The organism is Streptomyces sp. NPDC039480 (assembly GCF_055597165.1).
The window spans coordinates 564850-622520 of record NZ_JBVITX010000003.1; the positions used below are offsets into that span (position 1 = coordinate 564850).

The following is a 57671-nucleotide window of genomic DNA, read 5'->3' on the forward strand; positions in this document are numbered from 1 at the left end:
GTCACCCGTCAGATGCTCTACCGCTTCGAGTCCGCGGGCACGAAGGAGCACATCCTCGCCGACCGGGCCGCGCTCGCCGCTTCCGTGGCGCCCGGGGCGCTGCTGGGTACCCAGTCCTGGCTGGACACCAAGCGCGCCGCGGATCAGGGTGCGGCGGCGACCGTCCCGTTCGTGCTGGCCTTCGGTGTGCTCGGCATCGTGATGTCGGTGATCATCGTCAGCAGCGTGGTCAGCGGTGCGGTCGGCACCGGCCTGCGCAGGATCGGCATCCTCAAGGCCATCGGCTTCACTCCGCGCGAGGTCGTCCGTGCGTACGTGGCCCAGGCTCTGATTCCCGCCTGCGGCGGCATCGCCGCGGGAGTCCTGCTGGGCAATCTCCTGGCCGTGCCGATGCTGGCGGACACGGAGTCGGTGTACGGCAACGTCTCGCTCTCGGTGGCCTGGTGGGTGGACATCGTGGCGCCTGCCGCCGCGCTGCTCGTCGTGGGTCTCGCGGCGCTGATCCCGGCCCTGCGCGCCGGACGCCTGCACACCGTCGAGGCCATCGCGGTCGGCCGGGCGCCGCGCACGGGGCGCGGGCAGTGGGCGCACCGGGCGCTGGGGCGCCTGCCGCTGCCTCGGCCGGTGACCTACGGCCTCGCCACCCTTTTCACGCATCCGGTCCGTGCCCTGGCGATGCTGCTCGCGGTGGCGTCCGGCACGGTCGCGGTGACCTTCGCGGTGGGGCTGACCTCGTCCCTGAGCGCGATCGGCGCCTCGCAGGATCCGGAGAGCCGTGCGGCGGTCACGGTGACGGTCACGAGAGCCAAGCTGGACCACATCGCTCCTCCGGCGCCGCCTCCTGTCGGGGGTGATGGGACAGGTGTCGGGGGTGGTGGGGCAGGCTCGTCTCCCGTGAGCAGCAGTACGGTCCGTACGTCCAAGGCCAAGCCCGCCGACCCGGTGAAGGTGCGGTCCGCCATCAAGTCCCTGGCCGGCTCGGCCTCGTACTACGGCAAGCTCCGGACCGAGGCCACCGTGGCCGGGGTCTCCGGCTCGGTGCAGATCAGCCTCTACGAAGGCGATGCGCGCGACGGGAGCCACGAGATGCTCTCCGGGCACTGGATCACCGGCAAGGGGCAGGTCGTCGTGCCCACGCGTTTCCTGGAGCGGACCAGCACCGAGGTCGGTGACACGGTGCGGGTGACCCACGAGAAGGAGAGCGCCGAGCTGCGGATCGTGGGCGAGTCCTTCGACACGTCGGGCGATGAGCTGGAGATCCACGCGGAGATGGCCGACTTCCCGGCGGCCGAGCCCAGCACGTTCCTCGTCGAGGTGCAGCCCGGCGTCGCAGCCGACGAGTACGCCCGGAAGCTCGCCGCGGCGGTGCGGCCGCTGGGCGGCGACGCCACGACCACTCCCCCGGCGGAGCAGAAGGGCGTCATTCTCATCATGGAGGCGATGGCCCTGCTGCTGACCCTCATGCTGGTCTGCGTGGCCGGCCTCGGCATCCTCAACTCCGTCGTACTCGACACCCGGGAACGCATCCACGACCTGGGAGTCTGCAAAGCGGTCGGCATGACTCCGTGGCAGACCATGAGCCTCGTGCTCGCCTCGGTGGCGGCGATCGGTGTGATCGGTGCTCTGCTGGGTGTGCCGATGGGGTACGTCCTGCACGGCCTCGTCATGCCGGTGATGGGGCGCGCAGTAGGTACCGGTATGCCGTCGCAGGTCCTTGATGTGTATTCACCCGTTGAGCTGCTCTTGCTGGGGCTGGGCGGCGTCGTACCGGCCGTGCTGGGCGCGCTGGTTCCGGCCGGCTGGGCGGCCAAGGCCCGTGCGGCGACAGCACTGCGCACCGAGTAGCGTCAGGCTCCGCATCTCACTGAGAAGTTTCGCTGAGATCCGGCTGCCTGTGCGGCCTCACATCCGGGATTTGAGTACGTCGATTTCACACCCCGGCGCGGTCGGATCGAAGCCGTGCTCGGCCAGCCAGCGAATCGCCAGCAGGCTGCGCAACGACCACCAGGCGCGAATCACTTCGATGTCGACGTCCACGTCGGTGCCGTAGCCGGCGATGACGTCGCCGAGGTGTTCCTCCTGGCCGAGCGTGAAGGTGGCGAGGTCGTACAGGGCATCACCCCGGCCCGCTTCGGACCAGTCGATGATGCCCGTGATCTCGCCGCGGTCGAGGAAGACGTGAGCGATCTGCAGGTCGCCGTGCGTGAAAGCCGGGGTCCACGGCCGGAGCGCGGCCTCGGCGATCCGGCGGTTGCGGGTGACCAGGTCGGCGGGCAGGACGTCGTTCGTCACGAGCCACTCGCACTCGTCGTCGAGTTCCGCCGTCAACTCGGCAAGGCCCCGCCCGGCCCGGCCGGTCCAGGACGGCAAGGGGCCGTCGTGCAGCTTCCGGATGGCGGCGCCCGCCGCGGCCCACGCCGCCGGCGGCGCGGTCGACGGCTCGCCGAGGCGGCCGAGCGTCGTCCCCGGGAGCGCGGCGATGGCGAGCACGGGCGGCTTGCGCCACAGGACCTCCGGGGTCGGGACCGGCGCCAGGGCCATGGCGTCGACCTCGACGTCGATGCGCGCCTGGTCGGCGTCCACCTTCAGGAACACGTCTCCGACGCGCAAGGTCGCGCGTTCGGAATGGGCGACGACGACGTTGACCTCTTCCATGGGCGAGCAGTATTCCGGACCGGCTTCTTCAGGGCCATGCCGATTCCTTCAGGACCATGCCGATTCCTTCAGGGTTACGCCGCCGCCCCGCCGGACCGGTCGGCCTCTTAGCCTGAGGTGGTGATCAGTGACATGCCGTCGAACCTTCGCACCAGTCTTGTCCGGGTGATGGAGGACTTCAGTCCTGCCCTGCTCGATCTCGTGCACGGCAGCCCTGGGCCGACCGATGAGGTGGGCGGCGTCGTCATCCACGACCCGGGGGACGAGGTCACGTACCCGCCGCGCGCCATCGTGTTGGGCGTCGGCGTCTACGGTACGGAGGAGATCGCCCGGCTCATGCGGGAGCTGGGCCGGCTCGGCGCGGCCGCCCTGGTGGTGCGCGGTCCTGTGGAGCGGGACGAGGCGCTGGCAGCCGCGTCGGCGGCCTCGGGCGTGGTTCTGATCAGCTTGACGCAGGGCGCGTCGTGGTCGCAGCTGACGGAGCTCCTGCGGACGCTGCTCACCGAGGGGGACATCGGTGACGCGGGCGTGGAGTCGCTGGGAGGGGTTCCTTCCGGTGATCTGTTCGCGCTGGCCAACGCCGTCGCGACGCTGCTGGACGCGCCGATCACGATCGAGGACCGCCGCCAGCACATCCTGGCCTTCTCCGGCCGTCAGGACGAGGCGGACCAGGCACGCGTCGCCACGATCCTGGCCCGCCGGGTGCCCGACGGATACCTGCGGATCCTGGAGAGCCGGGGTGTCTTCGGTGAGCTGTACCGCAGCGACCGTCCGGTGTACATCGCCCCCGCCACCATCGAGGAGCGGGAGACCGCCCTGCCGCGGGTGGCCGTCGCGGTGCGCGCCGGTGACGAGTTCCTCGGGTCGGTGTGGGCCGCGGTCGAGGAGCCGCTGACGCCCGATCGTGAGCAGGCCTTCCAGGACGCCGCCAAGCTCGTCGCGCTGCACCTGCTGCGCCACCGGGCCGGTGCCGACGCGCAGAACCGGCTGCGGGCCGATCTCGTGAGCACGGTCCTGGAGGGCGGCGTGGGGGCGGCCGATGCCCTGGCCCGGCTGGGGCTCGTGGAGGAGCCCACGGTGGTGATGGCCATGGGTCTCGGAGGGCAGGGGCAGCGGGGCGACCATGCGCACCTCGCTGCCGAACGGCAGCGGCTGACCAGTGCCTTGGGCATCCACCTCAATGCCGTGCAGCCACGGTCGGCGCTGGCCCTGCTGGGCGATGTCGCCTATGCCATCGTGCCGGTGCCGGCGGACCCGGAGGCCGGGCAGGAGCGGGCGGTACAGATCGCGGCCCATTTCGTGGAGCGCGCCGGCAAGCGTTCCCCGGTGGTGATCGGCATCGGGTCGGTGGCGACCGACCCGTCGGCCCTCAGCCGGTCGAGGGCCCGGGCGGAGCGGGCTCTGCGGGTGCTGATGAGCGACCAGGGCGAGCAGAGTGACCAAGGGGGCCGGAGTGGCCAGGGCGACCGGGGCGGCCGGGGCGGCGGCCGGGGCGCCCCGGCCGACCCGAGCAACAGACGCGTGGCCTCCATCGGCGACGTGTACATCGACGCCCTGCTCCTGGATCTGCGGGACATGGCCGCGGTGCAGGGAGACGAGTTGCTCAGGCCGGTGGCCCGGCTCGTGGAGTACGACGCCCACCACCGCGCGCACCTGGTCGAGACGCTCCGCGCGTGGCTGGACGCCTTCGGCGACGTCATCGCCGCGTCGGCGAGTGTGTTTGTCCACCCCAACACCTTCCGCTACCGCATCCGGCGGGTCGCCGAGGTGGCGCAGGTCGATCTGCGGGATCCCTCCACGCGCTTCGCTCTCATGCTGCAACTGCGGTTGATGCGTCCCTCGGACGTCCAGGGCTGAAGGCATGTGCCGCTACAGCTGGATCCACTCCTTGGCCGTGGTCACCCGCTCCAGGATCTCGGCGACCGGATCGACGCCGAGTCCCGGACCGGTCGGCACGTCGAGGTGGCCTCCGGCGAGCTCGAAGGGCTCGGTGACGTCCGTGGCGAAGTAGCGGCTCGATCCGGAGGTGTCGCCGGGCAGGGTGAAGCCGGGCAGCGCGGCCAGGGCGACGTTCGCGGCGCGTCCGAGGCCGGTCTCCAGCATGCCGCCGCACCACACCGGGACGCCGTGGGCCACGCACAGGTCGTGGATGGCCTTGGCCTCCAGGTAGCCGCCGACCCGGCCGGGCTTGATGTTGATGACCGACGCGGCGCCGAGGGTGAGGGCCGCGGCGGCGTCCTCGGCGGATTCGATCGACTCGTCCAGGCAGACGGGCGTACGCAACTGCTTGGCGAGTGCGGCGTGTTGGACCAGGTCGTCGTCGGCGAGCGGCTGCTCGATGAGGAGGAGGTCGAAGGCGTCGAGCTTGGTGAGCCGGCGGGCGTCGGCCAGGGTGTAGGCGGCGTTGGCGTCGACCTGGAGGAGCAGGTCGTCACCGAACCGCTCCCGCACCGCGCGGACCGGGGCAATGTCCCAGCCCGGTTCGATCTTGAGCTTGATGCGTACGTAGCCCTCCTCGATGAACCCACCCACGGCATCGAGGAGTTCGGGGACCGAGTCCATGATGCCGACCGAGACGCCGCACGGCACGCGCTCGCGGTCGGCGCCGAGGAACGACCCGAAGGACTGCCCCGATGCCCGGAGTTGGGCGTCGAGGACGGCCGTCTCCAGTGCCGCCTTGGCCATCTTGTGGCCCTTGAACGGCTTCATGGCGCGCTTGACCGCGTGGGCGTCCGCTTCGGCGGGCAGCGCGGGGATGAGGAAGCGGCGCAGGACGTCAGCCGCGCCGTCCACGTACTCGGAGCAGTAGCGGGGCTCGGACATCGCGACGCACTCGCCCCATCCCTCGCTGTCGGGCGTGACCACACGGACGAGCAGGACGTCACGGGCGGTCTCGACGCCGAAGGAGGTCCGGAACGGCGCCCGCAGGGGCATCGCGATCCGGCGCAGTTCGATTCCATTGATCTTCATGAGGCTTGAGCTCCTGGGGAGGGTTCAGGGGTCACGCGGTGGTGTCGCGTACGACGACGTAGGAAGTCCGGTCGTGGAAGCCGGTGACGCGGGCGCCTTCGGCGAGCAGGCCGCCGAGCACTTCGCGCATGGCCAGGCGCCACGCCTTCGCCGCGCGGGGGTCGGCGCGACGCAGCCCCTCGATGTCCGGCGGGACCTCGACGAGCAGCGTCGCGGCGTCACGGCGGCCGATGACGGGCAGGCCGTCCCGTACCGCCAGCGCGGTCGCGGCGTCGTCGGGAACCGCCGCGGGGGCGGGGCGCGTGGACGCCGCGGCGGCGAGCGCCGCGGGGCCGTCCAGCTCCCAGGCGACGAGCGCACGGTCGGTGTCGTCACCGCCGTTGATCGCGTCGTCCATCTCGCCGTAGAAGCTGGTGAGGTACTCCACCGGGAGCCCGCCCAGCTTGGTCAGGTTGAAGTAGGCGTTGCGCCGGACCAGCGGATCGTACGTCCACGTGATCCGCCGGAGGCCGCGCGCCAGGGCCCACCGGCGCTGGTGCAGCTTGAGGGCAAGGCCCGCCCGATGGCCGGGCAGCGCACCGGTGACGTGCGAGTGCAGTGCCTCTCCGACGGGAGCAGCGAAGAAGGCGACGGACGCGCCGACGAGTCGGCCCTCGGCGAAGGCTCCGGCGATGTAGTTGCCCGCGTGGGACAGTGCCCGCATCTGCTCGACTCCCATGGGGGAGCTGCCGGGAGCACTCCCCCAGATCTTCTCGAACAGCGCGTTGACACGCTCCAGTTCGTGGAGTTCGTGCAGTTCCTGTACGTCGAGGGTGCTCACCGGGTGACCTCCTCGACGAGGGCGGCGAGGAGCCGGGCGCGGGGGGCCAGCTCGGCGACGACCACGTGCTCGTCGTCGGCGTGCGCCCCGCCGCCGACGGCACCGAGGCCGTCCAGGGTGGGGCAGCCGAGTCCGGCCGTGAAATTCCCGTCGGACGCCCCGCCGACTGCCGCCGACACCAGCGGATCAAGGCCCAGCCGCTGAGCGAGAAGGCCGGCCCGTGCGAACAGGTCGACGGAGGAAGCCTCCTCCAGCGGAGGCCGGTTGGGTCCGCCGCGGACCTCCACCCGCGCTCCTGGGACCGTGCTCTTCATGCCGCGTATGGCGGTGTCCACCCACTTCTGCGACGTGAGGGAGGGGACGCGGACGTCCACGCTGACCGTGGCGTCGGCGGGCACCGTGTTGGTGGCCGACCCGGCCTTGACCACCGTGGGGACCACGGTGGTGTGCCAGGCGTCGCGGGCGCCGACGTTGGCCTCCTCGGCAAGGCCGGCCAGGGCGAGAATCAGATGCGCGGCCTCCACCGCCGCGTTGACGCCCTTGTCCGGTTCCAGGCCGGAGTGGGCCGCCTTGCCGCGTACCACCAACTCGTAGGCGGAGGTGCCCTTGCGGGCGGTCTTCAACGCACCGCCGTCCGCCGACGCCTCCAGGACGAAGGTCGCCGCACACTTCCGTGCCATCTCCTCGATCAGCGCCCGCGACGTGTCCGAACCGACTTCCTCGTCCCCGGTCACCAGGACGCAGACGCCCTCCAGGGAGGGCAGCGAGGCCAGGGCGTGGAACATCTGCACGAGACCGGCCTTCATGTCGAAGACACCCGGCCCGCGCGCGATGCCGTCGGCCACCGACCACGGATGAGTGGCCAGGGAACCCATCGGCCACACCGTGTCGTGATGGCCGAGCAGCAGCACGCGCGGGGTGCCGAACGTCCACCGCAGATGTGTGACGCCGTCGACGACGAGGCGTTCCGGCGAGGCGCCGAGGTGGCGCGCCCCCTGGGCGGCCACGACGTCCGCGCTGCGCGCCACGGCGTCCAAGTCGGCGGAGAAGGACTCGCACACGACGAGTTCCTCAAGGTCCGCGAGCATCGCAGGCAGCTCGGGAATTTCAGGACTTTCGGGAATCTTAGGAAACGCAGGAATCCCCAGATTTTCGGTCACCTTCGTCACCTTCGGCTCCTCCTCGGATACATGCCCATGACGCTAGGCGAGAGAGAGGAGCCAAGGTTCGTCGTACCGACCCAATCTCAGCGAAGCACTTCGTATCGCTGAACGACTGGTCCAGCGGCGCTTCGGTCACGGGGGCCCGTCAGCAAGGGCGGATGAACCACGCATCCGACCAGTTGCCCCACCCCTTCTTGTTGTTCGGCGGTATCTCCGGCCACACGAGCTTCTTCTCCTGGTTGAGCACCTTGGCGTACGCACCGTCCTGGTTGTTGATGTAGGCGCCTACGCCCTCCCAGGCGATCAGCGTGTAAGTGCCGCACTGCCAGAACACGTGGATCTTCCAGCTCTTCTTCACCGGGTCCCACGTCTCGGTGCAGAAGCGGCCCTTCGGGCAGGAGCTCAGCCCGTCCGTCGTGTGAAAGACCCTCTCGGGTGCGGGCGTGACCCTGGGTGACTCCGCCTGTGGTGACACCGGGGCCGCCTGGGCCTGGGTGGCCGCCAGGGCTCCCGTGAGTGAGGCCAGGGCGACGGCCGTCGCGAGTACAGAGTGTTTGATCAGCATGTGCTTGCACTCCTCGGTTGCGCTCGGTGGATGTGCTCGGCGGTTGTGCTCGGCGTGGTTCGTGTCTTCCGTGCACAGCCTGGGCGGCCCGGGAATCGGAGCGCATGTGGTTTTGGCTCCAGCCAAAACGTCGGGCAGGTGGGTGGCGTCAGCGACTGCCGAGGAGCTGTTGGCCCATCGGGGTCGCGGTGTGCAGGACGCGTTTGCCGTCGCGTCGGGACGCGATGAGTCCGCCTTCCCGCAGCACGGCGAGCTGCTGGCTGACGCTCGGCAGGGATATCCCCGTCGCGTGGGCGAGTTCGGAGGTGGTGGGGCAGGCGAGCACAGCGGCCTCGTACAGGAGCGCGGCGCGGGTGGGCCCGAGCAGGCGGACCAGCGACGCCGGGGAGGCGGCGGACCATGGTGGCGTCTTGTCGACCGGGTAGATGAGCACGGGCCGCAGTTCGCTGTCGGCCAGGGTGATGGGGCGCCGCCAGCAGAAGTACGACGGGACCAGCAGCAGGCCCCGGCCCTGAAGATGCAGGTCGTACTCGACCGGATAGTCGACCGTCAGGACGGGCGGCTCCCACACCGCCATCGGCCGCAGACTGTTCAGCAGCGCCCGCGTCCCACCGTCCACGAGGGCGCGGGTGCGCACGGCCCGGTCCGTCGCCGTGGCCGCGTCGATGTGCTGCCACACCGGCGCGATGAACTCCCGGTGGTACGTACGGAGGTTGCCGCCCAGCGCGGTCAGCGCGGCCGTGTCACCGCGCGCCAACTCCGCACCCGCCCAGGGCCGTCCGCCGCTCGCCGAGAGGAGGGCCAGCTCGTGGCGCAGCCGGCGCCTCGGTGTCGCGAGCACCCGGTCGATGCCCTCCCGCAGCTCGAGGGGGCCGCCTTCGACGGGCGGGGTGAGGAAGTCGGGGAAGTACGCCGCGCGCGGGACCAGAGTGGACAGCGCCGATGCCGCCCCTCGGGCCTCTTCGCCCCGGTGGATCAGGCCGCCGGCCATCCGCCGCCACGGCGCGAAGGCGAGGGCACCCTCGCGGGTCTGCAAGCGGCACAAGCTGCACACGATCTCCCACAGCGGGTCCGGTCGCCGGGCGAGCCTCACGTTCTCCACATCACTGCCAGTGAAATGGATGCGCAGCATGGTTCCCCCGTTGGCCTTCGATGCTGGACCAACACTGTGTCACGCACGAGATCCCGGTCGAGGACCAAAGTCGGCCAGGCACACGGCAGTTGCTCACTGGAGAGCCCCGAAAGGTCCGTGCGGAAAGGGCGTGCCAACTTATAGACTTCGATAACAAACCAACAGCGCGGTTTTGAACCAAGATTCTTTTTCTCCAGATCGACGGGGGCGGCAGAAATGATCAATGCGCAGCGGAGGCGACGGAGACAGCGGAGCACATCCGAGAGCCATTCTCGTGGCACCAGGGACTGCCCATGAAGGCACATGTGGCGGCAGCGGGCGGAAAGCCACCGGATGTGCGTTCCGGGCATGCGTCACGGCCCTCCGCATCGGCTCGCACTCCCCTGGCCGGACGCAGCCTCGACCTTCAGAACCTTTTCGACCAACTCAGGCAACCCGCAGGCCGGTTGATCACCCTCGTCGGGCCCGGCGGCGTCGGCAAGACGCGGCTCGCCGAGGCCGCGGTGGCGCACGCCGCGCTGCCCGTCGTGCGGCACGTGGACGCCCATGAGATCGAGGCCCCGCAGGAGCTGGCCGAGGCCATGGACGTACCGCCACCTACGGCCGAGTCCTGGCTGATCCTCGACGGCTTCGAACTGTCGGGGGACGCGGCATCGGCCGTGGTCGACGTGCTTCTCGACGAGCGGCCCCTGCTGCGGATCCTTGCCACCGGCCGCAGGCCGCTGCGTCTCCACGGCGAGCAGGTAGTCCCTGTGTGGCCCCTGGCTGCGCCCTCGCCTCCCTACCAGCAGGACGTGTCGGAGATCCAGGAACACCCCGCGGTGACACTCTTCCTCGACCGGGCCAGGAGGATCATCCCCTCCTTCACCCTGACCGTGGACAACGCCCGGGCCGTCGCCGAGATCTGTGCCCGCCTCGACGGCATCCCCCTCGCCATCGAACTCGCCGCCAACCGGCTGCGGTTGTTCGACCTCGACGTCCTGTTGACCCGGCTGCGGGACGGCAGGCCGGTCCTCGGGGGCAGTCACCCGACACGCTCACCCCGGCACCGCTCCGTCAGCGCGATCTCGGAGCGCAGCCACGACCGGCTCGAGGAGCACCAGCTCGATCTCCTCACCCGGCTGTCGGTGGCCGTCGGCGGCATGGGCCTCACCACCATCAGGGAGCTCTGGGGCCTGCCCGCCGACAAAGCCGAGGAGACCGTCGAGGCCCTGGCCTCCCACGCCTTGCTGCGCGTCGACACCTCGGACGGGGAAACCCGGTGCTCGATGTACCACATCGTCCGGGAGTCCGGCCTGGAGCGGCTCGAAGCAGCAGGCACCTTGGACCACGTACGCGATCAGCACGCCGAGTACTTCCTCGCGCTGGCGCTGCGGGCCGAACCGCACTTGGCCGGGCACCGGCAGCACGCATGGCTCGGCCGGCTGGCGACGGACCACGACAACATCCGGGCCGCCCTCTCCCATCTCACCGCGCGGGGGCGGCAGCATGACACCGCCCTGGCCGCGCTGGCCTTGCGCCGCTATTGGCTGACATGCGGCCAACTGGCAGCTGGTGAGCGTTTGTTGGCAGATGCGTCTGCCGTATTTCTCACCGGCACCGGGCACCAGCACCTCACCGCACGCGCCGAGGCGGCGCGAGGCACGCTTGCCCTGGCCGCCGGGGACAGCCATCTCGCGGCGGACTGTTTCCAGCGAGCCGCCATCGCCCATGCGGAGTGCGGGCAGCGCCACCAGGAGCTGACCGCTCTCGCCCAACTCTCCACGGTACGGCCCGACACGGCAGCCGCCGACGCCCGCGCTCTGGCGGACCATGTCCTTACGGCCGCGCGGACGTCCCCGGCGCCGGAAGAGGTCGGGGAGGCGGCACTCGCACTCGCCGCGCGGGCCCGCCAGACCGACGCCAAGCTGGCCTCGGACCTGCTCGACGCGGCGGAGACCGTGTACGCGCGGGCGCGGGACATACGCGGCCAAGGCCTCGTGCTGGTCCAGCGCGCCGATGTGAGCATCGCGCGCGGCGATCAGGAGCGGGCGGAGAGCCTGCTCCACGAAGGCCTGCTCCGACTCCAGGCCGTCGGGGAGCGCACCATGCTGCCCCCGGCCCTGGAAGCCCGCGCCCATCTGCTGTGGCAACGCCTGCCGGAGCAGGGCGAGCGGATCGCCAGGATTCTCGCCGCCGCGACGGCCATCCGGGAGGCGACTGGAGCGAATCCGCTCCCGGCCACGGCCGTGCCCGCCACCGCCGCGCGGGAACTGCGCGAGTTCTGCTCGGGTCCGGAGTACGACGCGGTACGGCGCGCGGGGCGGGCGCTGACTCCGTGGGCCGCGGCCCAGGAGGCGCTGGCCACCCCGCTGCCCACCGGGCCGACGCCGGCTGCGGCGCCCGACTCCGCGCGCCTTTCTGCCCGCCAGTACGAGGTGGCCCTGCTCGTCAGCAACGGACTGACCAACCGGCAGATCGCGGCTCGGCTCAACCTGTCGGAGTGGACCGTGGTGAATCACGTACGGCACATCATGCGCCGTCTGGACGTGCCGTCCCGCATCCACATCGCCCAGTGGGTGGCGCAGCGGCAGGCGCGGTAGCGGCCGGACGGTCGTTGAGGGCCGATCGACCGTCCGGCCGGAGTGGTGACACAGGCCCTCAGGCCAGCAGCGGGCGGAGTTCCCCGACGAGGATCTTTCCGTTCTCGTTCTTCGGCAGCTCCGCTACTCCCACGACCCGCTCAGGGATGTACCACTCCGTCATTCCGCGTCCCGCGAGAAACGCGCGCAGCTCCGCCAGGTCAGGCGTCCGCTCCGCGCGGGGCGCGAGTACCGCGCACGCGTGTTCCTGGCCGTCCTCTCCGCTGTATCCGATGATCACGGCCTCGCGTACGTCGGGGTGGTGCAGGATCTCCCCCTCCACGTCCGCCACGGGGATCATGTACGGCCCGCCGACCCGGCGGCTCGCGCGCCCCTCGAAGCGCACACCGCCCGCGCCGTCGTCGCGGACCAGATCACCGGTGTCCATCCACCCTTCGTCGCGCGTCCACGTCGCCTGCGCCGCGCCACCGTCCGCACCGGGCGACCACACGGCCACGCAGACGGAGGGGCCACGGACCCAGAGCCGGTGCACGCCGTCCTCCCCCGGGACCTCCCGCAGGGAGATCTCCAGGCCGGCGAGGGGGCGCCCGTCACTGCGGACGGAACCGGCCGGCGGCCCACCTTCCGGAGTGCGGATGCCCATGCCGAGTTCGGTCATCCCCCAACAGGTGCGCACCGGCACCGAGAAGGCGTCGGTGACGTCGGCCACGAGTTTCGGCACCACGGGCGCGCCCCCGCACATGACGAACCGCAGGGCGGTCAGCTCGTGCGGGACGGCCCGCTGTGCCTCGACCAGCTGCGCCGCGAAGGGCGGCGCGGCGAACACCTGGGTGACCCGCGCCTTCGCCATCAGCTTCAGCTGTTCCGCCGCGTTCCAGGTGTCGAGATACACCCCGGTGCCCTGGGCGAGGATCGGCCCCCAAAGGCAGTAGAGGAGACCGGCGAGCCCTGAGACGGGGTGGGGTGAGCAGAACACCTCACCCTTGTCCCAGCCTCGCTCGGCGGCGTCGGCCGCCGCGGCGGTCCCGGCATGGAGCGTGTTCTCGGTGTGCAGCACGGCCTTGCGCTCGCCGGTGGTGCCGGAGGTGAACATCACCAGGATCACCGAGTCGAGGTCCCGTCCGGAGGGCACCTCGATCGGCTGCTGCAGCCGGTCCTCGTGCGCGGTGTGCAGGAAGTACGCGGCGAAGTCGACGGCTCCGTCGGGCACTTTGTCCCCGTGGACGACCCGGTGGCGCAGCTCGGGGAGCCGGGGCGCGATCTCTTCGAGGGCCGCCGCGTAGTCGTAGCCGTTCCAGGTGCCCGGGACGACGCAGAGGCTCGCCCCTGTCACCCGGAGCAGCCGCTCCGTCTCCCGGCTGCGCATCGTGGGCAGCAGCGGCACCGCTACGGCACCCGTCCAGGCGCAGGCCAGGGTGAGCGCCGCGGCCTCCCACCAGCCGGGGAACTGGAAGGCGACCCGGTCGCCGCGGCGGATCCCGAGGGACAGCAGGGCGGCGCCGAACCGCTCGGCGTGGCGGGCGAGTTCGGCGTAGCCGATGGTGACCGGGTCGGCCGCATCGGTGCGGGCGGCGACGACGGCAGGGGCCTCGGGGTGTTCGGCGGCCGTGTCGAGGAGGTCCTGGACAATGGACCGGTCACGCCACCAGCCGCGCTCACGCATGCGCGCGGCGACGTTCTCGGGTGGCCGGGTGCCGAAGGGGATCTCCCCGGCATCCGGTTCGTGCGGTGGGGCGGTGGAAGCGGCGGGCTCAGCCACGCGTTCCCCCGTCACGGGGTGCGGATACGATCTCGGGCGCGGGGTCGACCAGGTCGCGGGGGAACTCCATGCCCCAGCGCACGAGTTGAATGTACGGCAGGTGCAACGACCCGACGGCTACAACCTGTTCGGTGATGCGGCCGTCGCGGACCCGCACGGTGTGGGCCTCGATGCTCGTCCCGCGCTCGCCGGTCGGCTCCTGCCCGAGGAACGGGCCGGTGTTGTGCCAGTGCATCGAGAAGCGGAACGCCACCCGGGTGCCGTCCGCATTGGAGAACTCGTCGTGCAGAGCCACTCGTACGCCGGGGAAGCCCTGGTGTACGGCCTTGCAGAACTGGAGGATGAACGGGACGCCCTTGACCCCCCACTTGAGGGGCGTGTAGAAGACGGCGTCCTCGTCGTAGAGCGCGGTGAGGGTGTCCCAGTCCTGCTCTCCGAGGGCCCTGACATATCGCTGAATGAGCGTCTCGCCGTTCAATGTCCGCTCCTGCCTTCCCTGTCGTGGTGCTCGGCCTTCCCTCTCACCCAGTACCGACGCAGCTGCGCCGCGAAGTGTGACAGGACTCTTGCTTCCTGCCGCGCCCATGTCACGGTTTCGCCTCCGGCTGCGTCGGTCCTGTTGAAGCACCTCACATGACGACGAACGAGAGGCCGCAGGATGGTCACGGACGCACCACACACTCGGCAGCGGAACCCCTGGCTGGTGCTTGCGGTGCTCTGCGCGAGCTCCTTCATGACGTTGCTGGACACGACGATCGTCACGATCGCCATTCCCGAGATGGCGGCGGGGCTCGGCGCGTCACTGGACGACATCCTCTGGTTCGCCAACGCCTACATGCTGGTCTTCGCGGCACTGCTGCTGCTCTCCGGGCGGCTCGGCGACCGCTTCGGGGCGCAACGGGTCTTCGCCGCCGGTCTCGCGGTCTTCACGCTGGCATCGGTGGTGTGCGGCCTCGTGGACACCCCGGGGCAGATGATCGCGGCGCGGGCCGTCCAGGGGCTCGGCGCCGCGGTGATGATGCCGCAGACCCTGGCCCTGATCAGCGCCGTCTTCCCGGCGGAGCGGCGCGGGGCGGCCTTCGGCGTGTGGTCCGCCGTCGCGGGTCTGGCCACGGTCGCGGGGCCCACCGTCGGCGGCGCGCTGGTCTCCGGTCTCGACTGGCGCTGGATCTTCTTCATCAATCTGCCGATCGGCGCGGTGGCCCTGATCGGCGCGGTCGTCGTGGTGCCCGACGTCCGGACGGGGCAGCAGTCCTCGCTGGACCTGTCGGGCGCCGTACTGTCCACGGCGGGTCTCACCCTGATCGTGTACGGGCTGATCGAGGGCGAGCGCTACGACTGGGGCACCATCGAGTCCTTCCTCAGCATCCCGCTGGTCCTCGTACTCGGCGTGGCGCTCCTCGGGGTCTTCGCGGTGCACCAGCGGGCCCGTCAGGACCGGCGGCCGCTGGTGCCGTTCGAGCTGTTCCGCAGCCGCGGGTTCACCGTCTCCGCCCTGCTCGGCGCGATGCTGCTGTTCGGTTCCATCGGTGTGCTGCTGCCGCTCACCCTCTACCTGCAGTCCGTGCTCGGGCTCTCCGCGGGGGAGGCCGGTCTCGCCCTCGTACCCGGACCGCTGGTCTCGATGTTCGTGGCGCCGCTGGCCGGCAGCGCCGTCGGCAAGCTGGGCGGCCGCAAGCTGCTCATCCCCGGGCTGCTGATCTTCGGAGCCGGTATCGCCCTCACCGCCGTCATGGCCGAGGCGGACTCCAGCGTGTGGGCCATCATCCCCGGCCAGGTGGTCTTCGGTGTCGGCATGGGACTGGTCTTCGCGCCCACCAGCACCCTCGCGATGCAGGAGATCCCACCGCGGCTGACCGGCGTCGCCTCCGGCATGTTCACCACGTTCCGGCAGATCGGCGCGGTCGTCGGCGGTGCAGCGGTCGGCGCCCTGCTCCAGAACCGGCTCGCCGCCGAAGGTGTCCCGGAGGAGGTGCGACAGCAGGCCGGCCGGCTGACGGACTCGGTGTACGCCGAAGGCCTCACCGACGCGGTGCGTTACGGCCTGTTCCTGACGGTCGCGGTGGCCGTCGTCGGTTCCGCACTCGCCATGCTTCTGCCGCCGGCCCCGCGACCCGAGCCGGAATTGGCCGCGGAACCGCCTGCGAAGGCGGACGTCACCGGGGCCAGGGACTAGGGAATTCTTTCCAAGGAATTCCGCACGCTGAATCAGTGGATTCCGCTTGGAGAACGGCAGGAATCGGCAGTCGGGGTGCGAGCCCGGGATTGTAGACTCGGCAGGGCAGTTGGCGATCAATGGCGACGCGTCCTGAACTCGAGTGCACATGGAACGGAGAGTCATGGCCGAGGCGACAGCCGTCTCCGAGCGATCCGGCACCTCGGATCCGTTCGAACGGTACCGGCAGCTTCTGTTCGGCATCTCGTACCGCATGCTCGGTACCGTCGCCGACGCCGAGGACGTCGTCCAGGAGACGTGGCTGCGGTGGCAGCGCGTCGACCCGGACTCCGTCGCCGATCCCCGCGGCTATCTGGTGCGGGCCGTCACCCGCACCTCCATCGACGAGATGCGCCGCAGCCGGACCCGGCGCGAGGAGTACGTGGGGCCCTGGCTGCCCGAACCGCTGCTCGTCTCGTCCGACGTCGCGGTCGAGTCCTCACTGCTCGGCGAGTCACTGGGCATGGCGGTCCTGGTGATGATGGAGACGCTCTCCCCGCTGGAGCGTGTGGTGTTCGTGCTGCACGAGGTGTTCGGGTTCAGCTTCCCCGAGGTCGCCGAGGCGGTCGACCGCACCGAACAGGCTGTACGACAGCTCGGCAGCCGCGCCCGGCGCCATGTGCGGCTGCGGAACCGGCGCTTCGAGTCGGACCGCCGACGGGTCCGTGAGATCACCGAGCACTTCGTCGCCGCCTGCCTCGGCGGCGACGTGGAGGCGCTCATGACGGTGCTGGCCCCCGACGTGACCATGTGGGCGGACGGCAACGGCCACGCGGAGACCCCGCGCGTTCCGCTGCACGGGGCCTCCACGGTCGCCGAGTACTTCGCGTCCACCGCGGGCGGCTATCCGGCCGGGCTCGTGGTCCGGATGGACGAGCAGCACGACGGCGCGCCCGCCGCCGTACTGGCCACCCCCGCAGGGGTTTTCGCCGTGGTCGCCGTCGACATAGACCTCGTGGGCGACCGCCCCCGGATCACCTCCGTACGTGCCGTACGCAACCCGGAGAAGTTGCGCCGGGTCCCGGTCATCCCCTGAGCGGCCGCGCCGGCTTCCAGGCATCCGCTGAGTGTTCGCGGCACGCCCCAGAAGTCGGCCCGTCTGTCGGCCGCCCGCTGAAGGGCGGCCGACAGGCGGTCATTCCGCCACCGTGTCCACCGCGTCGTGGTACTCCCGGCCCAGCACCCACTTCGCCACATGAAGGCGCGACGGCACGTCCAACCGGCGCATGACCTCCCGGACGTGGTTCACCACGGTCCACTCCGACAGCCCGAGGCGCTGCGAGATCTGGCGGTTGGTCATCCCCTGGCTGACCAGCTCGGCCACCTCGTACTGACGGGCCGTGAGCTGCGCCGGACGGGGCACCGCCGTCGCGGACCCGGCGGGCGGCGGGCCGAAGGCCAGCGCCTCACCCGCGGCCGCGACGGCGGAGAGCACCCGCCCCTCCCGCCACGCCGCCGCGTACTCGGAGCCGGACAGCAGGCGGCGCGCGTCGGGCAGGGCGGCGGCCGCGCCGGTGACCAGCAACGGCGGATGCGCCCCGGTCGACTCCCGCAGAGCGGACGCGGCCGCGAGGAGCCGGGCCACGCGGTGCCCCTGGTGCGGCAGTCGGCGCCACAAGTGCACCGCGTGCCCCTCCAGCACCGAGGGCAGCACCATGTGCTCCCCGATGGACCGCAGCCGGTACAGGCCCTCCCACAGCAGCCGCTCCGACAGCGCCTGATCACCTTGGCAGTCCGCCAGCACACCGCGCATGCCGAGGACCAGCCCTTCGCCCCGGACGTCCCTCGCCCGCATGAACAGGACGTTGGCCGTGTCCAGCAGATCGGCGGTGAGCTTGGTGTCGGTGGACCAGCTCCCGGCCGCCAGCGGCAGGGCGGCGTTCGCCACCTCGACGGTCGCCCCCTCCTGGGACGCCACGCGGAGCAGCTGCGCCGCGGCCTTGCGGATCGTCTCGGGCCCCGCCGGCTGGTGGGTGAAGGCGAGCCAGGCCAACGCCGCCCGCTCGTGGGCGGTCTCGCCCTGCTCACGGAAGGTGCAGGCCGCGCGCCAGAAGCAGTCCGCCGCCAGCCGCACGCTGCCGCGCGCCAGGGCCACTTCCCCCCGTGCCGCGTGGGCCCGCGCGGACTGCTCCTCGTGTCCGGGAGACGCGACGAACGCCTCCGCCGCCTTGGCCAGCCACTGCTCCCCGAGGTCGAGATGGCCGCGCACCAGCCAGAAGCGGTGCAGGGCGAGGGTGGCGCGCGCCGCGTCGAGCCGGCGGCCGCTCGTCTCCAAATGGGCCAGCGCGGCCAGCAGGTCCTCGTGCAGCGGGGCCAGCCGCCGGAGCCACTTGGCCTGCTGGGGTCCCGTCAGGTAGGGCTCGGCATCGAGGGCGAGCGACAGGAAGTGCTGCGCGTGCCTGCGCCGGGCGTCCGGCAACTCGCCGGTGGCCGACAGCCGCTCGAGGCAGAACTCGCGGACGGTGTTGAACATCGTGAACCGCGGCTCCCCGCCGCCCGGCGTCACCCGCAGCAGATGGTGGCCGACCAGTGCCTCCACCGCCTGTTCCGTCCGGTGGGCGGGGAGCTCCCAGAACTCCTCGGCGGTGGGGAGGTTCGTGCCGGCCGTAAAGACCGAGAGTCGGGTGAGCAGTGCGCGCTGCTCCTCGTCGAGCAGCCGGAAGCTGTGCTCGGTGATCGAGTGAACGCTGCGATGCAGCGGCGAGCGCGCGGCGTGGTAGCCGCCCAGCACCGGCCGGCCTGCGCGAAGCCGAGTCAGCAGGCTGTCCACCGGGAAGAGCCGCAGCTTCTCGGTGACCAGCTCGATCGCCAGCGGCAGCCCGTCCATGCGGGTGCAGATCTCCGCCACCGCCCGGGCGTTCTGCGCGGTCAACGCGAACGACGGGTCGATCGCCCGTGCCCGGTCGACGAACAGCTCCACCGCGGCGTAGTCCTGGAGTTCGAGGACGTCCTGCCGGTACGGCGAGGGCGGGGCCGGCAGCGGGGGCACAGGGAGGAACCGCTCCCCGTACAGGCGCAGTGGGCGGCGGCTGGTGGCGAGGACGCGCAGCGCGGGCGCGTGGCTCAGCAGGGTGTCCACCGCGGCGGCCGTGGCGTCGGCGGCCTGCTCGCAGCCGTCGAGCACCAACAGGCACGGCTCGTCGGGCAGGGCCGCGACCAGGGTCTCGGCCAGGCCGTCACATCCGGTGGTCCCGTGCAGGTCCAGATAGGCGACCCGGGCGATCCGGGCATCGGCCACGGCCGCGCAGGCCAGCCGGCTCTTGCCGACGCCGCCGGGGCCGGTCAGGGTGATCAGTCGGTGTGCTTCCTCGCCGAGCAGTGCGGAGAGGGTGAGGACCTCGAGGTCGCGTCCCACCAGCATGTCCCGGTGGCCGGGGACGCGGGACGGCAGGTCGAAGGTCGGCCGCGGGCACAGTTGGCCGACACCTGGCGCTCCGGCGGTCATGAGGATGTCCCGATCGCCCATGGGGCGAGTTTTTTATAACCAGATAACTGAAGTCCTGCATTCCGCATGACACTACCCCCCGTAGCCCGTGATGCGTGAAACCCAGGAGAGAGCATACGGACCACATATCTTGCGGGGAACCTTATCTTTCATAATCTTTGAATTACTCTTGCCGTCGTTCCAGATCCTGAGATGAGCGAGGAGATGAGCGACTGATAGCGGAATTCCCGTCCCGCTCCGATTTCCTCAGGATCACGCGGCAGAACATCCCGAAGATCAAACCCCAGAAAGCCGCCCCGAGTCCCCATAGGGTGAGACCGGACGCGGTGGTGAGAAAGGCGACGATCGCGGCGGTTCGGTGGTCCACCTCGGCGAACGCACCCGAGATGCTGCCGCCCAGGGCCCCCAGCAGGGCGACGCCTGCCGCCGCCGAGATCAGGTCCCGCGGCAGCGCCGCGAACAGCCCGGCGACGGTCGCCCCGCACAGGCCGACCGCGACGTACAGCACCCCGCAGCTGAGCCCGGCCACATAGCGACGGGCACGGTCCTCGTGAGCGTCCGGGCCGGCACAGATCGCCGCCGTGATCGCGCCGAGGTTGAGGGCGTGCGCCCCGAACGGCGCGAGGACGACGGACGCCACACCCGTGTCACGGACCAGCGGCCCCGAGGGCACCGCGTACCCGGCCGCCTTGAGCGCCCCCACTCCCGGCGCGTTCTGCGCCGACATGGTCACCAGGAACAGCGGCAGCGTCAGGCTCACCAGCGCCTCGCCGGGCCACGCGGGCGCGGTGAACACCGGGGTGGCGAGGGACAGTCGGGTGCCGCCGAGGGACAGCGTGCCGGTGAGGCCCGCCACCGCGACGGCCGCGGCGAGCGGCGCCGCTATGGCGTACCGGGGCGCCACCCGCTGACAGACGACGTACCCGGCGAGCATCACCCCGGCCACCGCGGGGCCGCTCTGCAGCGCCCGGAAGGCTTCCAGGCCGAACCGCAGCAGGATTCCGGCAAGGACGGCGGAGACCACGGCGGCCGGAACGCGCCGCATCAGCGCGTCGAACCAGCCCGTCGCCCCCACCAGTACGGTGAGCGCGGCGGCAGCCAGATACGCCCCGATCGCCGCCGCGTACGGCACCTCGTCGAGCTGGGTGACGAGCAGCGCCGCGCCCGGTGTCGACCAGGCCGCCACGATCGGCGCGCGATACCGCAGGCTGAGCACGAATCCGGTCACCCCGCTGCCCACGGCGATCGCCCAGACCCACGACGAGAGGTGGGCCTCGTCCAGACCGCCGGCGTGCGCGGCCTGGACCACGATGGTCAGGGGCCCCGCGAAGGAGACCACGACCGCGACGGCGCCCGCGACGAGCGCGGACACAGACGCGTCCTGCCACATCCGCCGTGCGCGCCCACCGGGGGCCTCCGCCATCAGAGGATCTCGACGTTGGCGGCGGGCCGCAGCCGCCGCTGGCAGTCCAGGACGTGCCGGGCGCCACGCAGCACCACGTCGTAGTCGAAGTCGTCGTGGTCGGTGAGCAGCACCACCGCGTCCGCGGCGGCCACCTCCTCCTCGGTGAGCTCCACCCTGCGCACCCGGGCGTCCAGCGGCACGGATTCCCGTACGTGCGGGTCCACCGCGTGCACCTGCGCGCCGGTGCGCAGCAGCAGTTCGGCGACCTTCACCGCCGGCGACTCGCGGGCGTCGCCGGTGTTGCGCTTGTAGGCAAGGCCCAGCAGCAGCACCCGGGAGCCGTTCGCCGGACGCTGGAGCTGGTTGAGGGCTTGGACCAGGCGCTGGACGACGTAGTGCGGCATCTGGCTGTTGACGTCGTTGGCGAGGTCGACGAACCGGAACCGGCGGCCCAGCTCACGCTCCACCCGCCAGGAGAGATAGCGCGGGTCGACGGGCAGACAGTGGCCGCCCACCCCCGGGCCCGGCGTGAACGGCATGAAGCCGAAGGGCTTGGACGAGGCCGCGTCGATCGCTTCCCAGACATCCACCCCGAGCTCGCGCGCGATCACCGCCATCTCGTTGACCAGCGCGATGTTGACGTGCCGATAGGTGTTCTCCAAGAGCTTGGTCAGCTCGGCGGTCTTCGTGTCGCGCACCGGCACGGTCCGCTCGACGACCGTGTCGTAGAACTCCGCGGTGCGGCGCAGGGACTCCGCGTCCACACCCGAGACGATCTTGGGGGTGGTCTCCAGGGTCCAGCGCCGGTTTCCGGGGTCGATGCGCTCGGGGCTGTAGCCGAGGTGGAAGTCGGTGCCGGGGCACAGGCCGCTCTCCTTCTGCAGCAGCGCTCCGAACACGTCCTCGGTGGTGCCCGGGTAGGTGGTGGACTCCAGGACGACCAGCGCGCCCGGCCGCAGATGGCCGGCCAGGGTCAGCGCCGCCTCCTCGATGCAGGTCAGGTCGGGCACGTCGTCGAGGAGCGGGGTGGGTACGGTGACCACGGCCACGTCGAAGCCGTCGAGCGCCCCGACGTCGGTCGTGGGGTGGTAGGCCCCGGACTCCAGCGCCTTCGCCAGCCGCCGCTCGTCCACGTCCTCCACGTATGAGTCGCCGGACCGCAGCCGGGCGATCCGCCCGACGTCCACGTCGTAGCCCACGACGGTGTGGCCCGCCTCCACGGCCCGTACGGCCAGCGGCAGGCCCACATATCCCTGGCCGACCACCACCACGCGACGGCCCGAGCTCGGCGGGACGGCGTCGTTCTTCGTTGGGGACATCGTGTGCCCTTTCAGCCGTTGTGCACGAGCGCCAGGTTCGCCGCGACCAGCAGGACGACGCCCCAGCGGTGGATGGTGACGCCTTGTTTGCGGGCCGAGAGCACCTCACCCGCGACCAGCCCGGCGTGTGCCTGCCGGGCGCGCAGACACACCACGGGCAGCAGGAACGCGCAGAACCACCACGGCACCGCGTCGACCGCCGCGGTGACGACGATCGCGCCGGTCTCGGCCAGCGAGAGCCCGGCGATGAAGCCGCGGTAGACGCCCGGCGGGACGCTCGTGGCGAGGTTGCGGCGGCCGGCCACCCGGTCGCCGTCCACGTCGTTGATGTTGGAGTAGACCGAGACCATGAGGCTCCACAGTCCGAACAGGAAGCACGCCAGCCACGCCGCCCCCGTCATCTCCCCGTTCAGCAGGGCGAAGGGGATCAGCACGCACAGGCCGGTGCTCAGCCAGATGACCGCCTCCTGGCCGCCCCGGTAGCTGAGCTTGAGGCCGTAGGAGTACTGCACGCTGATGACCACCGAGAAGCCCGCGGCCGCCAGCGCCCACCACGGCCGGTGCGGTGCGACCAGCGCGGTGAGCGCCCACAGGGCGCCGCCCCCGACGGCACATCCCCAGCCGAAGCGCAGCGCTTGCCGCAGGGTGAGCCTGCCGTCGAGCAGGGGTTTGCGGTCCCGGGCGCGCAGCGACTCCTGCGGGTCGTAGTTGCGGGCATCGCTGCCGTCCCGTACTCCGGTGACGTCGTCCAGCGCGACGGTGGCCGCCACGATCCCGACCCAGCCAACGTCGAACAGCACCAGGACCCACCAGGTGCGCGGTTCGTCCCAGGCGGCGCCGGGCAGCAGCGCAAGGACCACAAAGACGCACAGGTAGTAGTCGAAGAAGGAGAGCTTCGCCAACTTCGCGTAGGCGCCCGCTCGTTCCCGTACGCCCTGGCGCATAGGCGCCGCGGTGGTCGCCGTCATCGTCCCGGCTCCGCCCCGCCCTTGCGGCCGACGGTGCTGATCAGCACCTGGCTCAGCCAGTGGTGGGCCGGGTCGGCCATCTCGGCGAGGGCCGCGTCTATCCGGGCGTCGTCCAGGAGCCCGGCGCCGACTATGCGTGGTCGCATGAACTCCAGCCACAGCATGTAGTGCCTGGCCTGGTCGGAGCCGCCGCGGACCATCACGGCCCGGCCCTCCGCCGTCGCCTCCAGGCCGGCGGCCAGCACCAGTTGGTAGTCGACGTGCCCGCCGCGCGGGTCGTGGCCCGACTCGCGCATCAGGCCGTATCCGGCGGCCCGTACGTCCTGGAGGAACTCCTCCGAGAGGGAGGAGCGGAACAGCGTGGAGGAGTCGGTGTCCTCCAGGAACAGCACCCCACCCGGCCGCAGGGCGCGCACCATGCGGTCCACGGCGGCGGCCCTGTCCGGCAGGTGCTGAAGCACCATGCGGGAGTGCACGAGGTCGAACGCCGCTTCGGGCAGCTCCTCCTCCCGCAGATCGTGACGTACGGCGTCCACCTGGGGCAGTGACGCCAGCGAGGTGAGGCGCTCGGTCTGGAGGTCGGTGGCGAGGACCCGTCCTGCGGGGCCCACGCGGTCGGCGAGCCAGCGGGCCACGGACCCGGATCCGGCGCCGATCTCCAGGCAGTGCCAGCCGGGCCCGACACCCAGCGCGGCCAACCGCTCCAGGGTGCCCGGGTCCCATATCGCCTCGTTGGTGCGAAGCCGCTCGGTCTCCTTCTCCCAGACCGGGTCGAAGACGTACTCCTGCTGTGCCGGTGGGCTCGTCATGTGGGTCTCCATGTGCTGCACTCGCGTCCTCATGCGTAGAACTCGCAGACCGTGTCGGCGATGAATTCGACCTCGGCATCGCTCAGGTGGGGCCAGATCGGGATGGCCAGGTTGCGTGCGGATGCCAGTTCGGCGTTGGGCCAGCTGCCGTCCGGGGCGGCCCACGGCGCGAAGGCGGGCTGTCGGGGCAGCGGTACGGGGTAGTAGATGTGGCTGCCTATCTGGCGCTCCGTCAGGTAGGAGCGCAAGTCCTCGCGGCGGTCGACGAGGAGGGAGTAGACGTAATAGCAGCGGCCGTTGCGCCCCGCGGGCGGCGCGAGCACTCCGCGCTCGCGCAGTGGCTCGAAGCGCTCGGTGTAGTAGTCGGCGATCCGCGCGCGGCGTTCCAGCCGGTCCGCGAAGCCCGGCAGCCGGTGCAGCTGGAAGGCGGCGAGCACCTCGTCGAACCGGTTGTTCTGACCGATCCGGTGGTGCAGGAAGCGATGGACGCCGTCCTGCCCGTGGTTGCGCAGCATCCGTACAGTGCGGGCCAGTTCGGGGTCGTCGGTGAGCACCACCCCACCCTCGCCCGCTGTACCGAACGCCTTGACCTGGAAGAAGGAGAAGACACCGAGGTCGCCCCACCGCCCGGCGGGCCGCCCGTCGAGGACGGCGCCCTGAGCGACTGCCGCGTCCTCGATCAGTGCGACGCCGTGCTCGCGGGCGATCGCCCCCAGCTGCTCCATGTCCGCCATGATCGAGAAGACGTGGGCCGGCATCACCGCCTTCGTGCGCTCGGTGATCAACGACTTGGTGGCGTCGGGGTCAAGGACCATCGTCCACGGGTCGACGTCGGCGAAGACCGGGGTGGCCCCGGTGTTCGCCACCGAACTGGCCACCGGCTGGCAGCAGAAGGCGGGCACGATCACCTCGTCGCCCGGGCCGATGCCCAGCGCGCGCACGGACAGCTCGAGCCCTCCTGTGCCGCTGGCGCAGGCGATGACGTGGGCGGCGCCGGTCATGTCGCCCAGCGCCGCCTCCAGTTGGGCGGTGCGCTCGCCGAGGATGAACCGCTGGTCGGGGCCCGTGCCCAGCTCGTGCACGGTCGACAGCAGCGCCTCGCGGTCCTCCTCGAAGAGGTCAGGGGGAAAGAAGGGCAGAGTCCTCATGATGCGGCCCCCGTGTAGAAGCGGCGGACGGCCTCGCACACCCGGTGCACTTCGTCGAGGGCGAGGTCGGGGTGGAAGGGGAGGGCGACGGTGCGCTCGCAGGCCGCCTCCGCGTTCGGGAAGTCGCCCCGACGGTGGCCCAGTTCTGCGAAGCAGGGCTGGAGGTGGAGCGGTATCGGGTAGAAGACCTCGGTGCCGATGCCCTCCCGCGTGAGGTGCTCCACCAGGGCGTCCCGCCGCTCCACCTCGATCACGTACACGTAGAAGACCGGGTCCGCCGGTACGCCGCGGTCCGTCACCGTGGGCACCCGCAGGACGCCCGGCATGTCGCACAGCGCCTCGGTGTACGCCGCCGCCAGCTCCTTGCGGCGGTCGATGGCCGCGTCGAGCCGGGGCAACTTGCCGAGCAGCACGGACGCCTGGATGTCGTCCATCTTGCTGTTGGTGCCCGAGGCCCCCGACAGGTTGGAGATGCCGGCGATGTGGTCGACGGTGCGGCCCATCCGGCCGTGGTGGCGCAGGATCGCGACCTGCTCGGCGATCTCCGGGTCGTCGGTCAGGACGGCGCCCGCGTCACCCAGCGCACCCAGGGTCTTGGTGGGGAAGAACGACAGGACTCCGGCGTCGCCGAGCAGTCCGGCGTGGACGCCGTCGCGGCGCATGCCGATTCCCTCCGCGCTGTCCTCCACCACCTTCACGCCGTGCCGCTGCGCCAGGGCGCCGAGTGCGCCCATGTCGGCGAGCTGCCAGAACAGGTGCACCGGCATGATCGCCTTGGTACGCCCGGTGATGGCCGCCTCGGCGGAGCGCGGGTCCAGCGAGTAGCCGTCCGGTTCGATGTCGGCGAACACCGGCTTGGCGCGGGCCAGCGCCACCGAGGTGGCCGTGGCGGCGAAGCTGAAGGCCGGCACGACGACCTCGTCGCCGGGGACGACACCACAGGCGCGCAGCAGCAGGACGAGGGCGTCCGTCCCGCTGTTCACCGCCACCACGTGCCGTGCTCCCGTGTATGCGGCGAGCGCCTTTTCCAATTCCGCGACCTGTCGGCCGTGGGAGTACTTTCCGCGGTCGAACATCTCGTTGAGGTGATGTTTTATGTCCGGCCAACAGTCGCTAAAGGTGTCGGCCTGAGTGAAGAACGGAACCGGGTTTCCGATTTCCCGTTCCGTGTTTCGATCGGTGCTCCGGGCAGGGGTGATCACACAGTCCTCCGTGTAGCAGGACGGAGATATGGATGTGCGAAGCTAAGCCGGTCGTTTTCCAGACGGCAATGACAAACCCTTGCCGGGACCGGGGGCGGGGGACCGGCAAGTATCAGTCATGCCGGGCCGTCGAAGGCACCGAACTGCCTGTTCAGGCAGGGCTCTTGAAGGTCGGCAACCGGCCCGGCGGATGGGCCGGGAGGGGCCGGCGCTTGACACGGAACGCCCCCTCACCGCAGCTTTTCCAGGGTACCGCCGCGTTTCCGCATCACATGTCAGAGTCCGATGAGCGGGTGACAGAGGATGTGCTCTCTTTGATATTTCACGGCGATTCCGGAGAACCGGAGAAGTCGGCGGCGCCGCATGTGAGGAGTGCGGCCCCTGCCGAGCACGGCGAATCCGAAAGCACCTGTACCGAGGACATCGTGTGCGGCCCATCGCCCTCCCGAACGAAAGGCAACGCATGAGCGACGACGGCGTGCTGACCCGGTCGCTGGACGCCGTCCAGGAGCGCATCGACACCGTCCTCACCCAGGAGAGCGCGCGCTGGACCGCGGTGGATCCGCGCTGTGCCGCGTTCGTCGACAGCGTCACCGCCATCACCACCGCCAAGGGCAAGCTGCTGCGCCCCCGCTTCTGTCTCCTCGGCCACCTCGCCGCCGGCGGGGCACCCGACCACGACAAGGCCGTCGACGCGGCCGCCGCCCTCGAACTCCTGCACACCTTCGCCCTGTTGCGCGACGACGTCCTCGACGACTCGCCGCTGCGCCGGGGCGCCGTCACCGCGCACGAGCGGCACGCCAAGGAGCACCGGGCCCGCCTGCTGCGCGGCGAACCCCGCCGCTACGGAGAGGGCATCGCCAACCTCGCCGCCGACCTCGCGCACGTCTACGCCGACCGGCTGGCCCACGCGCTGCCCGCGGCGGCCCAGACGGTGTGGGACGAGACCCGGGTCGAGGTCACCGTCGGCCAGTACCTCGACATCACCGTCGCCGCCGAGGGTGTGGCCGACCCCGAGCTTTCCCGCTGGATCGCGGTCTGCAAGTCCGGCCGCTACACCATCCAGCGTCCCCTCCAACTCGGTTCCGCTCTCGCGGGCCGGCCCGATCTGGCCCCTGTCTTCGAGAGGTACGGGCTGCCGCTGGGCGAGGCGTTCCAGCTCAGGGACGACCTCATCGACGCCTTCGGTGACGCCGAGGACACCGGCAAGCCGGCCGGTCTCGACCTCGACCGGTTCAAAATGAGCTATTTGCTCAGCCTCGCCGTGCGCCAGGACGACCGGATCCGGGAGCTCGCCGCCAACCCCGCCGCCCCCGAGGGCGCGGCCAGGATGCGAGAACTGCTCGTCACGACCGGTGTGGCCGACGAGGTCGAGCAACGCATCGCGGACCTCGTCGACCAGGCGCGCGAGGCGGTCGCCGACGCGCCCCTGGTGCCCCGCTGGCGCACCGAACTCATGGAACTCACCACAAGGGTGGCTTACCGGAACCACTGAAGCGTACCGGAAGCGCTTGATGCGTTACCAGAACCTTCAGATCTCACCGGAACCACCGAGCCGTACCGGAACCATCGAAAGGAACCGCACCGGCATGGACCGAACACTGATCATCGGGCTCGGGCGGGCGGGCCTCGGGCTGCACTGGGCGGTCCTGCGCAAGCTGCGCGCCGCCGGACGACACACGGATCTCTTCGACCCCGCCCCCGTCCTGACCCTCGACCCGCCGAACCCCGCGGCACCCGCGCGGGCCGACGGCCTGCGCCCCGTCGCCTCGATCGCCGAGGCCCGCACCCTGCTGGACCCCGAGCACACCGTCGTGCACGTGTGCACCCCGCCCGTGGCCCGCCTCGGCCTGCTGCACGAGCTGGCCGCCGCGGGATTCCGCCGGATCATCGTGGAGAAGCCCCTGGCGGTCGACCGTCGGTCCGTCCAGGAGATCCTTGCCCTCGCCCGCACCGAGCGGCTGCGCTTGGCGATCGTCGCTCCCTGGCTGGCCAGCGCGCTGACCACACGGCTCGAACGCGTCGTCGCCGAAGGCGCCCTGGGCGAGCTGCGCTCCATCGACATACGGCAGAGCAAGCCGCGCATGAGCCGCACGCTGACCGATGGCGGCCACCCCACCGCGTTCGACGTGGAGCCCCCGCACTCCCTCGGGCTCTGTCTGCGGCTCGCCGGGGATGCCGTCCTCGCCGCCGCCGAACTGACCGACATGCGGATCGGTGACACCACCATCCCCGGCATGGGCCGCGCCGAGCTGGTCTTCCGGCACCGGGGGGCGACCAGCCGGATCGTCTCCGACCTCACCGCCCCGGTCCGCGAGCGCCGCGTCCAACTGGAGTTCACCGACGGCCGGGCGGTCGCGCACTACCCCAACGGTGAGGACGACCACTACGCCCAGCTGCGGTTCAGCCGCACCGGCCGCCCCGAGACGTGGGAGGTCTTCCCCGACGACGCGCTGTCCACGTACTTCGTCGACACCTACCGCGCCCTGCGCGACGGCACCGACCTGGCCGCCCAACTGCGGCTCTCCACACGGGTGGTGGAGCTGCTCGCCGACGCCAAGGACACGACGCGGCGGCCCGGCGCCACGGACGCCCACTCCCCTGCCGGGCCCGGCGGACGGCAGGCGAGCCATGCGGGATGACATAGGATCGCGGGCCGCAGCGGGGGCCCGGCTCTCGCCGCCACCCGGCATCCGCTACGCGGGCATCGGCGACGAGGCCGCGTCCGACCTCGCCGGCCAGATCCGCTCCCACCAGCTCCTCGGCTGGTCCGCGATCGAGCTGCGCGACATCGACGGCACCGCCCTCGCCGACCTCGACGACGCCGCGTTCAACCGGGTCGTCGCGGCCCTGCGCGAGGCGCGCCTCGACGTGGTGTGCGTCAACTCCCGTATCGCCAACTGGGCCCGCCCCGTCACCGGCGACTTCGAGCTGGACCGCAGCGAGCTGGCGCGCCTCGCCCCGCGGTGCGCCGCGCTCGGCACCCGGCACATCCGCGTCATGTCCTACCCGAACGACCCGAGCGCGCCGCTCGACGAACCGGAGTGGGCCCGCCGGGCGATCGGCCGGCTGACGCGCCTGGCCCGGCAGGCCGAGGACGCCGGTCTTGTCCTGCTGCACGAGAACTGCGCCGGCTGGGCCGGCGCCGACCCGGCTCGCGCACTGCGGCTGTTGGCAGAGGTCGACAGTCCGGCGCTGCGGCTGCTGTTCGACACCGGCAACGGTGTGGCGTACGGCTACGAGGCGTACGACATGCTCACCGAACTGGTCACGTGGGTGGACCACGTACAGATCAAGGACGCCCGGTCCGAGGCGGGCGATGCGGTGTATGTCCTTCCCGGGGAGGGAAGTTGCCGGGTCGCCGACTGTCTGCGGCTCCTGCTCGACCACGGCTACACCGGTACCTGGACCATCGAGCCCCACCGCACGGTCCGCCCGCACGAGGGCCGTACCGACGCAGGCAGCGACGGCGTGGCGGAGTTCGTGCGGTACGGCCGCGCTCTGGAGTCCCTGGCCTCGCGACTGCCCGATCGGGCGGCCCCGGACCGGGAGGCCGTCCGATGACGCGACTGACCCCCGCCGATCACGCCCTGCTCCTTCACCTCCTCGAACTCCCCACCGTCGGCCCCCTGGAGGGTGAGGGCGAGCCCCGGCTGAGAGAGGCTCAGCGGGCCTACGCGGACGCCGCGCGCTCCCTGGGTTTCGAGGTCGTGCACCACGCCGCCGCCGAATCCGCCGAGCTGACGGACGAGCAGGTGCCGCTCGCCGTGCGTCGGGCCGTGGCGGACGACCCCGCTTTCCTCGCCGTACAGCCCTCTCTCGTCCTCGCGCTCGGCCCCGAACTGCCGCAGGCGGACACCGTGATGTTCAACGTGCACCTCGACACCGTCGCGGGTCTCGAACCGGTCGGGTTCGACGGGGAGCGTTTCACCGGGCGCGGCGCGATCGACGCCAAGGGCCCCGCCGTGGCCCTGCTGGCCGGGGTCCGCGCGGTGCTCGACGCCGCCCCCGACCGGCTCGCCGGCACCCGCGTGCTCATCCAGGCGGTGGCGGGCGAGGAGGGCGGCGCCATGGGGGTGTTCGGCACCCGCCCGCTGATTCGCCGTGGCTGGTACGGCAGGCTCAACCTGTTCTGCGAGCCCACCGGAATGCGACTGCTGTCGCGTTCCACGGCCGCGATGACGGCCTGTGTCCGGGTCGACGGTGACGACGCCATCGACGACCGTCCCGCCGCCGGGCACAACGCCACCGTCCTGCTCGGGCACCTCGCGCAGCGTCTCGCCACCCGGCTCCCGGAACACGCGGACGGCGGCCAAGTCTGCGTCGCGGGGCTGCACACCGGGCACCTCCACAACCGGGTGTACGGGACCGGCCGGCTACTGCTCAACTGCTCCTACCCCGACTCCACCACAGGACAGGCTCTCGCCGACCGTCTGGAACGCGAAGTGGGAGACAGCGTACGGGAGTTCACCGAGACCTATCGGAACCACCGGGACCTGTCCCGCACCGCCGCGGACGCTGCCGCGATCACCCGTGTCGAGTGGCACAAGCGCGGTCTGCCCGCGCTCCCGCCCCTGGACGACCCCTGGGCCGTCGACCTGCTGACGCGGGACGGCGGGCCTCCCCGATGGCCCGCCGACGAACCCGCGTTCACCTGCGACGCGATGTGGATGGCGGGCCTGCCCGGCGCGTACACCGCCGTCCTCGGCCCCGGCGACCTCGACCGCAACCACGCGCACGCGACCGGGGAATACGCCGACCTGGCCGATCTCGAAGCCTTCGCCGGGGCGGTGAGCGGCATCCTCGTCCGCTTCGCCGCCCGGCGGCCCGCCACCACAGGAGGAAAGCGACAGTGACCCAGTCGACCGATGCCCCGCCGCACGACGGGGTGACCGTCCCGTACGACGCCCTTGTGGCCTTCAGCACCCAGATCTTCACCGGCCGCGGGGTGCCGGAGGGCCGGGCCCGCACCGCTGCGGAGGCCCTCGTCCATGGCGATCTCACCGGACTCACCTCGCACGGCCTCGCCAACCTCACCCGGCTCTACCTGCCCGCCCTCGACGCGGGCCGCATCGACGCCACCGCTGAGCCGGAGAAGATCACCGACACCGGCGCCGCGGTCCTCCTCGACGGGCGCCGCTCCCTCGGCCTGTGGGCGGCGACCGAGGCGCTCGAGCTGGCCGCCGACCGCGCCGCGCAGACCGGCATCGCCCTGGTGACCATGCGCGACGCGACCCACTTCGGCTGCGCGGGACACCACACGGCCCGGATCGCCCGGCGCGGCATGGTGGCCTTCCTCGCCTCCAACTGCGGCCGCCAGCGCATCGCCCGGCCGCCGGGCGGCCGTGCCGCGATGCTCGGCACCAACCCGTTCAGCGTCGCCGCGCCCGCCGGCGACCGGCCGCCGTACGTCCTCGACATGAGCACCACCGTCGTACCGACCGGCAAGGTGCGGGCCGCCGCTCGCGCCGGGGAGCCGATACCGGAGGGCTGGCTGGAGGACGCCGAGGGCCGCCCGGTCACCGATCCCCGCGCCCTCGACGCGGGTGCGGGCTTTCTGCGCTGGCTCGGCGGAGACCCCGCCACGGGCTCCTTCAAGGGGTACGGACTCGGTCTGATGGTCGAGGTGCTCGCCGCGCTGGTGCCAGGCGCCGGACTCGGGCCCGCCCCGGAGGCCCTGAGCGGCGACGGGCAGCCCTCCGGGCGTGACGACGACATCGGCCTCACCGCCCTCGTCCTGGCCCCCGGCGCTCTCCGTCCCGAACCGGACTTCCACACCGAGGCCGACGGTCTCTTCGGAGCACTCCTCGACTGCCCGCCCCTGGACCCGGCCCGGCCGGTGAGCTACCCCGGACGGCCCGAGGAACTGACAGCGGCGCACCGCAGGGCGCACGGCGTACCGCTGTCCGCCCAGTGCCATGCCGAACTGACCGCGCTGGCTGCCGAACAGAACCTCACGTTCCCCGAGCCGGTCGCGGCGCCGGACGCAGTCCCCTCGGCGGGTGCCCGGTGACCCCCCGTCCTGGAGCGCGGACCCGTGTCGGCCTCATCGGCCTGGGTGTCATCTCGAAGTTCTATGTCGCCGGCTTCGACCGGCTGCCGGGCCTCGATCTCGCCGCCGTGTGCGATCTGCGGCCCGCCGCTCTGGAGCCGTTCCGGAACGTCGCCAAGTGCTACACCGGTCATGCCGAACTCCTCGCCGACGCCGCCGTGGACGCGGTCGTCGTGAACGTCCCCAACAACGCGCACGCCACCGTGTGCGGGGACGCTCTCGCCGCGAGGGTCGCGGTGTGCGTGGAGAAGCCACTCGCCATCCGTGTCGAGGACGGCCGTGCGCTCGCCTCGCTGGCCAGGGAGAAGGACGTCACTCTCTTCACCTCCTTCCACCGCCGCTACAACTCCGCCGTCCTCCGCCTGCTCGACGACGTCGCGGCGACCGGTTCCCCCGTGCGCTCCCTCACCGTCCGCTACCTCGAACGCATCGAGGACCATGCGGGCAGCGACCGCTGGTACCTCGACGCCGAGCGCTGCGGTGGCGGCTGCGTGGCCGACAACGGACCCAACGCCTTCGACCTGGTGCGGCTGTTCCTCGGCGACGTCGAACTGGCAGGGGCCGAGGTCGTCCGGGACGAGCTGGGCACCGACCGCCAAGCCTCGATCGATCTGCGCTCGGCGGCCGGGGTCTCCGCGCGGGTCGAGCTCGACTGGTCCTACGAGGGCGAGGTCAAGGACATCACCATCGAACTCCGGGACGGTACGCGGCTGTTCGCCGACATGCTGGACGGACACTCCGAGTTCAAGGGCTCGCTCTGGCACGAGTACGTCGGCGTGCTCACCGACTTCGACGCCCGCCTGCGCGGCGGTCAGGACGCCTCCCGCGACGGCCTTGCCGCGCTCGAACTCGTCGACGCCGTCTACCACGCGGAAGGAGCCACCCGGTGAACCCGGGCGAGGACGGCGGCAAGCGCACCGTGCACGCCACGCTGGTGAAGGTGCTGACCCACCGCCGCGACGACCGGGGCATGCGCCTGGAGGAGTTCACCAGCCGCTGCGTACGCGCCGGTGAGGTGCACGAACTCGTCACCACCGACCAGGCCGACAGCCCGCCCGCATCCCGCATCGACCGGGTCGGCTTCCTCGGCTTCGCAGAGATCCAGAGCGCCGGAGTGATCGACCGGGGCGATGAGGTGTGGGTCGACGGCCGTCTCGTGGGCACCGTGCTCGGCTTCGACTCCTGCCACTTCCCCAACCACTACAACGTGCTGATCGCCGTCGACGACCTGATGACCGGCCCCGACCTGGACCTGCGGCCGGAGACGCCGCTGTTCTTCCGCCAGGTCTCGGCGAATGCCCGCACGTCCGGGCCCGTGGGAGCGAGGGGCTGACCTTGGAACCGCTCAACCGCATCAAGAATCCGGACAGTAGAAGGGTGCAATTCACATGAGCTCCGTCACCTTCGACGTGACCCCTCCGCATGCCCCCGGCACCACCACTTGGCGGCTCGACGCGGAATTGTCCCTGCCGCCCGGTGAGGCGCCCGACACCGTGCTCCTGCTGCTGCCGGGGCTCACCTACGACCGCCGCTACTGGGCCGCTCCCGGCGCCCTCGGCTACACCCGGCACGCGGTCGGCGAGGGCTACGCCGTCCTCGCCCTCGACCGCCCCGGCACCGGCACGAGCGAGCACCCACCGGCCGAACAGGTCACGGTCGAGAGCAATGTCGAGGCCGTGCACCAGGTGGTGACCGCCCTGCGCCGGGGCGCCCCCGGACGGCCCGCCTTCCGGCGTGTGGTCGCCGTCGGGCACTCCTTGGGCTCCGGCATCGCCCTGATCGAGGCGGCCCGCCACCGCGATCTGGACGCCCTGGTGATCACCGGACTGCTGCACGCCATCGGCCCGCTCTACCCGGAGGCGATGCCGGCCCTGTACCCCGCCACCGAGGACGCGTTGCTCGCCCCGACGAACCCGCCGGAGAACTACCTGACCACCCGCCCCGGCCGCCGCGCCGCCCTGTACGAGCACCCGGCCGGCATGGACGCCGATGTGTCCGCCTGGCACGAGGACACCAAGTCGACGGTGACCGCCGGGGAGGGCTTCACCCTGGACGCCATCTACCAGCCGGAGGTAGCCGCCGAGATACGGGTGCCCGTCCTGCTGGTCGTCGGCCGGGAAGACCGTCTCTTCGGCGGAGGGGACGCCTCCACCGAGGACGCCGCGTCCGTCGTCGCGTACGAGCGGAAGTTCTACACCGGCGCCACCGACCTGGAGGCGTTCGTCGTCCCGGACGCTGCGCACTCCCTCAACGTCCACCGGACTGCGCCGAGTTGGCATGCCGCCGCCCACGAGTGGCTCGACCGCAGGTGCCCCGCCCGTGAGCGCTGAACCGAGAGGAGGGGACCGGACATGACGGACCGCAGCAGCCGTCCACAGGCCGACGGCCACGCCGTGGTCCTCGGCGGCAGCCTCGCCGGGCTCTGCGCGGCGGCCGCACTGGCCCCGCACGTGGACCGGGTCACGCTCGTCGAGCGCGACCGCTACCCGGACGAACCGCGCTGGCGCCGCGGCGTGCCCCAGGCCCGCCACACCCACAACCTGCTGGGCGCGGGACAGCGCTCCCTCGAACAGCTCTTCCCCGGCCTCCTGGGCGAGCTGCTCGACCTGGGCATGGTCGAGGTCCGCATGCCGCAGGACATGCTGCTCATGGTGCCGGGCGGCTGGGTGGACCGCTTCGAGGGCCCGCACACGGTCCTGTCCGGCTCGCGCGACCTCCTCGACTGGGCCGTCCGCCGCCGGCTGCGGCGACTGCCCACCGTGGAGATCCTGGAGGAGACGGAGGCCGTCGGCCTCGTCGCAGGACAGGGCGACTCGGTCCGCGGAGTGCTCCTGCGTGACCGGGGGGCCGCGGCGCGCGCCGGTGGGAGCCGGCCGTACGAGCAGGGGGCCGACCTGGTCGTGGACGCCACCGGCCGCGGCTCCCGGGCCCCTGCCTGGCTTCAGGACCTCGGCTACGACACACCGGAAGAGAGCGTCGTCGACGCCGGCTGCGCCTATGCCACCTGCGTCCTCGAACCCGCCCCCGGACACACCGCCGACTGGAAGTGCGTCCTGCTCCAGTCCACACCGGACGAGCCCCGCTCTGGCATCCTCAACCCCATCGAGAACGGCCGCTGGATGGTCTCCGTGGCCGGCCTCGGCGGCGAGCGTCCGCCGCTCGACCACGCGGGCTTCGTCGACTTCGCCAAGCGCCTGCGCAGCACCGTCCTGTACGACGCGATCCGCGACGCGAAACCTCTCGGCGACGTGTACGGCTCCGGCCGTACGGAGAACCGCTGGCGCCACTACGAGCGGCTGACGCGCTGGCCCGACCGCTTCCTCGTGCTCGGCGACGCCGTCGGCGCCTTCAACCCGGCCTACGGGCAAGGCATCTCCGTCGCCGCCCTGAGTGCGCTAGTACTGCGTCGGGCCCTGGAGCAGTCCGTGCCTCCCGGTGCCGGCCGGATCCCGCCCGGCCTGACCGGCCCGCTACGCAAACCGGTCGCGGATTGCGTGGAGGCTGCCTGGATGCTGTCGGGCAACGCCGACCTGGCGTACCCGGGAGCCTCCGACGGCCCGCTGCCGCTCGCCGCACGGCTCGGCAAGCGCTACACCGACAGGCTCCTGAAGGTGGCGACCACCGACCGGGCCGCGGCCATGGCCCTGCTCGACATGACCCACCTGCTGGCTCCGCCGCAGGCCGTGTTCCGGCCGAGGGTGCTGGCCTCGGTGCTGCGCGGTCCGCGGAACCCTCCGTCCCCGACCACCTCGCCCTCCGGCCCCGCCGGGACCGGCCCGCCTACCCGAGGAACGCCCATGACCGCCGAGTCAGAACGCATGGTGCAGGTCTACCGCAAACGGGCCAAGCGCTATGACCTCACCTCCAACCGCCTCTACCTCATCGGCCAGCGCACGATGGCCTACAAGCACCTGGCCCTGGAGCAGCTCGCCCTGCGCCCCGGCGACACGGTCGTCGACGCCGGCTGCGGCACCGGCCACAACCTGCCGCTGCTCGCCGAGGCCGTGGGCCCGACCGGCCGGGTGATCGGCGTGGACCTCACCGACGCCATGCTGGAACAGGCGGAGGACCGGGTGCGGCGCGCCGGGCTGTCCCAAGTCTCGCTTGTCCAGGCTGACCTGACGACCTATGAGTATCCGGAGAACGTACGCGGCATCACCGCCTGCTTCTCGCTGACCCTCATCAGCGAGTACGCCAAGGTGATCGAGCGCGGCTACGAGGCGCTCGCTCCCGGCGGTCGCTGGGTGGTCCTCGACTACCGGCTCCCACGCTGGTGGCCGGAGCGGCTCACCCCCGCGCTGGGGCCGATGATCGCCCCCTTCGGCGGCGACACCAGCATGGTCCTGCGCCATCCGTGGGAGCCGATCCAGGAGGGCGCCGCCCGCCACCGTGTGCTGACGCGGTACGGCGGCTGGGTGTATGTCGCGGTCGGGGAGGCGGGGGGCAGCAGGGCAAACCCGTAGGGGAACGGCACGGCGCCCGCCAGGGGCGTGCGCCGTGCGGCCCGCGCGCTCAGGGTGGTGGGTGGGTGTGGGCCGCCCTTGTGGGAAAGGGGTGCGTGGTGGCCGGGTGGAGGATCTGGCCGGCTGCCAGTTCGCGGTAGAGGGGGTTGGCCGTGAGCAGTTCCTCGTGGCGTCCGTGGGCGGTGGTGCGGCCGTTGTCCAGTACGACGATGCGGTCGGCGTGCTGGACGGTGGAGAGGCGGTGGGCGATCACCAGCAGGGCGCATTCCTGCGCGACGTCCTTCATCACCGTGGTGAGCGCCGTTTCGTTGATGGCGTCGAGGTGGGAGGTGGGTTCGTCGAGCAGGAGCAGTGCGGGGCGGGCGAGCAGGGCGCGGGCCAGGGCGACCCGCTGGCGCTCGCCTCCCGAGAGGGTGTTGCCGCGGTCGCCGAGCATGCCGGCCAGGCCGCCGCGCAACCTCCTTACGACATGGTCGAGTTGGGCGAGCTCGATGACGCGCCGCACTTCGGCGTCGGTGGCGTCCGGCACGGCGTAGGTGATGTTGTCGCGCAGGGTGCCGTGGACGACATGGGTGTTCTGGTCCACGACGGCGATCCGTGCGCGGCATTCCGCGCGAGTCAGTTCGGTGGCGGGCCGCCCGTCGAAGAGCAGGGTTCCGGAGTCCGGTTCGTAGAACCTGGCCACCAGGGCGAAGATCGTGCTCTTTCCGGCACCCGACCGGCCGACCAAGGCCGTCTGGCGCCGGTGGGGCACGGAGAAGGTGACACCGCGCAGGACCAGCCGGCCGGGGTCGTAACCGAAGGTGAGGTCCCGCAGTTGGAGGGCGGGTGCCTCGGCCGGTGCGGGCTCGGTCGGTGCGGTCTCGCTTGTGCGTGGCCGTACCGACAGCCGTCCTGCCGGTGCGGGTTCCGCGGGCAGGTGCAGGGCTTCTTCGATGCGCTGGTACGCGCCCATGCCGCGCTGGATCAGGCCGACCGCGCGGAAGACCGAGGACAGGGGCAGGACGAGGTACGAGGCGTAGAGCAGGAAGGCCACCAGGTCGCCGAGGGAGTTGGCGTGACCGGTGACGCGCAGGCCGCCGATGACCAGGACGAGCAGGAATGAGCCCTGGACGGCGAGTTCGACGGCCGGGCTCATCGCTGACGCGAGTTTCGCGGTCCGTACGCCCGCGTCGTGGGCCGATTCGACGCGTTCTCCGATGCGTTGGGCCTCGCGGTCCTCGGCCCGGTGGACGCGGACCATCGGCAGGGCGCCGAGCGCGCGCTCGAGGTCGGCGGCGATGGCGCCGACGGAGTTCTGCATGTGCTCCGACGCGGCACGGATGCCCTTGAGGAGCGAGGCCACAACCGCGGCCGCGGTGGCCACCGTCAGGGCGACCAGGGCCAGCAGCAGCGGGTCGATCCACATCATGAGGGCGATCGCGCCGGCCGCGACGAGGGCTCCCGTGACGAGGTCGACGAGGGCCTGGGAGACCACCTCCCGCAGCAGGGTGGTGTCGGTGGTCACGCGGGAGATCAGGTCGCCGGTGCGGTGCCGGTCGTACTCCCGCATCTCCAGCCGGAGTAGCCGGGCGACCAGTCCGTGGCGGAGTTGTCGTACGACTCGTTCGCCCATGCGTTCCAGGACGAAGCGGCCGATTGCGCCGGTGGCCGCCTCGCTGACGAACAGCGCGGCCAGGATCAGCAACAGGGGCCAGTACGCCCGCCCGTGCCCGCTCGCGTCCACGATCTGCTTGGCGACGAGGGGCTGGGCGAGCCCGAGGCCGGAGCCGACGAGGGTGAGCACGGTGGCCACGACGACGGAGGTCCGGTGCCCGGTGGTGAGCCGGTACATGGTGGCCACCGCGGCCCGCGTCGAACGATCCGGCGCCGGCGCGGGAGGCTCGCCCTGCGCGGGTGGCTCGCCCTGCGCGGGTGGCTCGTCCTTCGCGGGTGGCTTCTCCTGCGCGGAAAGCTCTTCCCTCACGGAGGGCTTGTCCTGCGCGTGGCGGTCCGTCTGCGCCCGGGAGTCCCTCATCGGCGCGGCGACCGGTCCGCTGTCGCCGGCCCCACCGCGAGCAGCCGCGCGAAGTAGTCGTCGGGCACGTCTTCGCCGACGGGGCGGCCCTCCGCCTCGATCCACGCATGCGCGTTGAAGGGCGGCACCACGCTCGCGCCGGTGCACCACGTGGCCCAGCCGCCCGTCAGCCGGCACAGCAGGGCGGCGCCCAGCGAGCGGGGCAGACAGCCTTTCGGGCCGGCGCAGAGCAGGCTGACCGCGCACATCGCGTCCCGGGCGCTCTTGGCCTGCGCGGCGGTGGCCGGCGCGGCTCCGCGACGTACGACATTCAGGACGGCACGGATCCGGCGCGGGGGCAGGTACGAGAGCGCGACGGCCGGAAGCAGCACGAGGCGGGCGGCAAGGCGTCGGGCGAAGGGGACGCCGGTGGGCCGTTCCAGGGCGCTCGGTGTCGTCATGAGGCCAGCCCCGCATCCCGGAGTTCCCGCACGAGTGCCGTGACGTCCTGCTCCGCGTGGGCCCTGCCGATGTCGAATTCCGTGACGAGCGCGTCGACGGCCGCCGTTTCGTCGCCGCCGTCGAGGAGGGTCTTCACGACCAGGGTGCCGGTGGGGTTGAGCTCCCAGTAGTTTCCGCTGCGCTGGTCCAGGAGGACGGTGCCGTAGTCGGTCTCCGTGGTGGAGACATCGGGGCCGAACCGCAGTGCCATGGTGGGTGACTGCCTTTCTCCGGTGGCGGGCGGGCCTGGCGGGCAGGGGCTCAACGGGCGGGAGCGGGGGACGAGCCACGCAGCCAGACTTCCGCGGCGATGGTGGAGTAGAGGATGGCGTCGCGCAGCCCGGGGGCGGAGGGCCGCTGCGCGAGGTGCCGCAGCGCGTCGCCGTCGACCAGGCCGAGCCGTTCCAGCCGGGAGTCCTCCCACAGCGCAAGCAGGTCGGCACGGTGCCGTCGCAGGCCGTCGGCCGCGTCCATGGCGGCGGCGGCCTTGGTGGTGCGCCGCAGGCAGGTCTCGGGCACGATGCCACGCATCGCGGCGGTGAGGACGGGCTTGTACGCCCAGGGCGTGACCCGCTCCTCCGGCCGGATCGCTAGGCACGCCTCGATGACCCGGTCGTCGAGGAACGGCGACGCCATGGGTACACCGGCGCGGGCCGCCATCCCGTCCCACTGGCGGATGATGCGCGTGCAGGAGCGGATCTGTTCCAGGTCGGTGTGCAGGCCGCGGTCCGGGTGCAGCGGCGTGGCCGTCGCAGCGGCTTCTCGCAGGGCACGCCGGACCATGTGCTCGGCGTCGGGCGTGACCCAGTCGAAGAGGCGTGGGGGCATGCCCCAGCCGAGGCTGGTGGTCGCGGTGGCGGGGAGCGGTTCGCGCAGGTGGCCGGCGGCGTCGGCGAGGCACCTGCCGTACGGACGGGAGTCGGCCAGGGCACGCGCCGTGGCGCCGAGTGGCCACTGCCACAGGGCCCGGAAGCCGCGCAGCTGCCGCAGCGCGAACAGCGGGCGGGTGCGCGCCAGTCGGTGGTAGTACGCCTCGGAGCACCAGGCCACATGGTCGCCGCCGATGCCCGTGAGATGCAGCCGGCTGCCGCGTTCCGCCATCGCCGGCAGGTGGTGCAGCACCCGCGAACGGTCCATGACGCCGATGGTCGGTTCGTCCAGCAGGTCGTCGATGCCCAGCAGATCGTCGTAGACCAGCGGCGAGGCGTCGGCGTCCCACACCACGTGCTCGACGTCCGGCAGGTGCTTCGTCGCCTGCCGCGCCCAGTGCAGGTCGGTGTCGGCCGGGTCGCGGCCCGGCCAGGTGCTGGCCACCACCTTTGCGGGCGACCGGTCGGCCAGGAAGCAGATGGAGGTGGAGTCCAGGCCGCCGGACAGGTCGCAGCTGACCACGCCGCCTTGCCGGGTGCGGGCGTCGACGGCCGCGACGAGGGCCTCGCGGACCATCGGGGCGCCGTCGGCGAGCGTACGGACCGGCTCCGGTGGGGTCCACCACCGGGTGTGGCGTACGGTTCGCCCGTCCGCGGCGACGATCAGCGCGTCCTGCGGCGGGACGGCGGTGACGGCACGCCACAGGGACGTCTCGGAAAGCGGATAGGGCACCGGCCACAGCAGCCGGACGGCGAGCTGCTCCTCGTCGGGGTCGTGGCCCAGCGCGGCGGCGAGGACGTCGGCGCGGGTGGCGGCGACCGGCACGCCGTCCACGGTGGCGTGGAAGACCAGCCGGAGCCCGGACGCGGTGCCCTGCACCCTGAGCTGTCCGTCCATGGCGGCGACGAGGTGGAAGCTGCCGGGCAGGGAGCGGGCCAGCACGTCCAGCTCCGCCAAGTCGCGCAACCGCCCTGCCCTGACCTCCAGTTCGGCGGCGTCGACGGGGCAGCAGCCGACGACGGCCAGCGCGGTGTGTCCGGCGCGTGCCGTGACGATCTCCCGGTCGTCCCACTGTCCCACCAGCCAGGGCCGGCCCGACGGGTGTGCGAGGACGCGGGTGTCGCGGGTTCCTGAGCGGGTGAAGGACCGGGCCACGGCGGCCGCGTCCTCGTGGTCGGTGAAGACCGCGAAGTGCGCGTCGCCGGGGCCCGTCCCCGCACTCTCGTGCGATTCAGTCATGACGTCGGGTCAAGGACCGTCGGTCGTCAGTTCTTGCTCAGGATGAGCCGGTCATTGCCGGACCGCTGCAGCAGCCCGGTCTTCTTCCGGAATGTCCCGAGCCGGACGAGTGCCGGCGCTTCGTAGGCCTTCTTCATGACGTCTCCTCGGGTTGAGGATTGTGGCCGCCTCCCCTGGTCGACGGCGCGCTGGGCTCCGTCGACCCGCCCAGGACTCATCGGGAATCCCGGGGCGAGGAAGTGGTCGCACCTTCTAGCTATGTGCACAACCGGAGCGCATGACAAGGCCGCAGACATAAATACGATGATATGACAATTAACAGAAACGTTTCGACCTGCATGGCTGCAAAATGCGGATTATCAGGGAATCACCGGCAATGGTGCTGGAGTCAGCTGCTGAACGGAACGGCGTCGGCCGGATCGGCGTGCCAGTTGGTGCTCAGCGGCTTGTCGATCAGGGTCGTGCTGGGCAGGCGGACGGAGGTGGCGCCCTCCTCGTCCCCGGCGACGGCGATGATCAGCTGGTCGAACTCCGCGCCGTCGTCGTTGTTGGTCGACTTGGGGTTGATGCCGGCGTAGGCGGCGGTGGAGCCGGAGAGCTTGACGGTCTCGGTGACGGCCTGCTCGATGGGCGCCACCTGCCGGTCGGGGTGGGAGCCGAACGCGGCGGAGGGAATGGTGCCCTCCAGGTAGCAGGTGATGCCCGGCCTGGCCTTGGCGGTCACGAGAAGGTAGCCGCCGGCCTGGGTCTTCTCGGTGACCTTGAACGTCAGGTCGTCGGTCCCGCAGAGCTGCTCGACGGGGGCCTTGCTCTGGCCGCCGGCCGCGAGGGCGGTGCCGGCGGCGGTGGTGGCGAGGGCCGTGGCGGCCACGGCGGTCAGGGCGAGACGGGCGGAACGGGTGGCGAGACGCGAACGCATCGAGAACTCCTTGAGTGCGGTGAGTGGTTCGTCCGGTGAGCTGCTCGGACGATCCACAGCCTGGGCTGTGCTCCGTCCCGGCCGCCACAACAGGCCGGTGATACGGGATGCTGGAACGCCGGGACGGTCGCTGACCAGCACAGATGCCCCCACCTTGGAACGAGCGGCTGGGACGGACCCGCGTGTTCAGTGCCGCTACGACTCAGCCGTACGGGAGGGGTGGGAGCGGGGCCGTCGCGGTAGGCATTCCATGTGCAGACCTTCCTCCCGTACTCCGACTTCACGCGATCCGCCGAGGTTCTCGACCGGGCCCGCCTGGGCAAGCAGCGGGTCGAGGCCCTTCAGGTGCTGCGCGGCCTGACCGTGCCCGGTTACGGGTGGCGGCACCACCCCGCGGTGCGCATGTGGACCGGGTACGAGGAGGCCCTGGTCCGCTACGGTCTCGACGTGTGCTCCGTGTGGGTGGCGGAGGGACGCCCCGACACCTGTGCCGCCACCCTGGTCACCGACTTCACGCGGCATCGCCCCGGCACCTCCGTACGGGCCCGCGAGGAACTCGCCGACGACGGCGAGCTACCTCCCTGGCTGGGAGACCCGGCCTTCCACCGCAGCCATCAGTCCGCCCTGGTCCGCAAGGCGCCGGAGATCTACGCCCCTCTCTTCCCGGGCGTCCCCGACGACCTGCCCTACGTCTGGCCCGCCTCCGACCGGGGCCCTTCGTGACCCTTCCGCCACCCCGCCCGGTCCCTCCCCTCCACACGCGGGCGACCACGCACCGGCCTACGCTTGCCCCATGCGGCTGCTGCTGACCTCCGACACGCATGTGCCGGCGCGGGCGAAGCGCCTGCCCGACGACCTGCTGGCCGGGATCGACCGGGCGGACGTGGTGATCCATGCCGGGGACTGGATCGACGAGGCCACGCTCGATCTGTTCGAGTCCCGGTCGCGCCGGCTGATCGCCGTGTACGGCAACAACGACGGCCCGCCGCTGCGCCGTCGGCTCGCCGAGGTCGAGCGAGCCGAGCTGGCGGGGCTCCGGTTCGGTGTCGTCCACGAGACCGGTCCGGCCACCGGGCGCGAACGCCGGTGCGCCGAGCGCTTCCCCGACCTGGACGTGCTCGTGTTCGGCCACAGTCACATCCCCTGGGACACCGAGGCCCCCGGCGGCCTGCGGCTCCTCAACCCCGGCTCCCCCACGGACCGCAGGCGTCAGCCGTACTGCACGTTCCTCACCCTGACGGTCGCGGACGCCGCGCTGCACGACCTGACATGGCACCGGCTGCCGCTGAAGCGCTGACCACGCCGGAGGCGCCGGCCCGCGCGTGCGGGGCGGCGCCTCGGGGCGGGGTGCGGGTCAGAACTGCAGGGACCAGGCGTTGACGGTGCCGGTGTCGTTGGTCCAGTTGTCGGTCACGCGCAGCCGCCACGTGCCGTCGGCAGTCTCACCGGAGGCGTCGACGCGGTAGGTGGCCTGGACGTTGTCGGCGCTGTCGTCGCTGTCGTAGTCCTTCAGGACGTACGCGGTGCCGTCGGGGGCGACGAGTTCGACCTTGAGGTCACCACGGAAGGTGTGACGGATGTCCACCGCGACGGCCAGGTCGGACGGGGCCCTGCCCGTGACACCGGTGACGGGCAGCGGGGACTCGACGGTGGCGTTGTCACGGATCTGGTAGTCGTCGGTGTTCTCGAACTTCTTGCCGGTGGGCGGGGTGCCGTCGCCCGCGCCCGTGTGCAGCAGCTTGTTCGGGGAGCCGGTGCGGGCGTCGGTGACCTTGCCGGACGTGGCGTCCGCGACCAGCTTGTCGCGGACCTGGGCCGGGGTCCACGTCGGATTGGCGGCGAGCAGCAGGGCGGCGGCGCCCGCGACGTGCGGGGCGGCCATCGAGGTCCCGCTCATCGACTGCGAGGCGCTGTCACCGGAGTTGGAGGTGGAGACGATGCTGTCGCCCGGCGCGAAGATGTCCAGGCAGGAGCCGTAGTTGGAGCCCTGGCCGTTGGACCAGCCGGTGGCGCGGGCGTCCCGGCTGTTGGTGGCGCCGACGGTGATGGCCGAGGGGGTGGAGGACGGGGAGTACGAGCACGAATCGGCGTTGTTGTTGCCGGCCGCCACCACCCATGTGACGCCGGAGGATATGGACGTCGTCACGGCGTCGTTGACGGACTGGGTCCTGCCGCCGCCGATGCTCATGTTGGCCACGGCCGGCTTCGCCGCGTTCTTGGTCACCCAGTCGATGCCCGCGAGGACGGGGGCCCAGGTGTCGCCCGAGGTGCCCTGACAGTTCAGGACGCGCACGCCGGTCAGCCCGACCCCCTTGGCGACGCCGTACGCGCCGCCGCCGACGGTCCCCGCGACGTGGGTGCCGTGGCCCTGGCAGTCGGAGGCGTTGGAGTCCTTGTCGATGAAGTCGTAGCCGCTGACGGCACGGCCGCCGAAGTCGCGGTGGCTCATGCGGATGCCGGTGTCGAGGATGTACGCGTTCACGTTGGCGGCGGTCGTGTCGTAGGAGTAGCTCTTGTCCACCGGCAGGTCGCGCTGGTCGACGCGGTCCAGGCCCCAGGAGGGCGGGTTGGTCTGGGTGTCGACCGCATACGCGGCGGCGTCGGCCTCCACGCGGGCCACCGACGGGTCGGCGGCCAGCTCCTTGGCCTCGCCCTCCGACATCCGCACGGCGAAGCCGCGCAGAGCGGCCGTGTACGTGTACCGCAGGCTGCCCGCGTGCCGCTTGGCCAGCGCCTTCGCCGAGGCGGGGATGTCGGCGCGGGCGACCGAGTTCTTGAAGGTGACGATGTACGAGCCGTCGACCGCGCCGGGGCGGTCCGCGCCGACGATGCGGCCTTCGCCGTCGCCCGGTGGCACGGGAGCGGCGGCGGCCCCGGAGGTCGCGGCGACCCCTGCGAGCAGGGCGCTACTTGCGCCGACGGCGAGTGCGCGCCGGACGACGCGAGCGTCGATCTTCATGGCTTCTCCCTCGAGAGCTGTCCGGGGCACGGGCCCAGGACGCAGTGGTGTCACGATGTCGCGGACATGACATGTAAATGCTTGGGGTGGTCGGGCCAGAGCTTCGGGCACGCCGGCGGAGCGCAGCAATCCGTAGCGCTACCCAAAGAGCGGAGAACGGGGGTGGGCGGGCCGGCGCATTCCGTAGGTGGTGGACCCCTATTGCGAGTCCGCCCGTGGGAGGGGTAGACCACCGTTCAACGAACGCCGTGCTCCGGCGAGAAGGTGCGCCTTCCCGAGCGACGGCAGGCGAGAGGCGGAGCCGTGAACAGACGTTCCTTCGGTACGGGCCGGGCCCCGGAGACGTCGGACGGGACCGGCCCCGTCGGGCGACGCGAAGAGGCACGCCGCCTGCGGGAGTCGCTGCGCGAGGGACCGGTCGTCACGGTGGTGCGGGGAGAGGCCGGTACGGGCGTGTCCCAGCTGTTGGACGAGGTGCTTGGCGAGCCGGAGTTCGCGGAGTGGGTCCAGCTGCGGGGAGTTTGCCCGGTGGGGGTGGGGGCGGCGGAGACGGTGACCTCGGGGCATGGCGTCAACGTGCGGGTTGCCGGGCGCCCCGAAGCCAACCCGGACGCACCCCGCGCCGAACACCCCGGACCCGACATCACCGCGCTGGTGAACACACCGAAACTGGTGAACACACCGAACGCGACACCCATCGCGGACGCGCTCGCCGGGCTGCCCCACCGGGCCGGTGTTCCCGGCCCGGCCCTTCCGGCGGTGGCCGGGGTCGTCGGGCTGCTCGTGCCCGAATTGGCCGACCGGTTGCCCGAACCGCCCTCGGCCGCCGCCGATCCGGCGGTACTGCGCGGGCTGCTGCCGCGAGCCGTCGAGGCGCTGCTGGCGTCGCTCGGGGACGCCGTACTCGTCGTGGAGGACGTCCATCACGCCGACCCCGCCACCCTCGCCCTGCTCCAGCACCTGATGGCCGCGATGCCGCCCCGCCTGCGGCTGGTCGTCACCGAGGAGGCCGCGCCCGGGCTGCCGGTCCTCGGCGTCCCTCTACCGGTGCGGGCCCGGGTCGAGGAGATCGTCGTACAGCCCTGGACATGTGAGGAGACAGAGGAGTTCGTACGCCGGTGGCTGCACCTGCATCGGCCGCAGCCCGTCGAGGACCTGCACGACCTGGTCGTCCTGGTGCACGAGCTGACCGGTGGACTGCCGGAGGTGGCCGAGGCGTTGCTGCGGGCCGCCGGAGAACTGCTGCGGGCGCGTGAGCGGGGCGGAAAGCCGTGGGCGCCCCGGGTGGTGGGGGGCACGTGGAAGGTCCGGGACATAGGAGGCGCCCGTGCGCTGACGGTGGCTCAGGATCTTGAGGAGCAGGGCGGGCCGACCAGTCGATGGTCCGGCTACGAGGGGCGAGTCGACCCCGGCGCCTCGGGCAGCGACGGTCGGCCCCCGACAGCGACACCAGCACCAGCACTGACACCCGCCCCAGCACCAGCACTGACACCGGCCCCAGCACCAGCACCAGCACCAGCACCGGCACCGGCACCGGCAACCGCACACTCCCTGCTCGCCGCCCTCCGCGGCATCGGCGTACCCCCGCCAATCCAGCGTGACTTCGCCCTGCGGTCCGCTCCGCTCGACGAGGACTCCCTGCGCATCCTGGACGCGGCGGCGGTGCTCGGCCGTGCGGTGCCCGTCACCGTTCTCGCCGAGATCGCCGAAGTCGCCCCGGAGCGCGCCGGAGCGGCCGTGGACGCCTGCGTACGGCAGGCAGTCCTGCGTGCCGACGGGGACCGCCCCGACTACCCCGACCGCCCCAGCCACCCCGACTACCCCGACCGCCCCAGCCACCCCGACCACCCCGTCTTCCGGCACCCGCTGGACCGCCGTGCCGCGCTGGCGCGCATGCCGGGGACGCGTCTGGCGCGGCTGAGCCTGCGCGCCGCCCGCGCCCTGCACCGGGGTGGTGAAGGCCCGTTGCCGCTGACCGATCTCGCCCGGCTGTACCGGGCGGCCGGACGCGTACGGGAGGGCTTGCGCTGTCTCGTCGTGGCGGCCGACCGGGCGGCCGCGGCCGGCGACTACTCCACCGCCACCCGTCTCTACACGCGGGCCATCGCCGACGACCCGCGCGCCGAAGGCCGCGTCCGCACCGCCGCGAAGCTGGCCCGCACGGCCCAACTCGCCCGCGCCGACGAGGAAGTGGTCGCCGCGGTACGCCGCGTCCTCGACGAGGACGCCCCGCCGCCCCGGCTGCGCGGCGAGATCCGGCTGCACCTGAGCGTCGTACTCCGCAATCAGAGCGGAGGAGCACTGGACAGCCTGAACGAGGTCGCCCGCGCCATACCCGACCTGGAGCTCTCCGACCCGCAGACCGCCGCCCGCGCCATGGCGGTCGCCGCCATCCCCTCCATCAAGGGCTGGCCCGTCGACCGTCACCTGCACTGGCTGGACCGCGCCGAGACACTCACCGGCCAGGTCACGGACCCGGGCGCCCGAGCCGCCATCGCCGCCAACCGCGCCACCGCGCTGATGCTGCTCGGCGACCCCCGGGCCTGGTCCGCCACCGAGGCGCTGCGCGACCCGGCCGGCACCGCCATGGAAGCCGCGCACCACACCAGGGGCTGGACCAACCTGGCGCACGCCGCCACCGCCCTCGGCTACGACGCGCGGGCCCGCGAGTTCCTCGAACGGGCGGCGCACGGCCTCGCCGACACCAGCAGCCCCTACCTGGAAGGGCTCACGGAGACCGCGCAGTTGGTGCTCGCCTGGCACGAGGGCCGCTGGCAGAAGCTGCACGCCGCAGCCGACCGCACCACCCGGCTCTACGCGGAGATACCCGATCTGACCGCCGAGGCCATGCTGGTCCGCGGGCTGACGGCACTGCATGTGCTGGGCGACGTCCCCGGGGCCCGCCGCGATCTCGCGGAGGCCGCCCGGATCACGCGCTACGACACCGGCGTCATCCTCACCGCCTCGGCCGCCGCCATCGCCCGCGTCCATCTGGAGGCCGGCCGGCCGGGCCAGGCGTGCGAGGCGGTGGAGGAGACCCTGCACCGCCTTGAACGCACGGGTGGTTGGGTGTGGGCGGGCGAGGTGGCGCCCACCGCCGTGGAGGCCCTGCACGGCAGCGGACAGACGGCGCGGGCCCGACAGCTCGTCGCCGACTTCGCCGCGGGGACCGAGCAGCGGGACGCACCCGCCGCCCGCGCCGCCCTGACCGTGTGCCGCGCCCTGCTCGCCGAGGCCGACGGCAGACCGGACGACGCCGTCGGACCGCTCGCCGACGCAGAGCAGCAATGGCGCGCGCTCGGCCGCCCCTTCGACGCCGCACGGGCGGCCGAGGCCCGCGGACGCTGTCTGCTCGACCTGCGCGGGGAAGCGGCGGCCGACGTCATCCAGGACGTGGTCGAGACCTACCGGGAGCTGGGCGCCCGCTGGGACGTGGCCCGCTGCCAGCGGCTGCTGCGCCGCCATGCCATCGTCACCACCCACCGCCGCGGCCGCCTCGGATATGGCGACCAGCTCTCCCCGCGCGAGCAGGAAGTGGCACGACTGGTCGTCCAGGGCCGGGCGAACCGGGAGATCGCCGAGAGCCTGGTCCTGTCGACCAGGACCGTCGAGCACCACGTGGCGCGCGTCATGCGCAAGTTGAACGTCACGTCCAGGACCGACATCGCCCGCGCCGAGTTGTCCGCGATTTCTCTCGGAATTGTCCGTGATCAGTAACAGACGGATCCCTTGGCCAACGTTCCTCGTCATGCCGGGTGTCACAAGGTGACCGGGGATCGGCGAGAGACAGCGCAAAGGGGCGGACATGGCACGGCACAGCGGCGGGCGGGGTTGGTACGGCAAGATGGTCGGGGCCGCGCTCGGGGTGACGATGCTCGCCACCGGCGCCTCCGTGTGGACCGCGCAGGCCGGTTCCGCGGGTGATTCCGCACCGGAGGCGACCGCGCCCGCCAAGCCGGGCAGCGCCGTCGAGCCGGTCGCGGAGACCATCGCGCACGCCTCGGAGAAGGGGAAGCGCGGCATCAACATCACCATCGACGACGGCCCCGACCCGGTGTGGACCCCGCGCGTGCTCGACCTGCTGCGGGAGTACGGCGTGAAGGCCACGTTCTGCATGGTGGGGACGCAGGCGCAGGCCCATCCCGACCTGGTGAAGAAGGTGGTCGCGGCCGGGCACCGGCTGTGCGACCACTCGGTGTCGCACAACACGTCCATGGACAAGGACTCCCAGGCCTACCAGTCCCAGCAGATACTCGACGCCGAACGCATGATCACCAAGGCGTCCGGGGGCGTGCGCCCGATGTACTACCGCGCGCCGGGCGGCGCCTTCACCCCGTACAGCCGCAAGCTCGCCGCTTCCCGTGGCATGCGCCCGCTGGGCTGGAACGTGGACACCAAGGACTTCGAACGCCCGGGTACGGACGCCATCGTCGCCACCGTCGAGCGTGAGCTGCCCAACGGACCGACGCTCCTCTTCCACGACGCGGGCGGCGACCGCACCCAGACCGTCGAGGCCCTGCGCCGCCTCCTCCCCCGCCTCAAGGAGCAGGGCTACTCCTTCGGCTTCCCGGTGCGCTGAGCCGGGCGACGACGCTGACCGACCCTGGGCACTGACCCCGCCCAGCGGCGCTGACCGACCCTGTGGCCCTGCCCCCGACCAGCGGCGCTGACCCCACCCTGCCGCACTGCCCGGCGCGCCGCCGCGCCCCGTCGGCCGTAGCCTTGCCGCCATGTGCTGGAGCGCCACGGCCGACCTCGTCGCGGGCACGGGCATCGCGGCCGTGGGAGTCGTCTCGGTCGCCCTCGCCGCCCGGCGCCCCCGTGACCTGCCGCTCGCCGCGCTGCCGCTCCTCCTGGGGATCCACCAGATCATCGAGGCAGAGGTCTGGCGCAACGACGGCGGCACCGGGCCCGCCACCCTCGCCTGGGCCGTCATCGCGCTGCCGCTGCTGCCCCTTTGGGTGCCGGCGGCCGTGCTGTGCGCCGCGCCGCCGAGCGCCCGGCGGCGTCTCCTCGTCCCGCTGGCCGTGGGTGCGGCGACGGCGGCGGTCCTCGCGTACGTCCTGGCGACCCGCACCGTGACGGCCGAGATCCGGGGGCACACCGTCGGATACTCCGTGGGGCTCCCGCGGCCCGAGCTGATCGTCGTCGGCTATCTCCTCGCCACCATCGGCTCGCTCCTCCTGTCCGGCGACCGGGGCCTCGTCCTGTTCGGTGTTCTGGTCGCCGTCGGGGCCGCGGTGTCCGTCGCGCTGTGGCGGCAGGAGTACATCTCGACGTGGTGCGCGTTCGCCGCGGTGTGTTCGGTCGTCCTGGCGCTCTGGGTGGGACGGCGCCTCCGGCTTCAGTCCGCGTGACGGGGTTCCGCCGCGTGCGCGCGAGCCCGTTCGCACAGCGTGCCCGGGGCGAGCCCCAGGTGGATCTCGGCCGTCTCGATCACCAGGTCGCCCAGGTCCGGACAGGCCGACAGCGGGTCATCGCCCTGACCGGCGGTGTTGGCGTACGTCCCCATGCCGTCGACCGCGATCAGAATGTGCAGCGCCGCCCTGAGCGCACTCCCCGAGGTCTTGAGTCCGCCCTCCTCGATCAGCTCGACGAGCGCCCCCCGCGTCCCCGCCTCCTGCGCGTCGACCGCCCGCGCCAACGGCTCCTTGAAGCGGCTGAGATGGCGGGCGTTGAGCCACAGCCGGCTCAGGTCGAGGTACTCACCGCCGGTGAGGCGCACGAGGAAGAGCGCGAGCCGGTCGACTGGCGGCAGGCCCGCCTCCTCCCGCGGCAGCAGTGAGTCGCGCTCGCGCGTCGCGGCGTACGTGAACGCCTCGGCCACCAGGTCGTCGGAGACCGGGAAGTAATGGCCGATCAGGCTGGGCCGCACCCCCAGTTCGTCCGCCACGCGGCGCAGCGTCACCAGCTCCAGGCCCTGCGCGAGGGCGATGCGCGCAGCGGTCCGCACGATCTCCGCGCGCCGCTCCTCGGGGGGCTTCCTGCTGCGCACCGGTCGTTCCCGCAGGGGTCTTGACGTCATACCGCGCAGCCTATTGGATGAGCGCCCAACAGCGAATTGGACAGCCGCCCAATAAGCGGGCCGGGCGGCACCCGAGAGGCCAGGATGACCACACCACCCCCAGTACGTGCAGGTCGGCCCGAGACCCGGGGCATCGACCTGGTCCCCGACGCAGAACGCATCGGACGCCCCCGCCGACTCTTCGCCGTCTGGGCCGCCCCAAACGTCAGCTATCTGAGCTTCGCGGTGGGCGCCTCGCTGATCCTGACGGGGCTCTCCCTGCCGCAGGCCTTCGGTGTGATCCTGACCGGGAACCTGCTGTGGATCTGCACCGGCGTGGTGGCCGCGAGCGGACCCGCGGCCGGCACGAGCGGTTCGGTGATCTCCCGGGCGTACTACGGCGTGGTCGGCAACAAGATGGTCCTGATCGTGACCGGCTGGCTCATCGCCTCCGCCTACCTCGCCCTGAACTGGTCGGCCGCCTCCGTCGCCGGCATCGGCCTGGCCCGGCAGTGGGGTCTGCCCGGCTCCTCCGCCCTCGACGCCGCGGTGATCTGTCTGATCGCCGGCGTCACCCTCCTCGTCGCGATCTACGGCTACGCGACCATCGTGCGCCTCTACACCGCCCTGAGCGTCCTGCTCACCGTCGTCTTCGTCGTGGTGACCGGATACGTGCTGGACGCGGTCGACTGGTCGTACACCCCGGCGGAGCCACTGCACGGCGCCTCCCTGGCGGCCGCGCTCGGCACCGGCTTCACGATCGTCGGGTCGACGGCCCTCTCGTACAGCAACAGCCCCGACCTGGCCCGCTATCTGCCGCGCGCCAGCTCCGTCACCGCCGTCGCCGGCTGGACGGCCCTCGGCGCCTATCTGCCGAGCACCGTCTTCACCTCGGTGGGCGCGCTGGCGGCGACCGGCCTCGACATGACCGACCCGCAGACGGCCCTGCAACAGCTCCTGCCCGGCTGGTTCGTGCCCGTCTTCGTGATCGCCGTCGTCCTCAACACCATCGCCAACAACGGAATGACGGCGTACAGCGCGGGCCTGTCCGTCCAGTCGGTGGGCGTCCGCATCGCACGCATCCCCGCGGTCCTCGTCATCGGTGTACTCGGCACGGCGGCGACCCTCTACGCGATCCTCGTCTTCGACTTTCTGACCAGCGTCAACACGATGCTGCAACTCGTCGTCGTGATCACCGGTCCGGCGATGGCGGTGGCCGTCACCGACCTGGCGCTGCGGCGCAACCGCTACGACGGCGAGCGCCTGCTGCACCAGGAGCGCGGCGGGCCGTTCTGGTACCGCGGCGGCTTCCACTGGCCGGGCCTCCTCGCCCTGCTCACCGGCGCTCTCGCCGCGCTGATGTGGGCGAGCACGACCTTCTGGACCGGTCCGCTCGCGACCGCGTCCGCCGGTGTCGACCTGGCGATACCGGCCGGCATGGGCGTCACCGCCCTCGTCTACTGGGCCACCGCACGCGCCGTGCGCACCATCGGCACGGACACTCCCGAAACCCCTGACTCACCCGACTCCCCCACCGCGAAAGGCGCATCCCTGTGCACGCCGACGTCATCGTGACGGCCGCCCGAATCGAGCCCCTTGAGGCAGCCGACCACCAGGAGGAATGGGCTGGTCACCCCGCCGACGCCCTCGCGATCACGGACGGCCGGATCGTCGCGGTCGCGGCCGCCGATAACATCGCGGCCCTGCGCGGCCCGTCCACTGTGGTCCACGACTTCCCCGGCGCCACCGTCCTGCCCGGCCTCGTCGACGGACACGCGCACCCGGTGTGGGGCTCCATCGAGATCGGCCGTGGCGTGGACCTGTCGGGGGCGGCCACACTCGACGCAGTCCTCGCCCGGGTCGCCGAGGACATGTATGAGGACCGAGGCGCCCCGGGCGATGCCTGGATCACGGGGTACGACCTGGACGTCAACGTCTTCACGGCCCTGGGCCAAGAGCCCTCCGGCGCCGTCCTCGGCGAGCGCTTCCCCGGCCGCCCCGTCTCCCTCCTGACCCAGGACGCGCACGCCCTCGTCATCAGCCCCGAAGCCGTGCGGCGCGCGGGACTGACCGGCCGCGAGACGTTCACCGACGCCTCCTGCGTGGTCACCGGCCCCGACGGACGGCCGACCGGCCACGTCCTCGAACTCCAGGCCATGGACCTCGTCTTCGACCACTACCCCGAGGTGCCGCTCGCCACGGCCGCCGCCTACGTCCGTACGCAGTTGGAGATCCTGGCCCGCGGCGGCCTCACCGGACTGCACGCCCTGGACTTCACCGACCCGTCCGAGGACGTCTACCGGTACATCGAGGCACACGGTGAACTCCCCCTGCGCATCCGCTGTTCTCCCCTCGTGCCCGCCGACTCGGGCCCCGGGGCGTGGCAGCGGATCGCCGGGCAGCAGGGGCTGGCCGGCCGCCGCTGGCACGTCGAGGGCGCGAAGTTCATGCTGGACGGCACCGCCGACAACGGCACCGCCTGGTTCGACCGCCCCGACCACCACGGCGAGAACCGTGCGCCCCTCTGGCGCGACCTGGACGCCTACCGCGCCGCCGTCCGCTTCTTCACGGCACGCGGCATCCCCACCGCCACCCACGCCATCGGCGACCAGGCCGTGCGCCACGCACTCGACGTACTCGAAGAGGTGGGCCCCGCGGGCCGCGCCCCGCACCGCGTCGAGCACATCGAGTCCCTGCCCGACGACCTCCTCCCCCGGTTCGCGCAACTCGGCGTCGTGGCCGGCCTCCAGCCCGTGCACGGCACCCGGCACACCCGCGCCGACGGCACCGACAACTGGTCGCGGCGGATCGGCCCGGACCGCGCCGCGCGCGGCTGGCGCACCCGTGACCTGCTCGACCACGGCGCGGTCGTCGCCCTCGGTTCGGACTGGCCGATCGGGCCCGGCGACCCGCGCACCTGCCTCGCCGACTGCCAGCTTCGCCGCCCGGTGGACGAACCGGAGACCGCCCCGGTCCAGCCCGCTCAGGCGATCACCGCGCGGGAGGCGTACACGGGTATGACCCGGGCCGCCGCCCGCGCGGCGGGCGCCGAGCACGAACTCGGCAGGATCGCCCCCGGCTTCCTCGCCGACCTGACCGTCCTCGCGGACAATCCCCTCGACCTCACCCCCGAGGAGCAGGCCCGCAACCCCGTCCTCGCCACCGTCGTCGGCGGCGATGTCCTGCTCCACTCCCGCACCGCTCACTGAGGAATCCCGATGCCCGCCATCCCCCGCCCCGCCGACCGCCTCCACATCGCCGTGTCCGCCGCCGACCCGTACGCGCGCGGCGTGGCCCGCGGCGAACACCTGCGCACCGGCATCCCTGCCGCGCTCGACGTCTACGCCCGCCTCTTCGCCCTCGGCGGCATCACCCTGAGCGGCGCCCGCGCCGACGCCGAGCGCGCCCTCGACGTCATCGGCGGCTTCCGGCCCGCGGCCCGCGCCGAGATCGCCGGCCTCGCGTCCGGTGCCGGTGTCGAGGAGTGGCAGGTCGGTGTCCTCAACGCGCGTACGGAGATCCTGGCCCGCTCCACCGCCGTGCCGCCCGGCGAGTGCACCACCGTCGTACTCGGCGGTCTCGGCGCGCAGACCTGGGACTGGCACGTCGAGCTGGCCGGCCACTGGCACACCCTGGAGTCGCACGGCGCACGCCACACCGTCGTCGGCCTCACCGAGCACGGCATTCTCGGCAAGATCGGTCTCAACAGCGCGGGCCTGGCCGTGCACTTCAACATTCTGGGCCATCTCCGCGACACCGTCGGCGGCGTCCCGATGCACGTCCTCGCCGCCGTCGTCCTCGCGGAGGCAGGGAGTGTCGCCGAGGCCGTCGACCTCGTGCGCTCCGCACCGCTCGCCTCCTCCGGGTCCTTCGCGCTCTTCGACGCGGCGGGAGACGCCGTGCTCCTCGACATCAGCCCCGCGGGCGTGCACGAGATCCGGCCCGACGGCCGCGGCGTCCTGCTGCGTACCAACCACTTCCTCACCCCGGCCCTCACCGCCGACGAGAAGTCCTGGCTCTACCAGCCCGACTCGGCCGAACGCCGCGCCTTCATGGCCGACCGGCTGCACCGGACACCCCGACTCCCCTCCGACACCGACGCCTTGGCGTCCCTCCTCGTCACCGGCGCGGACGAGCCACCGGTCACCTGCATCGCCGACCCGGCCAAGCCCCTCGGGCAGCGCTGGGCCACTCTCGCCACGGTCACCCTGGACCCGGCCACCCGCACGGCCCGCGTCCTGGACGGCACCCCGGCCGACATCGGCACCGCGGACTGGCACGTGCTGACGGCCACCCACCGCCCGGCGGACTCCCACCGCCCGGCGGACTGAGGGATGTGGTGCCGGCTCACGCGACGGGCTCGGTGCGTACATGGACGGCCGCGGCCAGCCGCCTGCTGTGGGCGATCGCCTCAGCGGCGGTGGCGCCTCGGGCGATGACGTGACCGGCCTTGTCCTCGTTCCAGGTCAGCGGCCGCACCTCGGCACCCGGCCGCACCGCCAGGTGGAGGTCGACGCAGGCCGGGTCGGCGCGCACGGCGTCGACGCCGGTCACCTCCACGACCCGGCCGGGCTCCGGCGTGAGGAACCGGACGGCCGCTCCGCCACGGGGCTTGGGCGAGCCGGTCGGCGGGTCGAGCACGCCGAGCCCGGCGGCCAGGGCGTGGCGCTCCATGTCGACGCCGTGGACGAGCGACGTCAGTTCGTTGATCCGGTCACCGCCGACGCGGTTGTGCGACTCGACGATCCGGGGGCCGCGCGAGGTCAGCTTGATCTCGGTGTGCCCTGGGCCGTTGCGCAGCCCCACGGCGTCGAGGAAGTCCGTCACCAACCGCGTGACCTCGGCCCGCGTCCCGGCCGGGCAGCCGCTCGGCTGGGCGTGCCCGATCTCGACGAAACCGGGCCCGCCGCACTCCTTGTCCGTCATCGCGACGACCACGTGCCTGCCGTCGAAGGACAGGGTCTCCACGCTGATCTCCGGGCCGTCCAGGAACTCCTCGATCAGGAACTCGTCGAAGGCGCCGGGGCCTGCCAGGTCGTGGGCGGACCAGGGCCCGTCGGCGAGGGACCGGAACCGGTCGGCGACGGCGTCCACGTCGGCCGGGTCGCGGACGTGGAACACTCCCAGGCTGCCCGACTCGCGGACCGGTTTGACGATGACCGGGAGCCCGTGCGCCGCCACGAACTCCCGTACGTCGCGCGGGTGGCGGCCGACCGCGGAAGCCACCGGGCTGATGCCCGTCGCGGCGAGGCGCCGCCGCATCCGTGCCTTGTCCGTCAGGAGCTCAACGGTGGCGACGGACTCGCCGCCGAGGCCGAGCGCCTCGTTGATCCGCGCCGCCGGCAGCAGCCCGAGCTCGAACAGCGACACGGCGGCCCGGCACGGGTTCGTGTCGTGCACCGCTCGGACCAGCGGCAGAAGGCGGTCGATGGCGCGGTAGTCGAGCAGCAGCGCCTGTTCGACGTGGGGCCAGTGGCCGCGGTCGTACGCGTCGGGGAACTGGACGTGCACCACGTCGAGGCCGAGCTCTTGGGCCTTCCGCACATGTTGGAGCCTGCCGCCGACGACCAGGACGCGGGGCCGTTCGGCGGCGGCGGCCGGCGAGGGCCGTGGATCCGCCACGTCATGATGGTCTGCCGCCCGGCCTTGGCCGAGCACGTGTCCGGCTGAGAAGCGCATGCCGTCAACGGTGCGTACGGTCGGGCCGGTTGGCGCGCCGATTGACGGACGCCGCTAATCGGGGCGCCGACCGCCCGATGATCCGTGCACCATAAAGCCATGAGCGTCGCCATCGACATCTCCGGTCTTCCGACGGAGCGCATCGTCTTCGGGCCGTCCCCGCTGGCCGAGCTGGGGGCGGCTCTGCACGTGCTCTCCGAGCCGGCCCACCACCCCGGCCTGCACGGCTGGGCGACGACGACGGCCGCGGGGCTGAAGCCGGAGCTGCTGGGCCGGATGGCGGAGGCGGAGTTCATGTGGCGGTCGACGCGGTCCGACATCCTGCTGCCCCGCAGGCCCATGCCGCCCGCGACGCTGGCCGAGGAGCTGGACGAGGTGGACGCGCTCGACGACGAGGCGTTCGTCGCGGCCGCGCTCGAGATCAACGCCGCCGGCTGTGCGCTGCGCTCCGGCGGCGGGCGCTCCCCGCTGGTGGACGAGGCCGCTCGGGACGCCTCCCTGGAGCGGGCGTCCGCGCGCGGCCCGCGGCAGCTCGACTTCGCCCAGCACCTGCTGAAGGACCCGGCCAAGGTCCGCACCTGGATCCGGCGGCTCCTGGAGGACTGCGACGAGGCGTTCTTCGCCGACGTGTGGCAGCGGGTCCGTCCCCAACTGGCGGCGGACGCACGGGAGAAGACGGACCTGCTGCGCCGCAAGAGCCTCGCCGACGCACTGCAGGCGGTGTCACCGACCATCACCCTGGAGGAGAGCGCGCGGGGCCGCCGCATCAGCATCGACAAACTGGCCGACGGTTGGACGGAGGCCACACAGCCGGGCGTCGAACCCGGCGTCA

At 72.0% G+C, this 57671-nt stretch carries 47 protein-coding genes (2 of these 47 only partly in view); 23 read left to right on the forward strand and 24 right to left on the reverse strand.

Annotated features, from left to right (window positions below; all coding sequences use genetic code 11):
- On the forward strand, positions 1-1845 hold the 3' portion of the coding sequence (locus tag ACZ56E_RS13215; protein ID WP_471214093.1) for an ABC transporter permease. The gene continues 600 nt to the left of window position 1, outside the view; the window shows 1845 of its 2445 coding nt (coding positions 601-2445); its start codon lies beyond the left edge, outside the window; it ends in the stop codon at positions 1843-1845.
- Positions 1846-1902: 57 nt separating this feature from the next.
- On the opposite strand, the gene ACZ56E_RS13220 is transcribed toward ACZ56E_RS13215, so the two are convergent.
- The gene (locus tag ACZ56E_RS13220; protein ID WP_471213834.1) at positions 1903-2655 is read right to left on the reverse strand and encodes a phosphotransferase family protein; all 753 of its coding nucleotides are present in this window, start codon (positions 2653-2655) and stop codon (positions 1903-1905) included.
- A gap of 132 nt (positions 2656-2787) precedes the next feature.
- Here ACZ56E_RS13220 and ACZ56E_RS13225 point away from each other — a divergent pair, with 132 nt between their 5' ends.
- Positions 2788-4512, forward strand: coding sequence for a PucR family transcriptional regulator (locus ACZ56E_RS13225; protein WP_471213835.1), 1725 nt, complete (start codon positions 2788-2790; stop codon positions 4510-4512).
- 12 nt (positions 4513-4524) lie between these two features.
- Here ACZ56E_RS13225 and menC read toward each other — a convergent pair whose 3' ends face one another.
- From menC to ACZ56E_RS13250, 5 genes are all read right to left on the reverse strand, one after another.
- Positions 4525-5625, reverse strand: coding sequence for an o-succinylbenzoate synthase (menC, locus tag ACZ56E_RS13230; RefSeq protein WP_471213836.1), 1101 nt, complete (start codon positions 5623-5625; stop codon positions 4525-4527).
- Positions 5626-5656: 31 nt separating this feature from the next.
- Positions 5657-6445, reverse strand: a complete 789-nt coding sequence (locus tag ACZ56E_RS13235) for a GNAT family N-acetyltransferase (RefSeq protein ID WP_471213837.1) — start codon at positions 6443-6445, stop codon at positions 5657-5659.
- Positions 6442-7533 (reverse strand): M20 family metallopeptidase, encoded by a 1092-nt coding sequence (locus ACZ56E_RS13240; protein WP_471213839.1) that lies wholly within the window; start codon positions 7531-7533, stop codon positions 6442-6444. The genes ACZ56E_RS13235 and ACZ56E_RS13240 overlap by 4 nt, the downstream gene beginning before the upstream one ends.
- Before the next feature lie 220 nt (positions 7534-7753).
- A complete protein-coding gene (locus ACZ56E_RS13245; RefSeq protein ID WP_468605223.1) occupies positions 7754-8173 on the reverse strand; it encodes a hypothetical protein in 420 nt (139 codons plus the stop codon).
- A 148-nt stretch (positions 8174-8321) separates the two neighbouring features.
- Positions 8322-9209: an ArsR/SmtB family transcription factor gene (locus tag ACZ56E_RS13250; RefSeq protein ID WP_471213840.1), complete on the reverse strand. Its 888-nt coding sequence runs from the start codon at positions 9207-9209 to the stop codon at positions 8322-8324.
- A 542-nt stretch (positions 9210-9751) separates the two neighbouring features.
- On the opposite strand from ACZ56E_RS13250, the gene ACZ56E_RS13255 reads away from it, so the two are divergent.
- Positions 9752-11887 carry an ATP-binding protein gene (locus tag ACZ56E_RS13255; protein ID WP_471213841.1) on the forward strand — a complete coding sequence of 712 codons (2136 nt, stop codon included), beginning with the start codon at positions 9752-9754 and terminating at the stop codon, positions 11885-11887.
- Positions 11888-11945: 58 nt separating this feature from the next.
- Here ACZ56E_RS13255 and ACZ56E_RS13260 read toward each other — a convergent pair whose 3' ends face one another.
- Positions 11946-13646 carry an AMP-binding protein gene (locus ACZ56E_RS13260; protein ID WP_471213842.1) on the reverse strand — a complete coding sequence of 567 codons (1701 nt, stop codon included), beginning with the start codon at positions 13644-13646 and terminating at the stop codon, positions 11946-11948.
- Positions 13639-14124 carry an ester cyclase gene (locus ACZ56E_RS13265; RefSeq protein WP_471213843.1) on the reverse strand — a complete coding sequence of 162 codons (486 nt, stop codon included), beginning with the start codon at positions 14122-14124 and terminating at the stop codon, positions 13639-13641. The genes ACZ56E_RS13260 and ACZ56E_RS13265 overlap by 8 nt, the downstream gene beginning before the upstream one ends.
- 180 nt (positions 14125-14304) lie before the next feature.
- Here ACZ56E_RS13265 and ACZ56E_RS13270 point away from each other — a divergent pair, with 180 nt between their 5' ends.
- Complete coding sequence (locus ACZ56E_RS13270; RefSeq protein ID WP_471213845.1) at positions 14305-15822, forward strand: MFS transporter; 1518 nt, start codon at positions 14305-14307, stop codon at positions 15820-15822.
- Positions 15823-15985: 163 nt separating this feature from the next.
- The gene (gene sigJ, locus ACZ56E_RS13275) at positions 15986-16897 is read left to right on the forward strand and encodes an RNA polymerase sigma factor SigJ (protein ID WP_471213846.1); all 912 of its coding nucleotides are present in this window, start codon (positions 15986-15988) and stop codon (positions 16895-16897) included.
- A gap of 99 nt (positions 16898-16996) precedes the next feature.
- Here the strand turns inward: sigJ and ACZ56E_RS13280 are convergent, their stop codons facing one another.
- From ACZ56E_RS13280 to ACZ56E_RS13310, 7 genes are all read right to left on the reverse strand, one after another.
- Positions 16997-19327 (reverse strand): helix-turn-helix transcriptional regulator, encoded by a 2331-nt coding sequence (locus tag ACZ56E_RS13280; protein WP_471213848.1) that lies wholly within the window; start codon positions 19325-19327, stop codon positions 16997-16999.
- 142 nt (positions 19328-19469) lie between these two features.
- Positions 19470-20678, reverse strand: coding sequence for a benzoate/H(+) symporter BenE family transporter (locus tag ACZ56E_RS13285; RefSeq protein WP_471213849.1), 1209 nt, complete (start codon positions 20676-20678; stop codon positions 19470-19472).
- Positions 20679-20728: 50 nt separating this feature from the next.
- Entirely contained in the window at positions 20729-22030 is a 1302-nt protein-coding gene (locus tag ACZ56E_RS13290) for a nucleotide sugar dehydrogenase (RefSeq protein ID WP_471213851.1), read from the reverse strand.
- A gap of 11 nt (positions 22031-22041) precedes the next feature.
- Positions 22042-22998, reverse strand: a complete 957-nt coding sequence (locus ACZ56E_RS13295) for a UbiA family prenyltransferase (protein WP_471213852.1) — start codon at positions 22996-22998, stop codon at positions 22042-22044.
- Complete coding sequence (locus ACZ56E_RS13300) at positions 22995-23807, reverse strand: class I SAM-dependent methyltransferase (RefSeq protein WP_471213853.1); 813 nt, start codon at positions 23805-23807, stop codon at positions 22995-22997. The genes ACZ56E_RS13295 and ACZ56E_RS13300 overlap by 4 nt, the downstream gene beginning before the upstream one ends.
- A gap of 29 nt (positions 23808-23836) precedes the next feature.
- Positions 23837-24955 carry a DegT/DnrJ/EryC1/StrS family aminotransferase gene (locus tag ACZ56E_RS13305; protein WP_471213854.1) on the reverse strand — a complete coding sequence of 373 codons (1119 nt, stop codon included), beginning with the start codon at positions 24953-24955 and terminating at the stop codon, positions 23837-23839.
- Positions 24952-26157 carry a DegT/DnrJ/EryC1/StrS family aminotransferase gene (locus ACZ56E_RS13310; protein WP_471213855.1) on the reverse strand — a complete coding sequence of 402 codons (1206 nt, stop codon included), beginning with the start codon at positions 26155-26157 and terminating at the stop codon, positions 24952-24954. The genes ACZ56E_RS13305 and ACZ56E_RS13310 overlap by 4 nt, the downstream gene beginning before the upstream one ends.
- A gap of 463 nt (positions 26158-26620) precedes the next feature.
- On the opposite strand from ACZ56E_RS13310, the gene ACZ56E_RS13315 reads away from it, so the two are divergent.
- From ACZ56E_RS13315 to ACZ56E_RS13355, 9 genes are all read left to right on the forward strand, one after another.
- Entirely contained in the window at positions 26621-27652 is a 1032-nt protein-coding gene (locus tag ACZ56E_RS13315; protein ID WP_471213857.1) for a polyprenyl synthetase family protein, read from the forward strand.
- A gap of 94 nt (positions 27653-27746) precedes the next feature.
- Positions 27747-28799, forward strand: coding sequence for a Gfo/Idh/MocA family oxidoreductase (locus tag ACZ56E_RS13320; RefSeq protein ID WP_471213858.1), 1053 nt, complete (start codon positions 27747-27749; stop codon positions 28797-28799).
- Positions 28789-29721, forward strand: a complete 933-nt coding sequence (locus ACZ56E_RS13325; RefSeq protein ID WP_471213860.1) for a sugar phosphate isomerase/epimerase family protein — start codon at positions 28789-28791, stop codon at positions 29719-29721. The genes ACZ56E_RS13320 and ACZ56E_RS13325 overlap by 11 nt, the downstream gene beginning before the upstream one ends.
- The gene (locus ACZ56E_RS13330) at positions 29718-31013 is read left to right on the forward strand and encodes a M20/M25/M40 family metallo-hydrolase (protein ID WP_471213861.1); all 1296 of its coding nucleotides are present in this window, start codon (positions 29718-29720) and stop codon (positions 31011-31013) included. The genes ACZ56E_RS13325 and ACZ56E_RS13330 overlap by 4 nt, the downstream gene beginning before the upstream one ends.
- A complete protein-coding gene (locus ACZ56E_RS13335) occupies positions 31010-32170 on the forward strand; it encodes an Ldh family oxidoreductase (protein WP_471213862.1) in 1161 nt (386 codons plus the stop codon). Before ACZ56E_RS13330 ends, ACZ56E_RS13335 begins: the two co-directional genes overlap by 4 nt.
- On the forward strand, positions 32167-33099 hold the full coding sequence (locus ACZ56E_RS13340; protein ID WP_471213864.1) for a Gfo/Idh/MocA family protein: 933 nt from the start codon (positions 32167-32169) through the stop codon (positions 33097-33099). The genes ACZ56E_RS13335 and ACZ56E_RS13340 overlap by 4 nt, the downstream gene beginning before the upstream one ends.
- Positions 33096-33542 carry a DUF6917 domain-containing protein gene (locus ACZ56E_RS13345; RefSeq protein ID WP_471213865.1) on the forward strand — a complete coding sequence of 149 codons (447 nt, stop codon included), beginning with the start codon at positions 33096-33098 and terminating at the stop codon, positions 33540-33542. Before ACZ56E_RS13340 ends, ACZ56E_RS13345 begins: the two co-directional genes overlap by 4 nt.
- A gap of 55 nt (positions 33543-33597) precedes the next feature.
- Complete coding sequence (locus tag ACZ56E_RS13350; RefSeq protein ID WP_471213866.1) at positions 33598-34539, forward strand: alpha/beta hydrolase; 942 nt, start codon at positions 33598-33600, stop codon at positions 34537-34539.
- A 21-nt stretch (positions 34540-34560) separates the two neighbouring features.
- A complete protein-coding gene (locus tag ACZ56E_RS13355; protein ID WP_471213868.1) occupies positions 34561-36672 on the forward strand; it encodes a class I SAM-dependent methyltransferase in 2112 nt (703 codons plus the stop codon).
- A gap of 49 nt (positions 36673-36721) precedes the next feature.
- Here the strand turns inward: ACZ56E_RS13355 and ACZ56E_RS13360 are convergent, their stop codons facing one another.
- From ACZ56E_RS13360 to ACZ56E_RS13385, 6 genes are all read right to left on the reverse strand, one after another.
- Complete coding sequence (locus tag ACZ56E_RS13360) at positions 36722-38506, reverse strand: ABC transporter ATP-binding protein (RefSeq protein ID WP_471214094.1); 1785 nt, start codon at positions 38504-38506, stop codon at positions 36722-36724.
- Positions 38507-38685: 179 nt separating this feature from the next.
- On the reverse strand, positions 38686-39129 hold the full coding sequence (locus ACZ56E_RS13365) for a lasso peptide biosynthesis B2 protein (protein ID WP_471213869.1): 444 nt from the start codon (positions 39127-39129) through the stop codon (positions 38686-38688).
- Entirely contained in the window at positions 39126-39380 is a 255-nt protein-coding gene (locus ACZ56E_RS13370; protein WP_468605231.1) for a lasso peptide biosynthesis PqqD family chaperone, read from the reverse strand. The genes ACZ56E_RS13365 and ACZ56E_RS13370 overlap by 4 nt, the downstream gene beginning before the upstream one ends.
- A gap of 50 nt (positions 39381-39430) precedes the next feature.
- Positions 39431-41278: a lasso peptide isopeptide bond-forming cyclase gene (locus ACZ56E_RS13375; protein WP_471213870.1), complete on the reverse strand. Its 1848-nt coding sequence runs from the start codon at positions 41276-41278 to the stop codon at positions 39431-39433.
- A gap of 26 nt (positions 41279-41304) precedes the next feature.
- Positions 41305-41415: a keywimysin-related RiPP gene (locus tag ACZ56E_RS13380; RefSeq protein WP_107098009.1), complete on the reverse strand. Its 111-nt coding sequence runs from the start codon at positions 41413-41415 to the stop codon at positions 41305-41307.
- 251 nt (positions 41416-41666) lie between these two features.
- Positions 41667-42197, reverse strand: coding sequence for a DUF4232 domain-containing protein (locus tag ACZ56E_RS13385; protein ID WP_471213871.1), 531 nt, complete (start codon positions 42195-42197; stop codon positions 41667-41669).
- Positions 42198-42449: 252 nt separating this feature from the next.
- On the opposite strand from ACZ56E_RS13385, the gene ACZ56E_RS13390 reads away from it, so the two are divergent.
- Both ACZ56E_RS13390 and ACZ56E_RS13395 read left to right on the forward strand, forming a co-directional pair.
- Positions 42450-42920 carry an MSMEG_6728 family protein gene (locus ACZ56E_RS13390; RefSeq protein ID WP_468605236.1) on the forward strand — a complete coding sequence of 157 codons (471 nt, stop codon included), beginning with the start codon at positions 42450-42452 and terminating at the stop codon, positions 42918-42920.
- A gap of 70 nt (positions 42921-42990) precedes the next feature.
- Positions 42991-43494 carry a metallophosphoesterase family protein gene (locus ACZ56E_RS13395; RefSeq protein ID WP_471213873.1) on the forward strand — a complete coding sequence of 168 codons (504 nt, stop codon included), beginning with the start codon at positions 42991-42993 and terminating at the stop codon, positions 43492-43494.
- Positions 43495-43551: 57 nt separating this feature from the next.
- Here the strand turns inward: ACZ56E_RS13395 and ACZ56E_RS13400 are convergent, their stop codons facing one another.
- A complete protein-coding gene (locus ACZ56E_RS13400) occupies positions 43552-45156 on the reverse strand; it encodes a S8 family peptidase (RefSeq protein ID WP_471213875.1) in 1605 nt (534 codons plus the stop codon).
- A gap of 303 nt (positions 45157-45459) precedes the next feature.
- Here ACZ56E_RS13400 and ACZ56E_RS13405 point away from each other — a divergent pair, with 303 nt between their 5' ends.
- The 3 genes from ACZ56E_RS13405 to ACZ56E_RS13415 all read left to right on the forward strand — a co-directional run bounded on the left by ACZ56E_RS13405 (position 45460) and on the right by ACZ56E_RS13415 (position 50513).
- Complete coding sequence (locus ACZ56E_RS13405; RefSeq protein ID WP_471213876.1) at positions 45460-48873, forward strand: helix-turn-helix transcriptional regulator; 3414 nt, start codon at positions 45460-45462, stop codon at positions 48871-48873.
- A gap of 88 nt (positions 48874-48961) precedes the next feature.
- Positions 48962-49735: a polysaccharide deacetylase family protein gene (locus tag ACZ56E_RS13410; protein WP_471213877.1), complete on the forward strand. Its 774-nt coding sequence runs from the start codon at positions 48962-48964 to the stop codon at positions 49733-49735.
- Between the two features lie 151 nt (positions 49736-49886).
- Positions 49887-50513, forward strand: a complete 627-nt coding sequence (locus tag ACZ56E_RS13415) for a DUF6629 family protein (protein WP_471213879.1) — start codon at positions 49887-49889, stop codon at positions 50511-50513.
- On the opposite strand, the gene ACZ56E_RS13420 is transcribed toward ACZ56E_RS13415, so the two are convergent.
- Entirely contained in the window at positions 50501-51181 is a 681-nt protein-coding gene (locus tag ACZ56E_RS13420) for a TetR/AcrR family transcriptional regulator (protein WP_471213880.1), read from the reverse strand. The genes ACZ56E_RS13415 and ACZ56E_RS13420 overlap by 13 nt on opposite strands.
- An 84-nt stretch (positions 51182-51265) precedes the next feature.
- Between ACZ56E_RS13420 and ACZ56E_RS13425 the strand changes: the two genes are divergently transcribed.
- The 3 genes from ACZ56E_RS13425 to ACZ56E_RS13435 are packed head-to-tail and all read left to right on the forward strand — an operon-like array spanning position 51266 to position 55491.
- Complete coding sequence (locus tag ACZ56E_RS13425) at positions 51266-52735, forward strand: purine-cytosine permease family protein (protein ID WP_471213882.1); 1470 nt, start codon at positions 51266-51268, stop codon at positions 52733-52735.
- Positions 52714-54369, forward strand: coding sequence for an amidohydrolase (locus ACZ56E_RS13430; protein ID WP_471213883.1), 1656 nt, complete (start codon positions 52714-52716; stop codon positions 54367-54369). Before ACZ56E_RS13425 ends, ACZ56E_RS13430 begins: the two co-directional genes overlap by 22 nt.
- 9 nt (positions 54370-54378) lie before the next feature.
- Positions 54379-55491 carry a C45 family autoproteolytic acyltransferase/hydolase gene (locus ACZ56E_RS13435; RefSeq protein ID WP_471213885.1) on the forward strand — a complete coding sequence of 371 codons (1113 nt, stop codon included), beginning with the start codon at positions 54379-54381 and terminating at the stop codon, positions 55489-55491.
- Between the two features lie 16 nt (positions 55492-55507).
- Here ACZ56E_RS13435 and ACZ56E_RS13440 read toward each other — a convergent pair whose 3' ends face one another.
- The gene (locus ACZ56E_RS13440; RefSeq protein ID WP_471213886.1) at positions 55508-56782 is read right to left on the reverse strand and encodes an ATP-grasp domain-containing protein; all 1275 of its coding nucleotides are present in this window, start codon (positions 56780-56782) and stop codon (positions 55508-55510) included.
- A 156-nt stretch (positions 56783-56938) separates the two neighbouring features.
- On the opposite strand from ACZ56E_RS13440, the gene ACZ56E_RS13445 reads away from it, so the two are divergent.
- Positions 56939-57671, forward strand: the 5' portion of a protein-coding gene (locus tag ACZ56E_RS13445; RefSeq protein WP_471213888.1) for a DUF5937 family protein. 383 nt of this gene lie beyond the right edge of the window; only the first 733 of its 1116 coding nucleotides appear in the window; its start codon is at positions 56939-56941; its stop codon lies beyond the right edge, outside the window.

Coding starts and splice junctions, on each gene's coding strand:
- ACZ56E_RS13220 (WP_471213834.1), bottom strand. CDS start 2,655: ATGGAAGAGGTCAACGTCGTCGTCGCCCATTCCGAACGCGCGACCTTG.
- ACZ56E_RS13225 (WP_471213835.1), top strand. CDS start 2,788: ATGCCGTCGAACCTTCGCACCAGTCTTGTCCGGGTGATGGAGGACTTC.
- menC (WP_471213836.1), bottom strand. CDS start 5,625: ATGAAGATCAATGGAATCGAACTGCGCCGGATCGCGATGCCCCTGCGG.
- ACZ56E_RS13240 (WP_471213839.1), bottom strand. CDS start 7,533: ATGCTCGCGGACCTTGAGGAACTCGTCGTGTGCGAGTCCTTCTCCGCC.
- ACZ56E_RS13245 (WP_468605223.1), bottom strand. CDS start 8,173: ATGCTGATCAAACACTCTGTACTCGCGACGGCCGTCGCCCTGGCCTCA.
- ACZ56E_RS13270 (WP_471213845.1), top strand. CDS start 14,305: ATGGTCACGGACGCACCACACACTCGGCAGCGGAACCCCTGGCTGGTG.
- sigJ (WP_471213846.1), top strand. CDS start 15,986: ATGGCCGAGGCGACAGCCGTCTCCGAGCGATCCGGCACCTCGGATCCG.
- ACZ56E_RS13280 (WP_471213848.1), bottom strand. CDS start 19,327: ATGGGCGATCGGGACATCCTCATGACCGCCGGAGCGCCAGGTGTCGGC.
- ACZ56E_RS13290 (WP_471213851.1), bottom strand. CDS start 22,030: ATGTCCCCAACGAAGAACGACGCCGTCCCGCCGAGCTCGGGCCGTCGC.
- ACZ56E_RS13295 (WP_471213852.1), bottom strand. CDS start 22,998: ATGACGGCGACCACCGCGGCGCCTATGCGCCAGGGCGTACGGGAACGA.
- ACZ56E_RS13300 (WP_471213853.1), bottom strand. CDS start 23,807: ATGACGAGCCCACCGGCACAGCAGGAGTACGTCTTCGACCCGGTCTGG.
- ACZ56E_RS13305 (WP_471213854.1), bottom strand. CDS start 24,955: ATGAGGACTCTGCCCTTCTTTCCCCCTGACCTCTTCGAGGAGGACCGC.
- ACZ56E_RS13315 (WP_471213857.1), top strand. CDS start 26,621: ATGAGCGACGACGGCGTGCTGACCCGGTCGCTGGACGCCGTCCAGGAG.
- ACZ56E_RS13320 (WP_471213858.1), top strand. CDS start 27,747: ATGGACCGAACACTGATCATCGGGCTCGGGCGGGCGGGCCTCGGGCTG.
- ACZ56E_RS13325 (WP_471213860.1), top strand. CDS start 28,789: ATGCGGGATGACATAGGATCGCGGGCCGCAGCGGGGGCCCGGCTCTCG.
- ACZ56E_RS13330 (WP_471213861.1), top strand. CDS start 29,718: ATGACGCGACTGACCCCCGCCGATCACGCCCTGCTCCTTCACCTCCTC.
- ACZ56E_RS13350 (WP_471213866.1), top strand. CDS start 33,598: ATGAGCTCCGTCACCTTCGACGTGACCCCTCCGCATGCCCCCGGCACC.
- ACZ56E_RS13355 (WP_471213868.1), top strand. CDS start 34,561: ATGACGGACCGCAGCAGCCGTCCACAGGCCGACGGCCACGCCGTGGTC.
- ACZ56E_RS13360 (WP_471214094.1), bottom strand. CDS start 38,506: ATGTACCGGCTCACCACCGGGCACCGGACCTCCGTCGTCGTGGCCACC.
- ACZ56E_RS13365 (WP_471213869.1), bottom strand. CDS start 39,129: ATGACGACACCGAGCGCCCTGGAACGGCCCACCGGCGTCCCCTTCGCC.
- ACZ56E_RS13370 (WP_468605231.1), bottom strand. CDS start 39,380: ATGGCACTGCGGTTCGGCCCCGATGTCTCCACCACGGAGACCGACTAC.
- ACZ56E_RS13375 (WP_471213870.1), bottom strand. CDS start 41,278: ATGACTGAATCGCACGAGAGTGCGGGGACGGGCCCCGGCGACGCGCAC.
- ACZ56E_RS13380 (WP_107098009.1), bottom strand. CDS start 41,415: ATGAAGAAGGCCTACGAAGCGCCGGCACTCGTCCGGCTCGGGACATTC.
- ACZ56E_RS13385 (WP_471213871.1), bottom strand. CDS start 42,197: ATGCGTTCGCGTCTCGCCACCCGTTCCGCCCGTCTCGCCCTGACCGCC.
- ACZ56E_RS13395 (WP_471213873.1), top strand. CDS start 42,991: ATGCGGCTGCTGCTGACCTCCGACACGCATGTGCCGGCGCGGGCGAAG.
- ACZ56E_RS13400 (WP_471213875.1), bottom strand. CDS start 45,156: ATGAAGATCGACGCTCGCGTCGTCCGGCGCGCACTCGCCGTCGGCGCA.
- ACZ56E_RS13410 (WP_471213877.1), top strand. CDS start 48,962: ATGGCACGGCACAGCGGCGGGCGGGGTTGGTACGGCAAGATGGTCGGG.
- ACZ56E_RS13415 (WP_471213879.1), top strand. CDS start 49,887: ATGTGCTGGAGCGCCACGGCCGACCTCGTCGCGGGCACGGGCATCGCG.
- ACZ56E_RS13420 (WP_471213880.1), bottom strand. CDS start 51,181: ATGACGTCAAGACCCCTGCGGGAACGACCGGTGCGCAGCAGGAAGCCC.
- ACZ56E_RS13425 (WP_471213882.1), top strand. CDS start 51,266: ATGACCACACCACCCCCAGTACGTGCAGGTCGGCCCGAGACCCGGGGC.
- ACZ56E_RS13435 (WP_471213885.1), top strand. CDS start 54,379: ATGCCCGCCATCCCCCGCCCCGCCGACCGCCTCCACATCGCCGTGTCC.